The following is a 56,845-nucleotide window of genomic DNA, read 5'->3' as shown; positions in this document are numbered from 1 at the left end:
CGCAGTCGGTGTGCGATAGAACGTGCCGTTGATTTCGATGCAGCGCAGGGCACTGCTGGCATGGGCCAGTTCTTCGCGCTGCGGCAGGCCGGCTGGATAGAACATGCCGCCGCGCCACTCGGGAAATACCCAGCCTCCGATACCGCAGCGGATCGCGGCCTGCTTCACAGTGGCCATCACTGTCCGTGGTCCGCGCGCCACGGATCGTAGCTGCCGAACCACCACAGGTAACCTTCGGGGTCGGCACAGGCGTAGCCGCGGCCACCATAGTCCTGGTCGGCAATGTCGATGACGATGCGTGCGCCGGCGGCCTTGGCCCGTGCGTAATGCGCGTCCACGTCGGTCACGATCACGCAGGCGCTCTGGGTCTGGCGGCCGCCGACCTCATCAGGCATCACCGCCAGCTTGGACCATTCGCCACTGCTGCTGCTCGAACCGAGCATGATCATGCCCTGGCCGAATGTCAGCTGTGCATGGAACACGGTATCGCCGTCTGCATACACCGCCTGCACGTGGAAACCGAAGGCGTGTTGCAGCCAGGCGATGGCAGCCTGCGCGTCACGGTAGCGCAGGCACGGAATGATGGTGGAGCCGTTGCTCGGTTGGCCGTTCCCGCCCATGACACCCCTCCTATGGCACAGGGCAGGGTGCGCCGCAGACCGTTACCATCCCGCGAAACCCCGGTGACGGCCTGCACATGGCCGCCACCCCTGTTCGGAGATCGTGCTGGATGAAACCCTGGATCGGAGGAGCCGTGCTGCTGGCATGCACGACCATGGCGAGCGCTGCCACACCGGCGCAGCTGCAGGAGCTGGATGCAACCGTCGAGCGCGTGCGCGCGCAGTTCGACGTGCCCGGCATTGCCGTGGCCGTGGTCAAGGACGGGCAGGTGGTGCTGGAACGCGGCTGGGGCGTGCGCGAGCAGGGCAAACCGGAGCCGGTGCAGGCCGATACGCTGTTCGCCATCGCTTCCAACACCAAGGCGTTCACCGCCACCTCGCTGAACCTGCTGGCCGAAGACGGCAAGCTGAAGATGGACGACAAGGTGATCGACCACCTGCCGTCGTTCCGCATGTCCGACCCGTTCGTGACCGGGCAGATGACGATCCGCGACCTGCTGTCGCATCGCAGCGGCCTGAGCCTGGGTGCCGGTGACCTGCTGTTCTGGCCGACCACCTCCTACAGCAATGCCGAAGTGGTGGAACGGCTGGGCAAGGTGCCGCTCAAGGGCGGATTCCGCGAGAGCTACGCCTACGACAACATCCTGTACGCGGTCGCCCAGCAGGTGATCGAACATGTTTCGGGCATGAGCTACCAGCAGTTCCTGCAGACCCGCATCTTCGACAAGGTGGGCATGGCCGGCACGCGCTACAACGCCGATCACCTGAAGCCGGGCGACAAGGCGGCTGTCGGCCACGCCAAGTACGATTTCAAGGACCTGCGCACCGTCGCACCGCTGACCTGGTCGAACAATGCCGGCGCTGGTGGCATCTATTCCAGCGCACATGACATGGCGCGCTGGATGCAGGTGCAGCTGGCTGAGGGCAAGCTGGCCGATGGCACCGCGCTGTTCACCGACAAGAGCCAGCAGCAGATGTGGCGGATGATCACGCCGCAGTCGATCCCGGCGCCGAGCGTACCGGAGCTGGCACCGGCGCGGGCCAACTTTGCCGGCTATGGCGAGGGCTGGAGCCTGAGCGACTACCGCGGGCAGAAGCTGGTCTGGCACACCGGTGGCTGGCCGGGCATGGTCTCGCGGCTGACCCTTGTGCCGGGCGAGAAGCTGGGCGTGGTGGTGCTGACCAACCAGGAAGTGGGCGCGGCGTTCAACGCGATTACCCTGAGCGTGCTTGACGCTTACCTGGGCGGTGAGAAGCACGATTGGGTGGACGCCTATGCCAAGGCCGTGGCCAAGGGCCAGGACAAGGCCGACGAGGCCTGGGCCAAACACCAGAGCGCGCGCGACAAGGGCAGCAGGCCGTCGCTGGCGCTGGCTGGCTACACCGGTACCTTCGGCGACCGCTGGTACGGCGACATGCAGGTCAGTGCCGAGGGCAAGGGCCTGCGCCTGCGCTTCATGAAGACCGCGCAGCTGAGCGGTCGCCTGGAGCACTGGCAGCACGACACCTTCATCGTGCGCTGGGACGACCGTTCGCTCAACGCCGACGCGTTCGTCAACTTCAGCTTGGACCCGGATGGCAAGGTGCGCGAGGTGCGCATGCAGCCGATTTCCGATCTGACCGATTTCAGCTTCGACTTCCAGGACCTGTTGTTCACCCCGGTGGCCCGGTAGATGCCAACCTTGGTTGGCCTACGGTAAGGCGCACACCAAGGTGGGCGCCTACCGGGGGAAGCAGGCGATCATCGGCTGGCGTACACATCCGGCGTGGGATACTTCGCCGCTTGCAAGAGGCGAGGGAGTGCAATGTTCCGTTGGTTTGAATCCCTGATTCCGGTGTTTCCGCCTGTCGACGGGCGCATGCCACCGCGCACGGTGGTGCGCTTCTACCTGCACTACCTGCGCCCGGTGTGGCCGGTGCTGCTGGCCACCCTCATCGCCGGCCTGCTGCTGGCGCTGGTGGAAGTGGCGATGTTCGATTACCTGGGCCGCATCGTCGACATGGTCGCCGAAAAACCCGGTGCCGATTTCTTCAAGCGCCACGCCAATGAACTGGGCTGGATGCTGTTCATCACGGTCATCGCGCGGCCGATCCTGGTCGGCCTTCACAACCTGCTGGTCAACCAGGCCATCGTGCCGGGCCTGAGCAACCGCTCGCGCTGGCTGATGCACAACTACGTGGTGCGGCAGAGCCTGAACTTCTTCCAGAACGACTTCGCCGGCAGCGTCGCCAACCGGGTGATGCAGACCGGCACCTCGCTGCGTGAATCCGCTGTGCAGATGGTCGATTCGCTGTGGTACATCGTGGTCTATACCGGCACTGCGCTGTACCTGTTCGCACAGGCCGACTGGCGCCTGATGGTGCCGTTGATCCTGTGGCTGCTGACCTATGCGGTGATTCTGATGTACTTCGTGCCACGTGCGAAGGAACGTGCCTGGATCGCCTCTGAAGCACGTTCCAAGGCGATGGGCCGCATCGTCGATGGCTACACCAACATCCCCACGCTGAAGCTGTTCGCCCATGGCGGACGCGAGCAGGCCTATGTGGCCGAGTCGATCCAGGAACTGGCGGTCAAGCACCGCGCGCAGACCCGGGTGACCACCGGCATGGACCTGGCCATCGCCATCGTCAACGGGTTCCTGATCGCCGGTACCTGCGGCCTGGCGCTGTGGCTGTGGAATGGCGGCCACATCACCGTTGGCGCGATCACGCTGGCGACCGGCCTGGTGATCCGCATCCACAACATGTCCGGTTGGATCATGTGGACCATCAACGGCATCTTCGAGGACATCGGCACGGTGCAGGATGGCATCACCACCATCGCTCAGCCGCTGACCGTGCAGGATCGCGAGGATGCGGTGCCGTTGCAGGTAACCCGTGGTGGCGTGCACTTCCAGGACATCCACTTCCACTACGGCAAGACCGGGGGCGTCATCGCCGGCCTGGACCTGGTGGTGAAACCGGGCGAGAAGATCGGCCTGGTCGGACCTTCCGGCGCAGGCAAGTCGACCCTGGTCAACGTGCTGTTGCGCCTGTACGACCTGGAGAGCGGTCGCATCCTGATCGACGGCCAGGACATCGCCCATGTCACCCAGGAAAGCCTGCGCCAGCAGATCGGCGTGGTCACCCAGGATACTTCGCTGCTGCATCGCTCGATCCGCGACAACCTGCTGTATGGCCGCCCGGATGCGACCGATGAGCAGTTGCGTGCCGCCGTCGCCAAGGCACGCGCGGCGGCCTTCATCGATACGCTGGTGGACGGGCAGGGCCGTCGTGGTTACGACGCACATGTCGGCGAGCGCGGCGTGAAGCTGTCCGGTGGCCAGCGCCAACGCATTGCCATTGCCCGCGTGCTGCTGAAGGACGCACCGATCCTGGTGCTGGACGAAGCGACCTCAGCGCTGGACTCGGAAGTGGAAGCGGCGATCCAGGACAGCCTGGACCAGTTGATGGGCAACAAGACGGTGATCGCGATCGCGCACCGGCTGTCGACCATCGCACGCATGGACCGGCTGGTGGTGATGGACCAGGGCCGCATCGTCGAGACCGGCACCCATGCCGAGCTGATTGCGGCCGGTGGCCTGTACGCGCGCTTGTGGGCGCGGCAGACCGGTGGTTTTGTGGCTGCCGATCAGTAGATCCACGCTACGCGTGGATGCATCCCTTGGGGTCGGATCCCTTTCCGCAGGAAAGGGCTCTGGCCCCAGCGTGTTTCCGGAGACCTGCATGATCCACCCGCTACGCCCTTTGCTGCTCGCGTTTGCCCTGGTCAGCTCAGCTGCGGCCGCCGCGCCAGCCCCCGTGCGCGGCGGCACGCTCGAACAGGTCGTCCTGCTCAGCCGCCACAACCTGCGCGCGCCGCTGGTGTCCTCGGGCACGCTGGCCGAGGCCACGCCGCATGCGTGGGCAACATGGGACGTTGCAGCCGGCGAGCTGACCACCAAGGGCGGCGTGCTGGAGGTCTACATGGGCCGTTACCTGGGCCAGTGGCTGCGGCAGGCGCACGTGCTGCCCGCCGCAGGCTGCCCGCAAGCCGGCGATTTCCATGCGCTGGCCAACAGCCTGCAGCGTACCCAGGCCACGGCGCAGTTCTTCATCGCCGGCGCATTCCCCGGCTGCCACGTGACGGTCGAACAACGCATGCCGCTGGGCACGATGGATCCGTTGTTCGATCCGGTGATTCATCGCGATGATGCAGGTTTCCAGCGCCGCGCGCTGCGTGCCATGCAGAAGGCCGAAGCGCAGGCCCATCTCGCGCCGGATCTGCAGGTGGTGGACAACGTGGTCGAGCACGCGGCATCGCCGGCCTGTGCGGGGCGCAGGCCGTGCACGCTGCGCGCGGGTGACAGCACGTTCCGCGCGGCGGTGGGCAAGGAGCCTGGCGTCACCGGCTCGCTGGCACTAGCCAACGGCATGGTCGATGCGCTGCTGATGGAGGATTACCAGAACGTTACGGGCTCTGCGGCCGGTTGGGGCAGGCTGCGCGACGATGCGCAGTGGCAGGCGCTGGCGCGGGTGCGCAATGGCTACCAGGAGATCCTGTTCGGCACACCGGAGGTGGCGCGCGATGTGGCCGCGCTGCTGCTGGCGCACATCGGTGTCCTGTTTGCCGATCCACAGGCGCCGAAAGTCAGTCTGATGGTGGGCCACGATTCCAACATCGGCGCCGTGCTGGCTGCATTGGGTACCGCGGATTACACGCTGCCGGGCCAGCTTGAGAAGACGCCGATCGGCGGTCTGCTGCAGTTCGAGCGCTGGCGCGTGCACAGCGGCGAAGCGCGCTACCGGCTGGTGTATGTCTATCCCACCCGCGCGCAGCTGCGTGATGCGTTGCCGTTGAACGATGTACAGCCACCCGGTCGGGTGGAGCTCGCCCTTCCCGGGTGTGGGCAGAACGGATGCAGTGACGTGCAGTTCGAGCGCCTGCTGTATCGCGCGTTGAATTGAATGCCATCCACGCATGGCGTGGATCTACTGGCAGACGGGTAGTAGAGCCACGCCATGCGTGGATGGGCCCACAGACGGGTAGTAGATCCACGCCATGCGTGGATGGGCCCATCCGGGGGCGCCGAACAAAAAAAACGGCCCAGGTTTCCCCGGGCCGTTCCGTTTCACTTCACACCGGCGCGATCACTCGATCGGCTGGTCCAGCATCAGCTGGCGCGCGAAACGCACCGGTGGTGCGCCGTAGGACAGCATCTGGTCGTGGTACGCCTTCAGATTGAACTTGTCGCCCAGCTTGTCCTGCATCGCCTTGCGGGTGTCGAAGTGTTCCTGCGCACCGACGAAGTAGGTCGGCAGCTGCGCCGAGGTCAACTGCGCACGCACCCACTTGCCCGAGGCTTCGCTTTCCTGCTGGAACGCATCGTGGGTCATCAGGTGCATCGCTTTTTCGCGATCCCAGTTGTCCACGTGCACGCCCTGGTCGAGGATCGCGTTGGAGATCGTGCGCAGGTAGAACTTCAGCTGCACCAGGTGGAACAGCGGGTCGTTGTTGAGGTAACCCTGCTCCTGCATCATGCGCTCGGTGTAGACCGCCCAGCCTTCGGCGAACAGGCCAGAACGCAGCACCGCACGCAGGGTGGAGGGGAACTTGCCCGAGTGCCAGCCTTCCAGATAATGCCCCGGGGTGCCTTCGTGGATGCTCAGCAGGTGGATCATGCGCGAGTTGTACTCACGCAGGAACGAGTCGACCTGCTTGTCGTTCCAGTCGTCCGGAATCGGCGAGACGGCGTAGAAGGTCTTCAGGTTCTTGTCCAGCGGGCCCGGCGAATCGCAGTAGGCCACGGCCACGCCGCGCTGGAATTCCGGCATCAGGATGATATCCACCGGCGCGTCGGGCAGGGTCATCAGGTCGTGCTCGCGCACAAACGCAGTGGACTGGTCCAGCGCGGCCTTGGCATCGTCAACCACCTTGTCGCGCGCCGGCTTGTCGGCGTAGGCCAGTTCCAGCGCCGCCTCGATGGCCTTCTGCTGCTGTTCGTCGGTCGGCTGCGCCGGCATCTCCGGCGCGCCCGGCTTGTCCTTCAGAACGGTCTGCGCGATGCCGTACATGTCTTCGCGCACGCGCTTGAGTTCGGCGCGCGCACGCTCACCGATCTCCTGGCGCGACAGCGAGGAACTCAGTGCGAACTTCAGCTTCTGGTCGTACTTTTCCGCACCGATGCGGAAGTCGCCCTTGGCATTCGGCACCAGGGTCTTGTCCAGCCAGGTCTGCTGCTCGTCCACGGCCTTCTTCAGGCCAGCGATGGCGGCCTGCAGGCGCTGCTGGTCGGCCTGCGGCAGTTCACCGATATGCGGGGCGATGAAGGTATCGACGATGCTGAGGATGCCCTTGTTCTGCTTGGCCACCGTCTCTGCATGGATCTTCGGCACGCGGGCCGGGTCCAGGTTCTCGCGGGCCTGGGCGAAGATCGCCGGCAGCTTTTCCATGCGCGCGGTGGCCGACTTCAGACGCTCGGGCAGCGGCGCGAACTCGCGCGCCATCAGGCCGTAGATCGCGCTGCCGGCAATGCCGTTGTACAGCTGCGGGTCCCACTTGCCGGACTGCATCACCTCGGCATTCCAGATTTCCGACTGCAGCTGGTTGCGCAGGATCGCGGCATCCACCTGGTTCTCGCGGCCAAGTTTGGCCACGTCGATCTTGTCCAGCTCGCCCAGCAGCGCCTTGTAGGCAGCCAGGGTCTTCTGCTGGCCGGCCGCGCTCAGGTCGTCGATCTCGCTGTCGTAGCGGTGGTCACCGATCTGGGTGGCGCTGACCGGCGACAGCTGCATCCAGGTATCCAGGGCGCGCTTGGACAGATCGGCGAAGGCGGCATCGACCGCCGCGTCACCGGCCTGCTGGCTGGTGGCCGGGGTGGAAGCGTTGGTCGGGGCGTCGGCCGGCTGGCAACCGGCCAGAGCGGCGACCAGGGCGAGGGCAAGAAGATGCGGGCGCATCGGCGTTCCTGTACAGGGTCAAACCCCGAGCATAGGGCCCCGGGGCTGCTTTGTCCCCGTGCCATAGGATTACCATGGGCGCAGACAAGGACCCTCCAGCGGAGCGCAGGACATGGAATACCAGGGAAGCTGCCATTGCGGCAGGATCGCATTCACCGTACAGGCCGAGGCGCCGATCAGCGACGTCATCGACTGCAACTGCTCGATGTGCCGCCGCCGCGGCAGCCTGCTGTGGTTCGCCCCGCGCGAGGCGTTCCAGCTGGCCACCGATCCGGCGGACGTGGCGACCTATCACTTCAACAAGGCCCATATCGATCATCACCATTGCCGTGAGTGCGGCGTCGCGCCGTACAGCGAAGCGGTGGACCCGCGCACCGGCACGCCGATGGTGGCGGTGAACGTGCGCTGCGTACCGCAGGTGGATCTGGGCACGCTGGCGGTGATGTCCTACGACGGAGCGGCACTGTGAGGCCGGTGCGCGCGTGGACGCGCGTGGTGGCGATGCCGGTACTGCTGGTGGCGCTGGCAGCCTGTGCCAAACACGGCGATGTGGCGGCCGATGCAGGCGCCACTGCCGCCGAAGCAGCCGTTGCTTCACCGGAAGGCGCATTCCTCGCCTACGAACACGACGTGCAGATTCAGCTGGAAGCGGCGCAGATCGCACCCCGCATCCAGCAGGTGGCACAGGCCTGCCAGAGCGCGAAGTTCGGTGACTGCGCGGTGCTGCAGGTCGACCAGCGCAGTGGCGAGCAGCCCAGCGGCGAGGTCAAGGTGCGGATTGCACCGAAGGGCACCGAGCCGTTGATCGCGTTGGCCGGTGAGGGCGGCAAGCTGCAGTCGCGCAACACGCGTGCCGAGGACCTCGCGCAGGCCGTGGCCGACACCGCGCTGACCAAGGCGCGGCTGGAGAAGGAACACGCGCGGCTGTTGTCCTACCAGGACCGCAAGGACCTGAAGATCGAAGATCTGATGACGATCACCACGCGTCTGTCGGAGATCGAGGCCGGTGTCGAGCAGGCCAACAAGGATGCCGCGCAGCAGCGCCGACGCATCGATACCCAGCTGGTGACGATCCATTTCGACACCACCTCGGGCCAGCGCAGCCGCAGCGAGATCGGCGAGGCGCTGAGCGAGTCGGGCAGCATCCTCAGCACCAGCGTGGCGTTCCTGATCCGCGCTGTTGCCGCGCTGCTGCCGGTGGCGGTGCTGGCCTTGATAGCAGCTTGGGGTGTGCGGGCCTGGTGGCGTCGCCGCCGTCGCAAGCTACCGCCCAACCTCTGAGGTGAAGGCTGATGCCGGTAGTCTGCCGGCATCAGCCCTCGTCGGTCTCGTACTCGACGAACACATCCAGTTCCAGCGCCAGCTCCTGCACCGCATCACGCACCTTCTGCGCGGTGCTTTCATTGCCGACTTCCACTTCCAGTTCGTGTGTGCCCGGGCCGATGTCATCGGACAGCCCGGCCGAGCTCGAATCGTCGTCGTCCATGTGCGGCATCAGGTCGTCGGTTTCCTCGACATGTTCAATGCCGTCCAGGCCGAGCAGCAGGTCGCTGATGGCGCGGGCGTCGTCTTCGGTTCCGGTGATGCGCAGTCGCAGCATGGCCATGGCATAAGCACTGTTGTGGGGTCATCTGCAGCCTAGCCAGTGCCAGGCAAAGAACGGGTGAGGGCGCTGTCAGCCACGCGTGGCTGGGCGCCCCAGCAGGCTGTCAGGCAGTGCCGGAATGGGCGTGCGTTCGTCCTGCGCCTGTTCCAGCAACCAGTCGATGAACAGGCGTGCAGCCGGACTCGGTGGTTGCCCTTCGGCATGCACGACGTAATACGCATAGCGCGCCTTCAATGCCGGGCCAGGCAGGCGCAGCAGCTCATAGCGCTGCAGGTAGGGCTGGGCGACGTGCGTGCGGGCCAGCACCGCGCCCATACCGTATACCGCCGCGCGCATCGCATCGGTACTGTCGGCAAAAGTGTGCATCGGCGGTAGCGGGGAGGGCGGGCGTACGCCTGCATGGCGGAACCAGTCGCGCCAGCCCTGCGGTGACAGGTCGCTGAGCAATGGCAGATCGGCGATGCGTGCCGGGTCCCGCAGCGTCTCGACCCCGGCCAACGCAGGTGAGGCGACCGGGAACAGGTTGTCGTCCATCAGATGCTGTGCGTGCAGGCCGGGCCATTGGCCAAGGCCATAACGGATGCCCACTTCCGGGCCGTTGTCGTCGTAGCGATCCAGGCCGCTGCCGGTGTGCAGCTCGATGCGGATGTGCGGATAGCACTGGGTGAAGCGCGGCAGCCTTGGCAGCAGCCAGCAGTACGAGAGCGAGCGCAGTGTGGTGATCCGCAGCGGCACGCTGTCGGCATCCGGTTGCAGGTGATGGGCGACCGCAGCCACATCGGCGAAGGCCGCACTGGCGGCGTCGGCCAGCTGCCGTCCTTCGGCGGTGAGGCGTACGCCGCGGGCGTGGCGCAGGAACAGGCGGGTCTCCAGCACCTCCTCCAGACGGCGCACATGGTGGCTGACCGCGCTGGCGGTCAGGTGTAGCTCCTGCGCGGCCTGGGCGAAGTTCTGGTGGCGTGCGGCCACCGCGAACACGGCCAGCGCGGGGAGCAGGGAAGGGCGTAGCTGCATGTCGAGCCTCAAACCATATTTGTGGCTGGCAGCGATACTACGCGCTTGTGCGGTGGGCGTCTGCGCCTGATCCTGTGTGCCTTGGCGAGGAAAAGACGATGGACGGAGGCAGGGCATGAATGCGGTCCCACAGGTGGCTGAGCGCGACTGGCGCACACCGCTGGAATTGACCCTGCTGGGCGCCATCTGGGGTTGCTCGTTCCTGTTCATGCGGGTGGCAGTGCCGTCGTTCGGCCCGTTCGCGCTGGTCGAGGTGCGGCTGGTGCTGGGGGCGCTGGTGCTGCTGCCGTTCCTGTGGCGCGCACGAGCGCAGTTCCCACCGCGGCGCTGGTTGTGGCTGGCACCGATCGGCCTGGTCAACTCGGCGCTGCCGTTCGTGCTGTTCGCCTATGCGGCCGAGCGCGCACCCGCCGCCATCGGCGCGATCTGCAACGCCATGACAGTCCTGTTCGCCGCGTTGATCGCGTTCCTGTTCTTCGGCGAGAAGATCGGCATGCGCCGCGCGGGCGCGTTGCTGGTCGGTTTTGCAGGCGTGGTGGTGCTGGCCACGGCCAAGATCTCGGGCCTGAGCATTGGCACAGCGGTGTTGGCCGGCGCGGCCGCTTCGTTGTTGTACGGTCTGGGCGTGAACCTGGTGAAGCGGCACATGACCGGCCTGCCCTCGGCCGCTGCGGCGGCCGCCACGCTGTCGTGCGCCTCATTGTGGTTGTTGCCGATGGCGCTCACGCATCTGCCGCAGGGCCCGATCCCGGGCAAGGCATGGGGCGCAGCGATCGCGTTGGGCGTGGTCTGCACCGGTTTTGCCTTCCTGATGTTCTATCGCCTGATCGGCCGCATCGGCCCGTCGCGTGCATCGACGGTGACCTATCTGGTGCCATTGTTCGGTGCAGCGTTTGCGTGGTTGTTCCTGGGTGAAGCGGTGACCGTGCAGATGTTGATTGCCGGTGGCCTGATACTCGGCAGTGTGGCCGTCAGCCAGAAGGGCTGAGGGAGAGTTCAGCCGGGCATGGCCCGGCTTTACAGTAGATCCACGCCATGCGTGGATGCTTTCCGCTTCGCATTGCCAACCCGTCGCTGCGCTCGCCGGGCATGGGCCGGCGCTACCGCACCGGCACCGGAATATTGCAAAGATCGATATGCCCCGCCGGACGCTTGTAGAAATCATCCACGCGATTGCGGCGTGCCTCCACTGTATCGGCGAAGGTCTTCGAGTCGGTACGCAGCACCTGGATGGGCGTGCGCTCGGCCACCGGCACATCGCTGGCACGGCGGATCGATACGATCGGCGTGCGCAGCTTTGGGTCGGCGTAGAAGCCCATCGGTGCCGGTCCGCGCGGCGTTGCGCTGAGCAGTTCCATGCCCTTCAGCACGCGACCAACCAAAGTGATGTTGCGGTCCAGCTGACGCGGTGACTGGCCGGTCACCACGTACAGTTCGGCACCAATGCTGCTGTCTTCCTCGTTGCTGCGGCCCGCGCCCAGCATGCCGTAGCAGTGTGCCAGCCAGGCCTTGCCGGCCTGCGGGTCCTGGCCGACCGGGAAGCCGTCGACGAAGCCGGTCTGCGCGGCCCAGCCATCGCGGTCCGGCAGCACGCTCACCTTCAGGCCGGCGCTGGCGCGTTCGAATTCGGCCGGCAATTTGCGCGCGGCGCTGCCGAACGGCTTGGCCTTGGCTGCGTCATCGGCGTCGGCGTCGCCGAACTGCACCACGAAGTTGTCCTGCGAACGGTAGATGCTGGTGCCGTCCCAGAAGTGCTCGTGGGCGAAGGTCAGGATGTTGGCGACATGGCGCGGGGCGAACTGCGGCGCCAGCTCGATGATGACCCGACCGGCCGGCAGGTCCATGTACAGCAGGTTCGCCGGCTCCGGGGTGCGCCAGTCGCTGGCGGCCGAGGCGTCCAGGATCTGCTGCGGGCTGCGGTAAGGCGTGGCCGCGCTGGCCATGGCGGGCAGCAGGTAGGCGAGGGCGAGGGCGGTCAGGGCAAGGCGACGACGGTGCGGCATGGGAACCCCGGAACATGAACGAGGCTTCGATTCTGCGCGAGAGTACGCGCCTGCGCCACGGTGGCGTGCTGGCCCTGTCCATGCAGGTGCGGCACGATGGTCATTGTCCTTAATGGAAGCAGATGATGGTGATACCGCATCCGGAAGCGCCCGAAGCCGCGCTGCGCGCGATGATCGACCAGATCCTGAAGGGGTTCGTCGATGAGGGTGTGGATCGTCTCCATTGGTTGCAGACGCTGTCGCCACGCGGGTTGTTCGATCTTGATGAGCGTCGACGCAGCTGGTGGGCCCACAACGACGATGGCCTGCTCGCCTGCCTGAAGGCCTGCGCAGCGGCGCCGGTTGATGTGCAGACGGCGGCCCTGTTCCTTGCAGGCTCGGACGGTAATGGTCACACGCGCGAGGCCGCGTTGCAGAAGATGCGCTCGGTGCCCAGCCATCTGACGTTGTCCTGTGCCTTGCTCCGCTGCAATGATTGGGTGGCCGAAGTGCGCGCGGTGGCGAGGGATGTCGTGATGTCCCTGCTCGAGCAGTGCGCGGTGCACCACGTGCTGAAGGCTTGGCCGATCGCCGTCCGCTTGCGCGATGCACAGCGCGTGCAACGGGAATGGCTCGACGGCGGCCTGTTCGCCTGGCTGTCGTCGCCAGCCGCTCACCCCGTTCTTGAAGGGCTGCTGGGCCACCCCGAGGCAAGAACCCGGCTTGTGGCCTTCACCGTCGCCCTGCAGATCCATCCAGACGCGGAGGAACTGCGCTCGCTCGCGCTGCTGGACAACAGCCCGCAAGTCTCGCACCTGGCACTTACACATCTTTTGGCAAACGGAGCGCCTGGGGAGATCGAAGAGAAATGTGTCGTGGCGTTGGCTGCGCCCTCCAGCGGGGTGCGTGCCGCAGCATTGCGGGCACTGGTCGAACGTAACGTGCCGGGTCTCGATGCACACATCGAAGCTGCCGCATTTGACCGTTCGCGCAGCGTGCGCAGATTGGCGGCGTGGCTGCTTCAGCAGCGCGATGCTCCGCCCGCGATCACGTTGTGGCGCGATGAACTTCAGCAGCGCACCCGCGGGCGCTGGCGCGAGGCATTGGAAGCGTTGGGCGACCACGCCGAAGCTGCAGATGCGAACGCGCTGCGCGCGTTGTTGCCCCAGGTCTCGGCGCGCCATCGACGCAGCTGCCTGCGCGGTTGGCTGAGGGCTGGGGACGGCGCCAGTCTGGATTGGTTGCGTGCCGCACTGGAAGAGCCTGGGCGGACCGTGAACGAGCTGCTGGCCCGTGCGACGCCCCTGTGGGCCGGCGAACTGGATCCGGTCCGGCTGGTGGCGTTCTGCCACGATGGTCCTTCGCACGTGGCACAGGTCGGCCTGCTGAGCCAGTTGCGCAGACTGCCCCTTTGGCAGCACCTCGATCTGCTGCTGGACACGGTGCCGCAGCGCGCCGAGGAGCAAGCTTGGCACCTGCGACTGGTGGAGAACTGGCTTGGGGCGAGCCAGCATTACTCGCCACTGGGGGCTTCCCGCCGACAGGCACTGATCAGCCGGCTTGAGCAGGGCGGTCACGCCTTGTCGGAATCAGTCGCCGCGCAGGTGCTGGCGTCGGTACGTCGGGCCTGAATCATGCACGCTGCTGCTTGACGAAGGCCTCTTGGAACTCAGTCAGGCCAGGGGAACTGCCGGACCGCTGGTCATCCGACCGACGCCAACCGGCAGAGTGACTAACGACACATTCGCTATACCGAACTTCGCACTACTGTTGACTTCAACGTAGTGGAGGGCCGGTCATGTCCGAGGACGATGTCCACCTGAAGAAGTTCCAGAAGGAGCTCAGCGCCGGAACGGTGTCGCTGGCCCTGCTGGCGGTGCTGGCCCGGGCCGGGGAGCCGCTGTACGGCTACCTCATTGCCAAGGAACTGGAGCGGGTCGGCGAGGGCGTGCTGAGCGGCAAGCAGAGCGCGCTGTACCCGGTGCTGCGCAACCTGGAGGGCGCTGGCCTGCTGGAAAGCCATGTGGAGCCGTCCAGCAGCGGGCCGCCGCGGCGCTACTACCGCATCAACGAACGTGGCCGCGACGTGCTGGCGCAGTGGCGCCAGGCCTGGCAGGCCACCCGAGATTCCGTCGATTCCGTGTTGGAGGGGGTACCGCAATGAACGACCCGAGCCTGGCAGGCCGAGCCCTGCCCACGACCATCCCGCAGTACCTGGCGCAGCTGCGCGCGGCATTGGAAGGCGCCGACCCGGCGATGGTGCAGGACGCCCTGTACGACGCCGAGGAATACCTGCGCTCGGAACTGGCGGCGCAGCCCGGCCGCAGCGAGGCCGAGGTGATTGCGGACGTTGCCGGCAGCTATGGCGCGCCGGACGAAGTGGCGGAGATCTACCGCGAGACCGAAGTGACGGTGAACCGCGCGCTGCGTACGCCGCGTGCGGATACCGCGCCGGTGCTGCGTGCGGCGGCGGAAGCCAGTGGCGTCGAGCCGGCCGCACCGCTGCCGGCGCCGGTGCAGCGTTCGCTGCTGGCGCGCTTCTTTGGCGTGGTGACGGATCCGCATACCTACGGCGCGCTGTTCTACATGCTGCTGTCGCTGGCCACCGGCATCTTCTTTTTCACCTGGGTGGTCACCGGCCTGTCATTGTCGCTGGGCCTGCTGATCCTGATCATCGGCATTCCGCTGACCGTGCTGTTCTTCGGCTCGGTGCGCGGGTTGGCGCTGCTGGAAGGGCGATTGGTGGAAGCGCTGCTGGGCGAACGCATGCCGCGCCGTCCGCGTTATACCGACCGCAGCCGCACGTGGCTGCAGCGCATCGGCGACATGTTCACCGATGGCCGTACCTGGCTGACGCTGCTGTACTTCGTGCTGATGCTGCCGCTGGGCGTGGTCTACTTCACCATCGCGGTGACGTTGCTGTCGCTGTCGCTGGGTTTGATCTGGGCGCCGGTCGCGGCCATCTTCAGTGGCGACATCCCCGGCGTGTACATCAACGACGTGAATGTACTGCCGATGGCGGCCTCGCCGCTGGTGGCGATCGTGGTTGCTGCGGCGGGTGCGCTGCTGCTGCTGCTGACGATGCATCTGGCACGCGGCATCGGCAAGCTGCATGGGCTGATCGCCAAGAACCTGCTGGTGCGGTTGTAAGCGGGAATCCACGCTTCGGCAGGTGCCAACCTTGGTTGGCATGTTCCATCAGCGTCGGGACGTTTAGCGGGCTTCGCTCTGGTAGGTGCCAACCTTGGTTGGCACACTCCATCAGCGTCGGGACGTTTAACGGACTTCGCTCTGGTAGGTGCCAACCTTGGTTGGCACGATGTCGCCGGCATCGGGATTCACGGCAGAGCGCCAACCAAGGTTGGCATCTACCAGGGCGTACCGACCAAGGTCGGTACCCACCACGGGCGAGTTACCCCGCCTTTCGCCGCAGCGGGGTGACGTTGCTCTTCTTCTTCGCGGCCTTGGCCGCAGGCGCTTCGGCATGTGCGGCGAAGAAGTCGCGTACCTTCGGGTAGACCACTTCGCGCCAGCGACGGCCGCTGAAGATGCCGTAGTGGCCGGCGCCTTCGACGATGAAATGCTCGCGGCGGTCAGCAGCAATGCCGGTGCACAGCGACTGCGCCGCTTCTGTCTGGCCGAGACCGGCAATATCGTCCAGCTCGCCTTCGATGCTCAGCAGCGCGGTATCGCGGATCGCCGACGGATCAACCTTCTCGCCGTTGACCACCCACTCGCCACGCGGCAGCAGGAAGTCCTGGAACACCACGGAAATGGTATCCAGGTAGTACTTGGCCGGCATGTCCAGCACGGCGTTGTACTCGTCATAGAAATTGCGATGCGCGTCGGCGTCTTCCAGGTCGCCCTTGACCAGATCGGTATAGAAATCCCAGTGCGAACTGAAGTGGCGGCTGGGGTTCATCGACAGGAAACCTGCATGTTGCAGGAAGCCCGGGTACACGCGACGGCCGGCACCGGGGTAGCTGGCCGGCACGGTGTGGATGACGTTGTTCTCGAACCACGACAGCGGGTTCTGCGTGGCCAGGTTGTTGACGGCAGTCGGGCTGCAGCGCGCATCGATCGGGCCGCCCATCATCACCAGCGTGCGCGGGGTCGGTTCACCACGGCTGGCCATCAGCGAAACCGCAGCCAGCACCGGTACGGTCGGCTGGCACACGCTCACCACGTGCAGGCGCTCGACGCCGAGGTGGCGGATGAACTCCTGGATGTAGGCGATGTAGTCGTCGAGGCCGAACTCGCCTTCGCTGGCCGGCACCATGCGCGCATCGACCCAGTCGGTGACATACACGCGGTGGTCGCGCAGCAGGGTGCGCACGGTATCGCGCAGCAGCGTGGCATGGTGACCCGACAGCGGCGCCACCACCAGCACGAATGGCTGGTTGAGCATGGTGTGCAGCTGGTCGGCTTCATTGCTGTGGCGCTTGAAGCGCAGCAGCTTGCAGAACGGCTTGCTCACTTCCTCGTGCACGACGATCGGCACGCGCTCGCCCTCGACCTCGATTTCGTTGATGCCCCACTCGGGCTTCTCGTAATCCTTGCCGATGCGATGGAAAAGCTCATTGACCGCCGCCAGGCGATCAGCACCGGGCATCTGCGACCACCAGTGACCCTGGTTGGCGAAGAATTTGGCGTTGGCCTGGGCCTGGTGCACCCAGGGGGCGAGCAGGTTGCGGGTCAGTTCGTGCAGTTGATAGAGCATGACGACCGAATATGTATGGTCATATGTTGCCGCGCAGCATATCCCATCCGGGTGTCCCGCAGGTTAAGTTGACTGAAAATAGTGAATCCGGATTCACATCCGTTCCAGCGCGGCCGCATCGCCTGCCAGGGCGGGGCCGAGCCAGCAGTGCGACCCAACCGGCTGCAGGCCGTGCTGGGCCAGCGTGCGGCCGTACCAGCGCGCCGGGCGGGCCTGGAAGCCGTCGTGGTCGCCCTCGAACGCATCTTCGGCGGCGAAGGTTTCCAGGAAGGCCACGCCGCCGGTCAGCTCGCCGACGCCGGCCAGGCCAGCGCGCAGTTCGCGATTGGGCACGTAGTGCATCACGTCAGAGCAGACCAGCAGGTCGACCGGGGCACAGGGCCGCAGCCAGGCGAAATCGCCGAAGCTGGCCAGGTGCAGGTTGCGGGTCCGGCCATAGCGGCGCACAGCGTACTCGCTGCTGTCGAAACCGAGGTATTCGACCTTCGGACGCAACTTCAGCAGCGGCGCGCGCCAGGCGCCTTCGCCACAGCCGATGTCCAGCACGCTGCGGATCGGCCGCTCCAGGTAGTACTCGGCGCTGGCCACGGCCAAGGCGACCTTGCGCGCCAGGCGGGCGCTGCCGCCGATGTCGGCACGGCGATACCAGCGTTGGAAGTAGGCGGCGTCGTAGGTCTTGTCCATGGGGCAGGGCACGGTGATGAAAGCGGAGCGTAATAGTAGAGCCACGCCATGCGTGGCTGCGATGGTGCGGTGGGCAGCCATCCATGGGATGGCTCTACTGTGCTGCGGCGATTGGACGCGGCAGCCACCCATGGGGTGGCTCTACTGCGACAATAGGCCCCCATCCCCGCCAGCCGCCGGAGCGAGCGCATGCAGAGCTACTACTGGGTCAAGACCTTCCACATCGTGTTCGTGGTGGCGTGGATGGCCACGGTGTTCTACCTGCCGCGCATCCTGGTGAACCTGGCCGAGACGGCGGGGCAGACGGCCGTGACCGAGCGCCTGCAGCTGATGGGCATGCGCCTGTACCGTTTCGGTCACTCGATGTTCGGTCTGGCGTTCCTGCTGGGCCTGGTGCTGTGGCTGGGCTACAAGGTCATCCCCGATTTCCCGACCATGGTCGCGCCCGGTGGCGCCGGCTGGCTGCATGCCAAGCTGGGCCTGGTGGTGCTGCTGCTGGTGTACTTCAGCTGGATCGGGCGGCTGCTGAAGGGCGTGGCCAAGGGCCGGCCGCTGCCGTCGTCGCGCGCGCTGCGCTGGATCAACGAGATCCCGCTGCTGGCCTTCATTCCGATCGTGTGGCTGGTGCTGGCCAAGCCGTTCTGAGGCGGGGTCATCTGCACCCAGTAGATCCACGCCATGCGTGGATGCTGTGCGAGGTACAAACAAGAAGAGCCGGGCATCTGCCCGGTTCTTTCATTTCTGCAACCACCTGCGTGTTGCCGGCCAGCGGCCGGCACTACCGGCTTAGGCCGCTTCGTACGTGCCGTAGCTGCGCAGGCGCTTGTAGCGCTGGTCCAGCAGCTGCTCGGTGGACAGCTTTTCCAGCGCATCCAGCTCGTTCAGCAGCACGGCCTTCAGGCGCTTGGCCATCTGCGTCGGGTTGCGGTGGGCGCCGCCGGTCGGCTCGCGCACGACCTTGTCGACCAGGCCCAGTCCCTTCAGGCGCGGGGCGGTCAGGCCCAGCTGTTCGGCCGCGTCCTTGGCCTTGCCGGCGTCCTTCCACAGGATCGAGGCGCAGCCTTCCGGGGTGATGGTCGAATACACCGCGTATTCCAGCATCACGGTGCGGTCGCCCACGCCGAGTGCCAGCGCGCCGCCGGAGCCGCCTTCGCCAATCACGGTGCAGATGATCGGCACCTTCAGTTCGGCCATCTCGATCAGGTTGCGGGCAATCGCTTCGGACTGGCCACGCGACTCGGCGTCGATGCCCGGCCAAGCGCCTGCGGTATCGATCAGGGTCAGCACCGGCAGGCCGAAGCGCTCGGCCATCTTCATCAGGCGCAGCGCCTTGCGGTAACCCTCCGGCTTGGGCATGCCGAAGTTGCGCTTGATCTTTTCCTTGGTGTCGCGGCCCTTCTGGTGGCCGATCACCATCACCGCACGGCCGTTGATGCGGGCCAGGCCACCCATGATGGCTTTGTCGTCGGCGAAGGCACGGTCGCCGGCCAGCTCCTGGAACTCATCGAACATGACGCGGAGGTAGTCGGCGGTGTACGGGCGCGACGGATGACGTGCAAGCTGCAGTACCTGCCACGAGGTCAGGTTGCGGAAGATCTGCGCGGTGCGCAGGCGCAGCTTGTCCTGCAGCGCGCTCACTTCCGCCTCGACATTGACCGCCGGCCCGGCACTGGCGTTGCGCAGTTCCTGGATCTTGGCTTCCAGGTCGGCGATGGGTTGCTCGAAGTCGAGGTAGTTCGGATTCATCGGAAGCCGTCGTGTAAAGAAGAGGGGAATTCTAGCCGAATGCGTACAAACCACCCGTACGCCTTCGTCTGGAAGGCGACGGTAGCGCAGCCGGGCAGGGGGCGCCAGTCAGCTCAGGGCACCACCAGCGCACTACGGCCCATCAGCTGGCTGCGCTGGGAGACGAAGTCGTTGTAGGCCTCGTTGGCTTCCCGGCCCTGGTTGGCGCCCAAGGTAGCGGTGGCCGAGGTGAAGGCCATCTGTGCGTCGAAGTCCTGCTTGCGCAGGGCCTTCTGTTCATCGGCGGTGGTGGCCTTGAGCCAGCGTGCATAGACCTCGCGCAGGGGCGCCGCGTGGGCCTCGAAGGCGGGGACCAGTGCCGGCAGGCTGGACGGCGCCGGTTCCAGGCTGAACACCGGGGCCACGTAGCCGGCTGGCTGCTCGCGCTTGAATGCACCGGGCTCGCCCATGCCTTCTTCCACGTAGGCGATGAAGTCCGGTGCGGTGAACACCTTCGCCACGATCTGGCCGCCGCTGGAATCAACGTGGGCTACCACCTTTTCCTTCGGGAACGGTTCGCGCACGCCGTAGGTCCAGGCCTTGTCGATGAACAGTTCGTGGCTCTTCTCGAACGGGCCCTGGAGGTCGACGCCGCCCAGCTCGATACCGTTGTTGCCGGTGCCGAAATTCTTCAGCTTGCTCTCGTCGGTGACGTATATCTCGCGGGCGATCACGTACTCGCTCAGGGTCGGGTTGATCAGGCCGCCACGGCCGTCGACATAGACGATGAAGCGCACGTCGCCGAGCTTGTCGGTGTGCAGGCGATGTTCGCCGATGGCCAGTGAGATCGGGCGCGAGCCCTGCGCAGCCACCGGCAGGTCCTGGCCGTCGATGCTCAGCGCCAGCGGCGTGTCGGTCGGGTTGTCGATCTGGAACTCGACCTTCGAGGGCGAGCAGGCGGCCAGGGCCAGTGCGGCAGTGAACGGGAACAGCAGCGTCTTCATCGGCAATCGTCCTTGATACGTGGAACGGGTAAACAGGGGGTTCGGGAAAACCAGGGAGCCAGCCTCAGCTGGCCCACGGCGGGCTGTAGCGCACCTTCAGCGTGCGCACGGCCGGGTCGGCGCGCAGCGCCTCCATCAGCTTGGAATCGACGCGCACCGCGCTCTGGCCGGAGACATCGAGCATGCCGGCGACACCGCCGTCCGGTCCCTTCAGCAGCAGGTCCAGGCGCAGCGGCGTGCGGCCGGGGCGATGGCGGTCGAGCAGGGCATCGATGCGCTCCCAGACCGGGCGCTGCTGGCGCAGGTCCAGGCGCAGCGACAGGCGCGTGGCGTAGTTGGCACAGACTTCGTCGAAGTCCCAGCACTGGCGGATGCGCAGTGCGAAACCGCCATTGAACTCGTCTTCGCGCAGGCCGCCCTTGACCACCAGGATGCGGTCCTTGGTCATCAGGTGGCCGAATTCGGCCATCGCATCGGAGAACGCGCTGCACTCGACGCGACCGCGGCCGTCCTCGAGCTGGATGAAGATCTGGCTTTCACCCTTGCGGCGCACGCCAACCACCTGGCCGGCGAGCACCGTTTGAACTTCCGGGCGCCAGCGCTTCTCGCCGCCGCCACCGCCGCCGCTGTTGGCGCTCCAGATCTTTTCCACCGAACCCAGGTCGGTGCCGACCAGGTCGCGCACGTCGTCGCGCCATGGGTCGAACGGATGGCCGCTGAGGTAGAAGCCCAGCGTGTCGCGCTCGCCGTTCAGACGCTGCAGCAGCGGCCATTCCTCGGTTTCGGGCAGGTCCAGCTGGATGGTCGTCGCGCTCGGGTCAGGGCCGCCGAACAGCGAGTTCTGCCCGGACGCACGCTCGCGCGCCATCTGCTCGGTGGCCTTGATCACCTCCGGCAGCTGCAGCATCAGCGAGGCACGGTTGTGGCCGAGCTCGTCCAATGCGCCGCAGTTGATCATTGCCTCCAGCGTACGGCGGTTGAGCCTGGCCGAACCGATGCGGGTGCAGAAGTCGAGCAGGTCCTTGTATTCGCCGCCCTTCAGGCGTTCGTCCACCACCGCTTCGCAGGCACCCTGGCCGACACCCTTGATCGCGCCGAGACCATACTGGATGGTGTCCGGCGTTGCCGCTTCGAACATGAAGGCGGACTGGTTCACCTTCGGTGGCAGCACGGTCAGGCCGAGGTTGCGCACTTCGTCGAGGAAGCCGACCACCTTGTCGGTGTTGTCCATATCCGAGGACAGCGTGGCCGCCATGAACTCGGCCGGGTAGTGCCGCTTCAACCACGCGGTCTGGTAGCTGACCAGCGCATAGGCGGCGGCGTGCGACTTGTTGAAACCGTAGCCGGCGAACTTCTCCATCAGGTCGAAGATCGCATCGGCCTTGGCTTCGTCCACACCGTCCTTGGCCGCGCCTTCGCGGAAGATCTCGCGGTGCTTGGCCATTTCCGCCGGCACCTTCTTGCCCATCGCGCGGCGCAGCAGATCGGCGCCGCCCAGCGAGTAGCCGCCGACGATCTGCGCCATCTGCATCACCTGCTCCTGGTACACCATGATGCCGTAGGTGTCCTTCAGGATCGCTTCGGTGCGCGGATCGGGATAGATGATTTCTTCCTGGCCGTGCTTACGCGCGTTGAACGAAGGAATCAGGTCCATCGGGCCGGGGCGGTACAGCGACACCAGCGCGATCAGGTCTTCGAAACGGTCGGGGCGCGCGTCCTTCAGCAGGCGGCGCATGCCCGAGGATTCGAACTGGAACACCGCGCCGGTATTGCCGTTGGCGAAGATGTCCTTGTAGGTGGGCGTGTCGTCGAGCGGGATCGCGGCGATGTCCACCGGCGGAATGCCGGCGCGCTCGTGGCGCTTGTTGATCGCCTTCACCGCCCAATCGATGATGGTCAGCGTGCGCAGGCCCAGGAAGTCGAACTTCACCAGGCCCACTTCTTCCACGTCGTTCTTGTCGAACTGCGTGACTGGGTTCTTGCCGAGGCCGTTCTCGTCGTGTTCGGCGTACAGCGGGCAGAACTCGCTCAACGGCTCGGGCCCGATCACCACGCCACCGGCGTGCTTGCCGGCATTGCGGGTCAGGTCTTCCAGCTGCAGCGCCAGGTCGATCAGGTCGCGGACATCGTCCTCGGTCTCGTAGCGCTGGATCAGTTCGGCCGAAGCCATTTCCGAGCTGGGGCCTTCCTTGCCCTTGCCCAGTGCATCCTTCAGGTGGATGCCGAGGATGTTCGGAATCAGCTTGGAAACGCCGTCGACCAGGCCGTACGGGAAACCCAGCACGCGGCCGGAGTCACGCACCACTGCCTTGGCGGCCATGGTGCCGTAGGTGATGATCTGGCTGACGCGCTCGCGCCCGTACTTGCGCGCGACGTAGTCGATCACCTCGTCGCGGCGATCCATGCAGAAGTCGATGTCGAAGTCGGGCATCGACACACGTTCCGGATTCAGGAATCGCTCGAACAGCAGGTTGTACGGCAGCGGGTCCAGATCGGTGATCTTCAGCGCCCACGCCACCAGCGAACCGGCACCCGAACCACGGCCCGGGCCGATCGGAATGCCCTGGTTCTTGCCCCACTGGATGAAGTCGGCCACGATCAGGAAGTAGCCGGGGAAGCCCATCTTGATGATGGTGTCGAGCTCGAACTCCAGGCGTTCGAAGTACTCTTCGCGGGTCTTGCCCGGCGCCAGCGGATTCTTCTCCAGCCGCTCTTCCAGGCCATCGCGCGACATCTTCTGGATCCAGGTGTCCAGGGTCTCGTCGTCCGGCACCGGGTAGTTGGGCAGGAAGTAGGTGCCCAGCCGCATCTCGATGTTGCAGCGCTCGGCCAGGGCCAGCGTGTTGTCGATCGCATCGGGGATGTCGGCGAACAGCGCGCACATCTCCTCGGCCGACTTCAGGTACTGCTGGTCGCTGTACTCGCGCGGGCGCTTGGGGTCATCCAGCACGCGGCCGGTGGAAATGCATACGCGCGCTTCGTGCGCACTGAAATCTGTCGGCGCCAGGAAGCGGACGTCGTTGCTGGCCACGACCGGCAGGCCGCGCTGGCCAGCCGCCATCAGCGCGAACTGGTTGAAGGTTTCTTCGCCCTCGCGGCCGGTGCGGGTCAGTTCCAGGTGCAGGCCGTCGCCGAACACGCGCTGCCAGTCGGCCAGCTGCTGCTCGGCCAGTTCATGCTTGCCATCCAGTGCCAGGCGTCCGGCCAGGCTCTGCCGGCCGGCCAGCGCGAACAGGTTGGCGTTGCCGGCCTTCAGCCAGTCCGGATGTACCGCCACGCCGCCCTCGGGGCGATGCCCTTCCATCCAGGCACGGGTCAGCAGCCGCGACAGGCTCAGGTAGCCCTCGCGGTCGCGGCACAGCAGGGTCATCCGCCACGGGTCCTGGCCTTCCTCGGCGATCAGCACGTCGGCGCCGGCAATCGGCTTGATGCCCACGCCTTCGGCAGCCTTGTAGAACTTGACCAGGGCGAACAGGTTGTTGAGATCGGTCACCGCCAGCGCGGGCAGGCCGAGCTCGACCGAGCGCGACAGCAGGTTGGCCTGCTTGGCCTTCTTCGGGTCGGCCTGATCCGGCTTGGCCGGCACACGGATGGTGGAGTCCGCCAGCGAGAACTCGGTGTGGACGTGGAGATGTACGAAGCGGGAGTTGGACATGCCGGACCAGGTTGGAGCGCGCGGGCCCCGGGTGCTGACGGGGGGATCGTCGCCGGGGTCGGGAAGCGCTGGAGTGCCCGGTCAGGGTAGCGAGGGCAGGGGGTGGCGACAAGGCTTGACGGTGCGTCGATTGCGCGAATGCCGCCGGGCATGGCCTGGCGCTACCGGGTGCGTTCACATTGCCCTGTGTGCGGATATCGGCGGAGGCGTTCAGATTGTCGTGGTAGCGCCGGGCCGTGCCCGGCGGCCGTTGTTCAGGCGATGGCTGCGATCGCGGGGGCTGGCGCTGTTTCCAGGCAGTCGCGCACCGGGGCGAAGCTGCGGCGATGTTCGTCGCAGGGGCCATGCTCGCGCAGCGCGGCCAGATGGGCCGGGGTGCCGTAGCCCTTGTGCTGCTCGAACCCGTACTGCGGATGACGTGCGTGCAGCGCCTGCATGTAGCGGTCGCGGCTGACCTTGGCCAGGATCGAGGCCGCCATGATCGCGCGGTCGATGCCATCGCCACCGATCAGCGCCTGCGCCGGCAGTACCAGGCCCTTCGGCACCACGTTGCCATCAATGCGCGCGAAGCCCGCGACATGGGCCACGGCCGCGACCACATCGCGCATGCCCTGCAGAGTGGCCTGGTAGATGTTCAGGCGGTCGATGGTGTCCACGTCCACCAGCGTCACGTGCCAGGCCAGGGCCCGTTCGATGATGCGGTCGTGCAGCTGCTCGCGGCGTGCAGCAGTGAGCTGCTTGGAATCGTCCAGGCCATTGATGCGCGGCCGGGATGGATCGAACACCACGGCGGCCACCGCCACCGGCCCGGCCAGCGGACCCCGGCCGGCTTCGTCGACGCCGGCGACCAGGCGCTCCGGCTCGATCACCGCGCCGCCTTCGAACAGGGCCAGACTCGCTGCCGCGGCGTGGCGGCGGCTCATGCCGGGTCCTGGTCGCGCATCAGCAGTTCGCCGACGGCGTCGGCGGCCCGTGCCGAGGCATTGCGGCGCAGGCGCTCATGCAGGCGGGCGTACGTGCCCTGCAGATCGGTTATCCGCTGCGGATGGTCGAACCACTGCTGGACGGCCGCGGCCAGCTTGTCCGGCGTACAGTCGTGCTGCATCAGCTCCGGGGCCAGGTCCTGGCCAGCCAGGATGTTGGGCAGGGCGAAACGGTCGACCTTGATCAGGCCCAATGCCTTGACCAGCCGGTAAGTCAGCTCGTTGACGCGGTAGCCGACCACCATCGGCCGCTTCACCAGCATGGCCTCCAGGGTCGCGGTGCCGGACGCCAGCACCACCACGTCGGCGGCGATCATCGCGTTGCGGGCCTGGCCGTCCAGCACATGTGAGTACGCCACCGGCAGCGCCGAGCGCGACAGCTGCTCTTCGATCAGGCGCTTGCATGCCGCATTGGCCGCGGGCACCACCACGTGCAGGCCGGGGATGCGTTCGGAGACCTGCCAGGCGGCTTCGAAGAACGGTTCACCCAAGCGCGAGATCTCGCCCAGGCGGCTGCCCGGCAACACCGCAAGCACCTTGGCCGAGGTCGGCAGGCCGAGCGCGGCGCGGGCTTCCTCGCGGTTGCCCTGCAGCGGGATGTCGTCGGCCATCGGGTGGCCGACGAAGCGCGCATCAATGCCATGCTTGGCATAGATCGGCGGTTCCATCGGGAACAGGCACAGCACCAGGTCGGCACTGCTGCCGATCTTCTCGGCGCGTTTCTCACGCCAGGCCCAGACCGAGGGGCTGACGTAGTGCACGGTGCGTACGCCACGCCGTTTCAGCCAGCGCTCGATGCCCAGGTTGAAGTCGGGCGCATCGATGCCGATGAACACATCCGGCTGCCATTCCAACGCGCGCTGGCGGAACGCCGAGCGCAGCTTCAGCAGGCGCGGCAGGTGGCGCAGTACTTCGGTCAGGCCCATCACCGCCAGCTCGCTGGCATCGTGCCAGGTCTGGCAGCCGGCGCTGCGCATGGCATCGCCGCCGATGCCGGCGAACTCGGCATTCGGGAAGCGTGCCTTCAGTTCACGTACCAGGCCTGCACCGAGCAGGTCGCCGGAGGCTTCACCGGCAACCAGTGCGATCCGCAGTGGGCGCTCGCTGAGCACCCGCTGTGCAGGGACGCTGCCGGCCATCGAGGCCAGCGGAATCACGGCGGCGCCGGCCGGCGCCTGGCCGGTCGTGCTGCTCATCGCAGCAACGGCCTCTCGGCATGCTCGATGAAATCCAGCATGGCCTTCACGTCGTCGCTGCTGCGCGCCTGTTCGGTCAGCTGCACCTTGGCTTCGGCCAGCGGCAGGCCCGCCACGTACAGCGTGCGGTAGGCACGCTTGATGGCGGAAATGCGATCGGCATCGAAGCCGCGGCGCTTCAGGCCTTCGCTGTTGATGCCGCGCGGGCGACCCAGCGAATCGGTGCCGACCATGGTGAACGGCGGAACGTCGCCATTGGTCAGCGCGCCCATGCCGAGGAAGGCATGCGCGCCGATGCGGCAGAATTGGTGGGCACCGGCGAAGCCGCTGATGATCACGTAATCGCCCACGGTCACGTGGCCGGCCAGGGTGGTGTTGTTGGAGAACACGCAGAAGTTGCCGACATGGCAGTCGTGCGCGACATGCGTGTAGGCCAGCATCCAGTTGTCGTTGCCGACGGTGGTAACGCCACCGCCACCGCCAGTGCCGCGGTTCACGGTAACGAACTCACGGAACACGTTGCGGTCGCCGATCACCAGTTCGGTGCGCTCTCCGGCGTACTTCTTGTCCTGAGGTTCGCCGCCGATCGCGGCGTGGCCGACGAAGCGGTTGTCGCGGCCGATCCGGGTCGGGCCGTGGATGCTGCAATGGGGGCCGACCACCGTGCCGGCGCCGATTTCCACATCGGCACCGATCAGAGTGAACGCGCCCACCTGGACGTCATCGGCCAGGCGCGCGGCCGGATCGATGACGGCGGTCGGGTGGATCCGCGGTGCGTTGTCAGTCATTCCTGCCTCCAGTGGATCAGCCCTTGGCGCCGGCACACATGACTTCGGCCGAGGCAACGACTTCACCGTTGACCTTGGCTTCGCCGTAGTACCAGCCCATGTTGCGGATCAGGCGCTTCATCTGCACATCCAGCATCAGTACATCGCCGGGCACGACCTGCTTGTTGAAGCGGGCGTTTTCCACCTTGACCATGTAGAACAGCTTGGACTGCGAATCGCGGCCGAGCGTGAGCTGGGTCATCACGCCACCGGCCTGCGCCAGCGCTTCGATGATCAGTACGCCGGGCATGATCGGGCGGCCCGGGAAGTGGCCCTGGAAGAAAGGCTCGTTGATGCTCACGTTCTTCTGCGCCAGGATGCGCTTGGCCTCGATGTCGAGCTCAAGCACCCGGTCCACCAGCAGGAACGGGTAACGGTGCGGGAGCAGCTCCTGGATCTCGCAGACGTCGATAGGAAGCTGCAGCGTGTCGTTCATTCTTTCTCCTTGCCAGCAGCCAGGACGCGGCGGGCCAATGCGTCCAGCTGCTTGAAGCGCGCGGCGTTCTTGCGCCACGTGCGGTTGTCGGTCAACGGGGTGCCGGACGAGTACTCGCCCGGCTCATGGATGGAGTTGCGGACCACGGACTTGCCGGTGATCACGACCTTGTCGCAGATCTCAAGATGGCCGACCACGCCGACGTGGCCGCCGAGCAGGCAGTAGCGGCCGATCTTGGCGCTGCCGGCGATGCCGGTGCAGCCGGCGATGGCCGAGTGCGAGCCGATCTGCACGTTGTGCGCGATCTGCACCAGGTTGTCCAGGCGCACGTCCTCGTCCAGCACGGTGTCTTCCAGCGCACCGCGGTCGACGCAGGTGTTGGCGCCGATCTCGCAGTCGTCGCCGATGCGGACGCCGCCGAGCTGCGGCACCTTGATCCACTTGCCGGCGTCCATCGCCAGGCCGAAGCCATCGGCACCGAGTACGGCACCGGGGTGCACGCGCACGCGCTTGCCGAGCTTGACCCGGGTGACCAGGGTGACCCGGGCGATCAGTTCACAGCCGTTGTCCAGGCTGCAGTCTTCGCCGATCACGCTGCCGGTGCCGATGATGCAGTTCTCGCCGACCACGCTGCGCGCGCCGATGGAGACGAACGGGCCGATATGGGCGCTGGCCGCGATCTGGGCGCTGGGATCGATGACGGCGCTGGGGTGGATGCCCGGCGGGCGCGTCGGCGCGATGTCGAACAGCGCGGCGATCTTGGCGAAGGTGGTGTACGGGTCCTTGGCCACGAGTGCGGCGCCGGGGGCGGCTTCGGCGTCGTCGGCACGCAGCACCACCAGCGAGGCGTGGCTGTCGGCCAGCTGGGCGCGGTAGCGCGGGTTGGCGAGGAAGGTCAGCTGGCCAGGGCCGGCATGGGCGAGGGTGGCCACGCCATGGATGGCGGTGGCGGGGTCGCCATGGACCTGCAGGCCGAACTGCTCGGCGAGTTGCTGGGCGGTGTAGGTGGGAGTATTCACGGCGGGAGTTTAACGTGTGGCGCCATTGCGGTCATGCGGGGTCAAAAGCGGCGCCTGCCTGATGTCCCGGGGTGATGGCGCAGGGGGCTGCCCAGGACACGCCGTAAACCCATCCCTGGGGGCTCGATGGCGCCATCCATGGCGCCAACGGTCCTGGTCAGCCCCCTGCGCCATCACCAGATGATTTCACGCGAGCGCGGGAAGTAACGGCGGCGGCGAGCAAGTAAAACGAAAACGCCGGGCAATGCCCGGCGCTTCGTGCCCCGTCTGGTGGAGAGCCCCCCTTTGTTAAGGGGGGCGCGCGAGTGGCGCGGGGGATAGGTGAAATGCGGGGGCAGTTCTGGCGAACCGCCCCGCGGTTCGTCAGAACTGCCCGCCGAAGGTGAATTGCAGACGCTCGACCTTGTCGCCGTCTTCCTTCTTGAGCGGGAAGGCATAACTGATCGAGATCGGACCGACCGGGGCGCGCCAGAGCAGGGCCACACCGGTGGACACGCGCAGTTCGTTGGCCTTGAAGTTGTCCACGCCGGTGTAGACATTGCCGAAATCGACGAAGGCCGACACGCGCGCCGACGGGCTGTCGAACAGACGCGGGAAGTAGGCTTCAACCGAACCGACGGTCTTCAGCGAACCGCCCAGCGGCTGGCCTTCCGGGTAGCCACGGGTCACTTCGCGCGGACCGAGGGTGTTGTCCTCGAAGCCGCGCACCGAGTTGGTGCCGCCGGCGTAGAAGTTCTCGTAGAACGGCAGGCCCTTGGCGGTGACCGAGCGCAGGTTGCCGTTCTCGTCCGGCACCATCGCGGTCTTGTCACTGCCGTAGCTGTCGCCGTAACCGACTTCCGCGCGGGTGTTGATCACCAACGAGGGCATGATCGGCCAGTACTTGCTGATCTGATAGTTCAGCTTGTAGTACTCGATCGTCGAGCCCGGCAGCGTGGTTTCCAGGCCAACGCGCTGATAGGTGCCACGGGTCGGCATGAAGTAGTCGTTGCGCGAATCGCGCGCCCAGCCCAGCTCCGTGCGCCAGGCATGGAAGGTCTTGCTGCCCAGTACGTTGATGTAGTCGATGATCGACTGCGGGGTGGAGCCCTGGTAGGTGGTGATCTGGTTGCTGTCGATGCCGAACATCAGCGAGACGGTGTCGGTCTCGGTGATCGGCACGCCGAACACCACCTGCGCCGAACCGTTGGTGCTGTTGTACTGCGCGGTGTTGAAGTCGGAGTAGTCCAGCTCGCGCCAGGACAGGTTGTAGCCCAGCGACACGCCGTCATCGGTGAAGTACGGGTTGGTGTAGCTGAAGCCGTAACGCTGCAGGTAGCTGCTGCGCGAGGCTTCGACCGACACGCGGTTGCCGCCGCCGAGGAAGTTGTTCTGCGACAGCTGCACCGACGTGGTCATGCCGTAGGACTGCGAATAACCCAGGCCGAACACGAAGCTGCCCGAGGTGGTTTCCTTGACGTTGTAGACGACGTCGACCTGATCGTTGCTGCCGCTCACGGCCGGGGTTTCCACGTCCACCGACTCGAAGTAGCCCAGGCGCTGCAGGCGGATCTTGGAACGGTCGATCGCGGCCTGCGAGTACCAGCTGTTCTCGAACTGGCGCATTTCGCGACGCATCACTTCGTCGGACGTGCGGGTATTGCCGCGGAACAGGATGCGACGCACCGACACACGCGGGCCCGGAACGACCTGCATGTTGATCGCCACCGTCTGGTCGGGGCGGTTGGTGGTCGGAATCGGATTCACCTTGGCGAACGCGTAGCCGATGTTCGACAGCGAATTGGTGATGGTGTCCGAACTGAATTCCAGCAGCGCACGCGAGAACGTGTCACCGGACTTCTGGATCACCATGCGCTCGACATCCTCCTGCGGGAGGATGGTGTCGCCACTGACCTTGATCTCGGAGATCTTGTACTGCGCACCCTCGGTCACGCCGGCGGTGAGGAACATGTCGCGCTTGTCGGGGCTGATCGACACCTGGGTCGAGTCGATGCTGAAATCGACGTAGCCACGGTCCAGGTACCAGGAATTGAGCTTTTCCAGGTCGCCGGACAGCTTTTCCTTGGAGTACTGGTCGTCACGGCGGTACCACGACGCCCAGTTGTGCTCCTTGGACTCCCAGGTCTCCAGGATGTCCTTGCCCTCGAACTTCTCGGTGCCGACCAGGTTGACGTGACGGATCTTGGCCGCCTTGCCTTCCTTGATGGCGATCGCGATGTCCACGCGGTTGCGGTCCAGCGGGCTCACCGTCGGGGTGATCTCGACGGTGTATTTGCCGCGGTCGTTGTACTGGCGGCGCAGTTCCTGGGTCACGCGGTCCAGGCTCAGGCGGTCGAAGGTGCCGCCCTCGGTCAGGCCGATGTCGGACAGGCCCTTCAGCAGCTGCTCGGACTTGATGTCCTTGTTGCCGGTGACGGTCAGCTTGTTGATCGCCGGGCGTTCCTTGACGGTCACCACCAGGATGCTGCCCTGGCGATCCAGCTGAACGTCTTCGAAGAAGCCGGTCTTGTACAGGGCGCGGATGGTTTCGCCGACCTTGTTGTCGGTGACCGTCTCGCCACGTTCCACCGGCAGGTAGGTGAACACCGTGCCCGAGCTGATGCGCTGCAGGCCATCGACGCGGATGTCGCTGACAGTGAAGGGCTCGGCTGCCTGGGCCAGGGCGGGAGCGCCGGTGACGGCGGCGAGGGCGAGGGCCAGCAGGCGGCGATTGGGGAGTCGCGTCATGTCACGTCCGGTAGGAAGGTCGATTTCATTAGTACGGGATGCCGACGCTGTAGACGGCAAAAACGTGGAAAAGTTCATCGCGGGACCAGGCCGAGGATGTCGTTGTAGAACGCCAACCCCATCAGCCCGGCCAGCAACGCCAAGCCGATGTACTGGCCGGCGGCGATGGCACGCTCGCTCAGCGGGCTGCCCTTGACCAACTCGATAAGGTAATACAGCAGGTGGCCGCCGTCCAAGATCGGGATCGGCAGCAGGTTGATGATGCACAGGCTGAGCGACAGCAGGGCAAGGAACTGCAGGAACCAGTCGAGGCCGCGTTTGGCCGAGACATTGGCCACGCGGGCGATGGTGACCGGCCCGGAAACGTTCTGCAGCGAGGCTTTGCCGGTGACGATGCGGCCCATCATGCCCAGCGAATCGGCCGCCAGGCGGCCGGTTTCACGCACTGCAACGGTGACCGAGTCCAACGGGCCGTAGCGCAGCAGGGTGTCGTACGGCGGGCTGAACTTGGTCGGAAACTGAACGCCGATCTGCCAGGCGGGGTCGCCCTTGGCGTCCTGGCCCTTGCGCGGCGTGACTTCCAGCGCCAGGCGCTCGCCGCCACGCAGGACCTCGATCATGCCCGGGCCACCCGCACGCCCCAGCGCCTGGATCTCACCGATCACCTGGTCGGCGCCGTCGATGCGCTGGCCATCGATGGCCACGATCAGGTCGCCCGGCTGCAGTTGCCCGCTGACGACCGAATCCGGGGTCAGCGACTCGACCAGGGCCGGCTGCAGCCACGACTGCCAGTACAGGCCCGCCAGGATCGGCACCCGCCGTTCATCGAAACCGGCGGGCAGCTGCGATAGCGGGAGGGTGCGCACGCGCACCTGGTCGGCCGGGTCCAGCACTTCCAGCTTCACGTCACGGCGGTCCATCGCAGCGGCGGTCAGCGCCATGCTGGCCTCGCCCAGGGTGACCACCTGACGGTCGTCCACGCGCAGCACGCGGTCACCGCTGCCGAGCCCGGCAGTGGCGGCGATGCCGCTGACGCGGCCGATGGTCGGCGAATAGTCCTGCTTGCCGATCACGAACATCGCCCACAGCAGCAGGATGCACAGCAGCAGGTTGGCGATCGGTCCGGCGGCGACAATGGCGATGCGCTGCCAGACCGTCTTGTGGTTGAAGGCCTGGCCGCGTTCGTGCGGATGGACCTCGACCTCGCGTTCGTCGAGGAACTTCACGTAGCCACCCAGGGGGATGGCGGCAATGGCGAACTCGGTACCGTGCTTGTCGCGGCGCGACCACAGCGGGCGGCCGAAGCCGACCGAGAAGCGCAGCACCTTGACTCCGCACAGGCGGCCGATCCAGTAATGCCCGAATTCGTGGAAGGTGACCAGCAGCCCAAGGCTGACAATCATCCACCAGACCGATCCGATGAAATCAGTCATGCAGGCTCACATTGGCGGGCAGGGGCGGCGTCGTCATGCTGGGCGAGGCGTTCGTTCAGGCGGCGGCGATGGTGTTCAGGGTGAGCTGGCGTGCCCGCTGGTCGGCGGACAACAGAACCTCAAGTGTATCGGCTGCGTGGGTCGGCAGTGTTGAAAGCGCGTTAGCAACGAGTTCCGGAATGGTCAGGAAACCGATCCGGCCCTGAAGAAACGCTGAAACCGCCTCTTCATTGGCGGCGTTCAGCACGGCCGGGGCGGTGCCGCCGGCCTGCATGGCCTGCCAGGCCAGCGCCAGGCACGGGAACGCCTCGGTATCGGGGGCCTCGAAATCGAGCCGGCCCTGCGCCAGCAGATCCAGCCCGGCCACGCCCGACTCGATGCGCTGCGGCCAGCCGAGGCCGACAGCCAGCGTGGTGCGCATGTCCGGCAGGCCCATCTGGGCCAGGGTCGAACCGTCAACGAACTCGACCAGCGAATGGACCAGGCTCTGCGGGTGCACCAGCACTTCAATGCGTTCGCCGGGGACGCCGAACAGGTGGTGGGCCTCGATTACCTCCAGGCCTTTGTTCATCAACGTCGCCGAATCAACCGAGATTTTCGGGCCCATCGACCACTTCGGATGGGCCACGGCCTGCGCCGGGGTGACCGCGGCAAGGTCGGTGCGGCTGCGGCCGCGGAACGGACCACCGGACGCGGTAAGCAGGATTCGACGCACACCTGCGCCATCGACACTGGCGTCGCGCGAACGCAGGCACTGGAAGATCGCGCTGTGCTCGCTGTCGATCGGGATGATCTCAGCGCCTGCCTGCTGGGCGGTGCGGGTCAGCAGCTCGCCGGCCAACACCAGGGATTCCTTGTTGGCCAGCAGGATGCGCTTGCCGGCGGCAGCGGCGGCAAGGGTCGAGGACAGTCCGGCCGCACCGACAATCGCCGCCACCACGGTGTCGCATGCGTCACTGGCAGCCAGCTGGTCCAGCGCGGCATGCCCGGCGTGGGCTTCGGTGGGCAGGCCGGCGTCGCGCAGGCCATCACGCAGCTCGGCGAACAGCGATTCGTCGGCGATCACCGCATGCGCCGGGCGGTGCTGACGGCACAGCGCCAGCAGCGCCTGCACCTGGCGGCCGGCGGCGAGCACGGTGGCCTGGTAACGCTGCGGGTGGCGGGCGATCACGTCGAGCGTGGAGGCACCGATCGAACCGGTGGCGCCGAACACGGCGACCCGGCGCAGGTCTGCGACAGCATTCATGGTCAGAACCCGAAGATTTCCTTGCCCAGCGCGAACACCGGCACGGCGGCAAGAACACCGTCGACACGGTCGAGCACGCCGCCATGGCCCGGAATCAGGTGGCCCGAGTCCTTGGCACCGGCATGGCGCTTGATCAGGCTCTCGAACAGATCGCCCAGCACCGAGGCAAACACCGCCACCACCGAGGTGATCAGCAGGCCCGGCAGGTGCGCGGCGTCAATGCCGGCGAGCCAGCCAAGGCCAACGGCCACGGCCACACCGGCCAGCAGGCCACCAAACAGGCCTTCCCAGGTCTTGTTCGGGCTGATGCGCGGGGCCAGCTTGTGCTTGCCGAAGTGACGACCCGCGAAATAGGCCCCTGAATCGGCGGCCCAGACCAGCGCCAGCGCGGCCAGCAGCCACAGGTGGCCCTGCTTGCCGGGCGGATCACCGCCGGCGTGGATCAGTACCAGCGCGGCCCAGGCCGGCACGATGGCCAGGGTGCCGGCCAGCATCTTCACAATCCGCGAGGGCGCCGACGGCTGTGCACCGAAGTTGAAGAAGCGCAGCCAGACCAGCGCCGCCAGCCACCAGGCGACACCGGCCAGGGTGGTGATCTGGAACAGCACCAGCGTGCTGCCATCGGCCCAGACCAGCAGCACCATCAGCAGCAGGTTCAGCACCAGCAGCACGGTACGCGCCAGGGTGTCTTCGATCCCGGCCAGCTTCAGCCACTCCCACAGGCCGATCAGCAGCACGGCAGCCGCAGCGGCGGCCAGCCATTGCGTCGGCAGCAGCAGGATCGCGGCAATGGCGACCGGCGCCATGATCAGCGCGGCGAGGACTCGGGTCTTGGTCATGGGCTGGAGGTCTCGGTGGCCAGTGCGGCGATCTGGGCGCTGGTCAGGCCGAAACGACGCTCGCGGCTGCCATAGGCGTCCAGCGCCTGTTGCAGCAGGGCGGCATCGAAGTCCGGCCACAGCGCCTCGGTGAACCACAGCTCGGTGTATGCCAGCTGCCACAGCAGGAAGTTGCTGATGCGGGTGTCGCCACCGGTGCGGATGAACAGGTCCGGCGGCGGCAGGTCGGCCAGGGCAACCTGTCGGCCCAGCAGCGATTCATCGATCTGTTCGGGCAGCAGGCGGCCCGCAGCGACTTCGGCGGCCAGTGCGCGCGCGGCACGCGCGATGTCCTGGCGGCCACCGTAACTGGCGGCAATCGACAGGGTCAGGGCGGCGTTGTCGGCAGTGCGCTGTTCGGCCAGCTGCATGCGGCTGACCAGCCCGGCGCCGAAGCGTTCGCGTTCGCCGATGAAGCGAATGCGTACGCCACGCCGATGCAGCTCATCCACTTCGCGGTCGAGCGCGCCGAGGAACAGCTTCATCAACGCATCGACTTCTTCCTGCGGCCGGCCCCAGTTCTCGCTGGAGAACGCGAACAGGGTCAGCGCGGAAATGCCCAGTTCAAGGCAGCGCTCGATCGTACGGTTGACCGCGCGCGCGCCGGCGCGGTGGCCGATGACGCGCGGACGACGGCGCTGCTGTGCCCAGCGTCCATTGCCATCCATGATGATGGCAATGTGGCGGGGCAGGGCAGCCGGCAACGGAGGCGGGACTGAAGGCATCGACTTCAGACCGACAGCAGTTCTTTTTCCTTGTCGGCGACGACCTTGTCGACGTCCTTGATATTGGCGTCGGTCAGCTTCTGGATGTCGTCTTCGCCGCGCTTCTTCTCGTCTTCGCTGATCGCCTTGTCCTTGTCCAGCTTGGCGATTTCCTTGTTCGCGTCCTGGCGGATGTTGCGGATCGCGATCTTGGCGCCTTCACCTTCCTTCTGCACCTGCTTGGCAAGCTCCTTGCGGCGCTCCTCGGTCGGCGGCGGCATGTTGATGCGGATCGCGGTGCCCAGGGTGTTCGGGGTGAACTCGGCGTTGTAGAGACCCTTCTCGATCTCCTTGATCATGCTCTTGTCGAACGGCGTGACCAGCAGCGAGTGGGCGTCAGCGTTGGAGATCGACGCAACCTGGTTCAGCGGGGTGCTGGCATTGCCGTAGGCATTGACCGTGATGCGGTCCAGCAGGGCCGGCGTGGCGCGCCCGGTGCGGATCGAGGTGAGGGTGTGCTTCAGAGCGTCGATGCTCTTGGCCATGCGCGTCTGCGCGTTGTTCTTGATGTCGTTGAGCATCGCCCGGTCCTAGGTGTAACTGGAATCGGGCGATTATAGGCGAATACGGGACGCTGCCGGGCCTGAATCGGCCCGGAGCTCGCCTGGCGCTCAGGCTCAGGCCGGGTCGCGGCCCTGGACCAGGGTGCCGATGTTCTCGCCGCTGAGGATCTTCAGCAGTTCACCCGGCTGGCCCATGTCGAACACGCGCATCGGCAGGTCGCTGTCGCGGGCCAGTGCGAAGGCGGCGGTATCCATCACTTCCAGGCCGCGGCGGATCACTTCGTCGTAGCTCAGGCTGTCGAAGCGGACCGCGTCGCTGTGCTTGTTCGGGTCCTTGTCGTAGACGCCATCGACCTTGGTTGCCTTCAGCAGCAGGTCGGCGCCGATCTCGATCGCGCGCAGGGCCGCACCCGAATCGGTGGTGAAGAACGGGCTGCCAACGCCGGCGGCGAAGATCACTAGGCGACCCTTTTCAAGGTGGCGGATGGCGCGGCGGCGGATGTAGTCCTCGCACACGTCGTTGATCTTGATCGCGCTCATGACGCGGGCCTTGGCGCCCAGCTTCTCGAGCGCATCCTGCATGGCCAGCGCATTGATGACCGTGGCCAGCATGCCCATCTGGTCGCCGGTGACCCGGTCCATGCCGCCGGCGGCCAGGCCGGCGCCGCGGAAGATGTTGCCGCCGCCGATCACCAGTGCCACTTCGGCGCCGGCCTGCTGGGCTTCGATGACCTCGCGGGCCAGGCGGTTGATGATCTTCGGGTCGATGCCGTAGTCCTCATCTCCCATCAGCGCCTCCCCGGATAGTTTCAGAAGGATGCGGCGATAGGCGAGCTTGGACATAGGGACCTCGGGTGCGTGGAAATCGCGGGCGATTCTACGCGCATGCAGCGTTGCGCCAAAGTGTTTTGTGCACTGCGGCGCAAAATACAGGCGTTCACCCCGGCCGTCCGGGGCGTTCCGTTCAGCCCAGCGCCGCGCCAGCGGTGGCTGAGAGCTCGTCGTGGCCGAGGGCGCCGGGTGAGCGGGCGATCACCCGGTTGCGGCCCAGGTTCTTCGAGCGGTAAAGCACATCGTCGGCTGCGCGCAGCAGATCCTGCACGTCAGCGAAGCGCTCGTACCCCCCCTGGGTGGCTACGCCGGCAGAGAAGGTGACGAACAGCGGCCCGCCCTCGATCTCGGCCATCGGCGTGGCAACGATGTTGGCCAACACCCGGCGGATCACGTCCAGTGCCACCGATTCGCTGGTGTTGGGCAGCAGTGCGACAAACTCCTCACCGCCGAAGCGGGCCACGGTGTCGCTGTTGCGCAGCTGGCCCTGCAGCTTGCCGGCGAAGGCGCGCAGCACTTCGTCGCCGGTCAGGTGTCCGTGTGCGTCGTTGATCTTCTTGAAGTCGTCCAGGTCGATGAAGGCCACCGACAGTGGCCAGCCCTGGCGGCTGGCGCGCAGGAATTCCTGCTCCAGCACCGCTTCCAGCTGGCGGCGGTTGAGCACCCCGGTCAGGGCGTCGCGGTGCGCCTGGTCGGCCAGGCGCTTGGCCCGGGCCTCGAATTCGTCGGCGCGGCGGCGCGCCTGGTCGGCATCCTGCAGTTCGCGCAGGTTGCGCAGGGTGGCCAGTTCCTGGGCGTGATCGATCAGTTCGCGCACCCGCAAGGGCGAGTTCAACCCGGCTTCGAACAGGCTGGCGATGTCCGGCAGGGCGGCGCTGATGCGGGCCAGAACCTGGTCGAAGCGGGCGCTGTCCAGCTCCAGGCGGTCGTGTACCTGCTGCAGGGCGCGTTCACGAGCGGCGTCGGCGTCGGTATCCAGCCAGATGTCGGCCACTGCGCCAGACAGCTGCACGCACGCCTGGAACGGCGATTCGGCAGCGCCTTCATCCTCGCTGTGGCTGATGCTCTCCACCAGATAGCGCGGCAGGCCCCACTGTTCGGCCACCCAGGCGCCGACGTCGGCATGGCTGCAGCCCAGTTCGCTGCGCTCGCGCGCCACCAGGTCGGTATTGTCACCGGCCTCGCGCAGCAGCGGCAGATAGCGTTCCGATTCGGCCTGGGCCAGGCACAGCACGCCGAGATCCTGCAGCAGGCCGGCCAGCATCAGTTCCTCCAGCCGGCGCAGACCGCGCGCCTGGCCCAGCTGGCTGGCCGCCAGTGCGCTGAGGATGCTGCGCTTCCAGGCGCGCTGGCGCAGGTCATGATCGGCTCCGGCGCCGCCGGTCAGGCCCTGGGTGACGGTGAAGCCGAGCGCCAGGCTGATCGTGGCGTTCAGGCCCAGCATGGTCAGCGCCTGGCCGAGGTTCTCGATCCGTCGGCGGCTGGCGTACAGCGGCGAATTGGCGATGCGCAGCATGCGAGCGCTCAGCGCCATGTCGATGGCGATGATGTCGGCGGCGGTGGCGATGTCCGCTTCCGGATCCTGGGCCAGTTCGATGATGCGCAGGGCAATACCGGGCGGCGAAGGCAGGTTGCGGCAGAGCGCCAGGGCAGCTGTCAGCTCGGGAGGCATGTCGGGTCGTTCAATTCCATTAGGACAAGAATACCTAGGATTGCATCACAGTCCGCGACTTTCGTTCCTGCTATGTGACTGTGGATTCCCTGCGCCGAGTATCGGCTTGATTCGCGCGTAACGCAAAGACCCTGGGTGCCGGTGTACGTACCAACAGGGGCTGTGCGCACCAACGGTGCGTACCCACAGGCCCACCGGCATAAAAAAAGAGCCGCGGTTTCCCGCGGCTCCTTCTGGTCGCTTCACAGCCGGGAGGCTGGAATCAGACCTGCATCGCCTTGGCAACTTCAGCGGCGTAGTCTTCCACCACCTTCTCGATGCCTTCGCCGACGACCAGCAGCTTGAAGCCGGCCACGTCGGCGCCAGCGGCCTTGACCACCTGCTCAACCGAGGTGTCGCCCAGCACGTAGGTCTGGCCGTACAGGGTCACGTCGTTGACGATCTTGTTGATCTTGCCGCTGATGATCTTTTCCAGGATGTCAGCCGGCTTGGCCTTGTCCTTTTCGGACATCTTGGCCAGCTCGATTTCCTTTTCCTTCTCGACGAACTCGGTCGGGACGTCCGCAGCCTTGTTGTGCGGCGGCTTCAGGGCAGCCACGTGCATGGCCAGGCCACGGGCCAGCTCGATGTCGCCGCCGACCAGGTCGACCAGCACGCCAACCTTGCCGTTGGTGTGGACGTAGGCGCCGACGGTGTTGTTGCCGTCGATCTTCACCAGGCGACGGATCTGGATGTTCTCACCCAGGGTCTGCACGGCGGTGGCGCGGGCTTCTTCAACGGTGCGGCCATCGTCCAGCTTGGCAGCCTTCACGGCTTCGATGTCGTTGGCGCCGGTTGCCAGGGCAGCAGCGGCAACAGCGTTGACGAAGGACTTGAAGTTGTCGTCGTTGGCGACGAAGTCGGTTTCCGAGTTGACTTCGACCAGCACGGCCTTGCCGCCATCCTGGGCCAGGCCCAGACGGCCTTCGGCGGCCACGCGGTCAGCCTTCTTGTCGGCCTTGGCGGCGCCGGACTTGCGCATGGCTTCAGCAGCGGCGTCGATGTCGCCGTTGGCTTCGGTGAGAGCCTTCTTGCATTCCATCATGCCGGCGCCGGTGCGCTCGCGCAGTTCCTTGACCAGGGAAGCAGTGATTTCCACGGGATTACCTCACGAAAGAAAGGGGTTGGGCCGGCATGGTGGCCGGCCCGTGTGACAGTGTCCTGTCGTCGCGCCATCGGCAGCGGACAGGACAGGTGGGCGCGTGGCGCCCACCGGGGCCTGGATCAGGCCTGGGCTTCGCCCTTGTCGGCAGCAGCCTTCTTGGCCGGAGCGCGGCGGGCCGGCTTGCCTTCTTCGGCAGCAGCGTCGGCGAACTCTTCTTCACGGACGGTGGCAGCGTGCGGAGCAGCAGCCTTGCCTTCCAGCACGGCGTCGGCAGCGGCGCGCGAGTACAGCTGCACGGCACGGATGGCGTCGTCGTTGCCCGGGATGGCGTAGTCAACCAGTTCCGGGTTGTAGTTGGTATCGACCACGGCGATGACCGGAATGCCCAGCTTCTTGGCTTCCTTGATCGCGATGTCTTCGTGGCCGATGTCGATCACGAAGATGGCGTCCGGCAGACGGTTCATGTCCTTGATGCCGCCCAGCGAGGCTTCCAGCTTGTCGCGCTCGCGACGCAGGCCCAGCACTTCGTGCTTGACCAGCTTCTCGAAGGTGCCGTCGGTTTCGCCGGCTTCCAGTTCCTTCAGGCGGGCAACCGACTGCTTGACGGTGCGGAAGTTGGTCAGGGTGCCGCCCAGCCAACGCTGGTTCATGAACGGCATGCCGCAACGCTCGGCTTCTTCCTTGATGGTCTCGCGGGCGCTGCGCTTGGTGCCCAGGAACAGGACGGTGCCACGCTTCTGGGCAACCGACGAGATGAAGTTCATCGCATCGTTGAACAGCGGGACGGTCTTTTCCAGGTTGATGATGTGGATCTTGCCGCGGGCGCCGAAGATGTACGGAGCCATCTTGGGGTTCCAGTAGCGGGTCTGGTGGCCGAAGTGGACGCCGGCTTCCAGCATCTGACGCATGGTGACCTGGGGCATTGCAATACTCCTGATAGGGAACCGGCGATTCCGCCCGCGGGATAGGTATGCGGGACGCGTGGAAGCGCGGATGGTTCCGGGGTTGGGCTTCCCTGTTGCCTCCGTGGCCGAACTCCTCGCGGAGCACCCCGGCACGGATGGGGGCAGCAGGTGTGGATTCACCGGTGACGTCCGGTGTGGACGGTGTCCCACGCACAAGGCGGCAGGTCATCCCGGCGATTATAGCCCGCCAGGCATACTGACCGCAATTGCAGGGTCTGGCGCGGCCAGCTCGACCTCGCGCCCGTCCTGCAGCCGCGCCAGGAAACGGCCGCCAGTGTAGCCCTGGGCACGCTGGGGCAGGGACCAGCGACGGGTGTGGCCGGGCAGGACGTAGCCCGCCAGCCCTGGCATCAGGAGGCTGCGGCGACCATCGCCGGTGATGAACGAGAGATCGTGCAGGCGGGCGTGCAAGGCACCCGTGTTGTCCAGTCGCAGCACAGGTTGCGACGTGTCTGGTTCGATGCGGGCATGCAGTCGCGGCTGCGCCACGGGGGCGGCCTGGCCACGGAAAAGCGGCAGCGAGTAGCGGGGCAGGTCCGGTAGACCTGGCGCCAGCACGATCCGGTAGGCCCGCTCGCCAGCACCGGGCGCGGGCTGGCGTGGCAGCAGCCAGATGCGTTGGCGTGTCCCGGGAGCAAGGTCCAACTGCGTGGGGCTGGCCAGGATCTGGTCGCTGGGCCGCAACACCTCTGCATTGGGTTGCTGCTCCCACGCCAGTATGCGCACCTGGCCCTGCCAGCGGCTTGGGCCCGGATTGTGCAGCCACAGTTCGGCATGGCCACCTTCGGCCGGCAGCTGCAACGTGGTCGGCATCAGCTCCAGCGCTGCGGCAGGCAATGCCAGCAGCAGCGCCAGCAGGGGTAGCAACAGGCGCATCAGTAGATGACGGTCACGGTGGGTGTTTCGTCGTCATCGGTTGCAGGCGGCGCGAGCTCGCGGACCTGGGGCGGCAGCTGTGCTGCGTCGCTGCGCTGGTGGGGCACCGCGCAGCCGGTGCTGCCTGTACCGGCGCTACAGGCTTCGACCACGGTAAGGCGGATCTGCAACGTATTGCTGGGCTCGGCCCATGCTGCCGTGCTGGCGAGCGACATCGCTCCGATCAGAAATGCGCGAACCACCGGCCATCCACCGTGCTTTAGGACTCGTTGCGCGGTATCGGCTGGATCCGTTGGAACTGTAGCGTCGAGCTTGCCCGGCGCATGCCGTGCCCGCATCCACGCATGGCGTGGATCTACTGAAACCCTCCCGGGTGGGTGCCGACCGTTGGTCGGCACTGCGTGGATCCGCCGGGAATCAGCCGCGCGTCAGTAGGTGATCGTCACCTGCACCAGGTCGTTGTAGGTGCCGGCTGCCGGCAGGCCGGTGACCGGCGGCACCCGGCCGTAGATGGTCAGCTGCTGCGCGCTGCCACTGCCGGTGCCGCTGGCGGTATCGACGGTCAGCGTATTGCCCCAGCGCTGGCTGCGGCCCGAATCGCGATAGAGCTCATAAGTGAGGTAGTGGGAGCTGCCACCGGGGGTGGTCATGAGCATGCGTCGTGTGCTGGATGCGGCTGGATTGTTCTGGCCATTGTTGAGGCCGACCTGGAAGGCGGTGTTCTTCAGGCAGGTCAGGGTCAGCGTCGCAGTCTGATCGATGTTGCCGGGGATTCCGCCGATGACAGTGCCGAAGTTCATGTTGCTGGTGACGTAGCTGCCGCACTGCGGAAGCACGTTGGCGGTGGCGGTGAAGCTGAAGGCGTTGCTGGCGCTGTTGGTGCCGGTGGCGCCTCCGTTGCAGTTGGCCGGAATGGTGGCGGTGCCAAGCAGTACTTCATTCCAGGCCCAGGTGAGTACCACGCTGGCGCCACTGAACGTGCTGCTGTACGCGCCCGATGCCAGGATCTGGTTGGCTGGAATCTGGGCGAACAGCTGGGTGCTCTGCGCGCCGCTGCCGCCGGTGAGCAGAGGCACGTTGTAGGACATGGTGAGTTCCTGCGCAGGTGGTGCGCCGCGCGGGACCAGGCCGGTGACCTGGCCGTAGCTGGCGTTGTTGTAGAGCTGGAAATTCATGGTGTCGCTGGTGCTGGTGGCCATTGTCCGCCAGCTGGAACTGCTGCCGCCCCCGCTGCCGGCGCCGATGCCCACGCAGACCCGCACGCCGGTGGTGGCCAGCAGGCTCAGCGCGGCAGTGGTGCAGGTGACGGCGATGTTCAGCGTGGCGGAGGTCGGGCCCGGAGCACTGCTGTTGATGTTGCCGAACGGCAGGGTCGGGTTGGCCACTGCCGTACAGGTCGCGACGGCGTGGGCCGGCGCCGTTGCAAGCAGCCCTGTCATCAAAAGCAGGCCGAGCAGCAGCACCCTCATGGCGCTACCTCCGGAATGCACTGCAGCGGTGCTGGGTGCGGTCTGGCGCCGGAGGCCACCGCTTTGGGCAGGTCCGGTACCTTCACCCGGCACTGGCCGCGGCTGGTGGTGATGTACAGCACGCTGCCGGCAGGCACATCCTCCAGATACAGCAGGCCGTCGTAGCCCACCGTGGCTTGACGTCCATCGGGCAGCTGCACCTCACTGCCCACTTCCAAGGGCTGTCCGTCCATGCTCTGAAGCGTCAGGCTCAGCGAGGGCCGCGAGCGCAACTGGAATGTCACGTGGGTGCCGGCGCGCTGGCGCGGTGTCACCCAGTCCTCGATGCGGTCGGCACGCATGTCCTCGGGCAGGTCCAGGGTATCGATCGAGACCCGGTTGCGCTGCCAGGACAGCAACGGGCTGATCAGCAGCAGGCCACGATCATCGGTGACGCCGATCAATCGGTTTTCCAGCCGCACCGGCACTCCGCCGACACCATTGGTGCTGATCACGGCGAACGCGTCGGAGACCTCGCGGGCAGCGAAGGCATGCCCGCCCATCCACACCAGGCTGCCGCTGGCGCTGGCATAGGCGTAGTTCAGCCCGCCCTGGCGCGAGGCACCGAACGAATAGCGGCCGACATCGTTGAGCAGACCGACTTCGGCCAGGCCGCCATTGCCGTCATCGCCGTGGCGCACCTGGGCGCGCCAGCCGATGCCGCCGGCACTGCCATCGCCGGGCACCGGCTGGGTGACGTCGGCCACCCAGCTCTGGCTGTCGCCGTTGCGCTGGCTGGACAGGCTGGCCTGGCGGTTGTTGCCCAGGCTGGCGGTCAGTGACAGATAGATGCTGCGGTCGTCGCTGTTGTCCAGGTTCTGGTTCACCGACAGGTAGGCCGACCAGCGCGCGCTCCAGCTGCGCGACCAGAACAGGCTGGCATAGCGGTTGTCCTCGCCATCGGGATAGCGCAGGCGCAGGTAGCTGGCGCTGAGCGTGCCCAGCCGCAGCAGGTCCAGGCCGACCGTGGCCTGTTCGCTGATGCTCGGCGGCAGGTTGCCCTGCAGGGCGCCGAGGTCGCGGTAGTCGCCATGGCTGCGCACGCTGCGCAGGTTGACGTTGAAACGGCGGTTGTTCCAGCTGTAGCCCAGCGCCCATTGGCCGCCCTGCAAGCCCTGGTAGTTGCTGTGTGCATAGGCGGCATTGAACACACCGGCACCGCTCAACAGCCACCAGCCGCCGATGCCTGCCTGGGCCAGGCCGCCGCCGCCTTCGGCATGGGCTTCGCCGGTGAAGGTGTCGCTGACGCCGCCACGCCAGCTGGCGCTGGCCACGGTACGGTCGTCGTAGCCAAAGGAGCGTTGACCGAAATCCTCGCGCAGGTGGCCAACACCGACCGACCAGTCCGACAGCCCCTTGGCCAGCAGCTGCTGGGTGCCGTAGAAGCTGAAGTCCAGCGTCTGCATGCGGCCGAACGCATCGGTGACCACCACCTGTGCGCTGCCGGTGCCGCTGATGCCGGGCTGCGCGGCCAGCTGGAACGGCCCGACCGGCACCTGGCCGCTGTACTGGCGCAGGCCATCGACATACAGCTCGACCGTGGACGGCACCACGGCCTGGCCAAGGAAGCTGGGCGTGGGGGTCAGCACGCGATACGGCTGCAGGCCGTAGTTGCGGCCGATCTGCAGGCCGCCCAGGCGTACAGGCCGGGTCCAGTCGACGAACCCACTGTAGAAATCGCCAACCTCCAGGGTCGTCGCACTGTCGGGGAAATCCAGGCGCCAGCGGGTGTCCAGGCGCACGCTCTCACCGCGCCACCGGCGGTCACCGGGTTGCTGGTAGCGACGACTGATCGCGGTGTTCTCGAAGGTGCCGTTGCCAATGCCGAACAGGCGCAGCTCCGAGCTCAGGCTGAGATTGCCAAGCGTATCCACGCGGCTGCCATACACGTCGTAGTTGAGCAGCAGGCCGGGGGAGGCACTGCCGGCGGGGGCGCGGGTCTGCGGGCGGCTGAGCACGGTGGTCGGCAGGGTCAACTGGTCCAGCGGCACGTCCAGGGCCAGAGTCTGCATGTGCGCGTCATAGCGGACCACCGCACCGCTGATCTGGTCCAGGTACACCGGCGAATCGCCGCTGGCATTGAAGCCGAGCTGGCGCAGCACCTCGGGGCTGGCCTGCAGGCGGCCGCGGTTCTCGGTGAAGGGCAGCAGGCCGCGTGGGGTGCTGTTGAGCGAAACGTCCAGATACAGTGCCTGGCTGGCGGTCAGCGGCGTCGGTGGTGGCAGGACCGCATCGGCGGACAGCCCGGCCGCGTCGGCGGCCACGCCGGACACATCGGCGGCAGTCGCCGCAGGAGCCAGGGCAGCAGCAAGCAGCGCGCCCACCAACGCCTCAGCGAGCCGGTGGTGGCGACAGCGGCGTCTGTTCCGACTCGCCATTGAGCTTGGCCGTGATCTGGTCGTTGTCGCGGTCGATCGCCGTGCGCTCGATCGGCCAGCGCATCACCTGCCCGGGCAGCACGTACCCCAGCAGGCCGGGATGCACGATGCGCGGGCGTTTGGCGCCGCCCAGCGCGAGGTCGGCGATCTGCGCATAGCCGTTGCCGGAATTGGCCACCTCGACGCCGTTGCGGCCGTCCTCCAGCTGCACCAGGCGGGCCTGCAGCTGCGGCGCCAGGGTGCCGGCCGACGGCTGCACGAACACCGGAATCGAATAGCGCAGCACGAACTGCATGCCGCTGGCACGGGTAGCCAGGTCCGGAACCTCGTCGACGATCAGACGGTAATACTGCTGCGCTGCCGGTGGCTCGCGGGTCGGGCGCATCACCCGCACCAGCTGCTGCTGGCCGGCCGCCAGCTCCTGCATCGGCGGCGTCGCGAGCAGTTCATCGGTGGGCAGCAGCTGCTCGCGGCCGTCCTGCTGCACCCAGCGGAAGACCCGCACCTGCAGCTTTACCGGGGAGGTGCCGCTGTTGGTCAGCCACAGCTCGCCGGCACGCTGGCGCGCTTCCAGCTGCAGGCTGGTGGGGGCGACCTGCAGGCTGGTGCCGCTGGCCGTAGCTGCAGTCATCAGCAGGCAGAGGGCGAACAGCACCACGCCGGTGGCGTGCCACGGGCGGTATCTGGCCATGCAGGCCCTCCCTCAATAGGTGATCGTGGCGGTGACGGTGTCCAGGTAGCTGCCGGCCGCTGCGTTGTTGGTGCTCAGATTCAGGATCTGGCCGTAGACGATGTAAGGAACAGCCAGGCCGGTACCGATGCCGGCCTGGGTATTGGTTCCGGAAGTGGCGCCCCAGACCAGGGTGTGTGCGGCATCCTGGTACAGCTGGTAACCGACGAAATTGTTGGCGGTCACCGCTGCATTGGTGTTCTTCATGCGCCGGGTGGTGACGTCATTGGCGGTACCGGCGTTGGCGCCCGCATTCAGCGAGATCGTGTAGGGGGTGAGTGCCGAGCACTGCGCCGTCACCGTGCCCTGGCCCAGGGTGGGCACGGCGGTGGTCGAAGCGGCGGTGCCGAAATCGACATTGGTCGCCGCCGCTGCCGTGATGGTGCAGGCCTTGGTCACCACCAGGGTGACATTGAACGTGGTGGTGTCGGCGGCGAGGGCCGGCCCGGCCAGCAGGATCCCGGCCAAGGCCCAGGCAAGCGCGGAACGATGCGGGAATCGCATGGACAACCTCCCTGACCCGAAGGTCTGTTGAACAAGGCGAAGGCGGCATGTTCGGCGCCGCTTTGACGATAGTGGCCCCAGCTTAGGTGCCGTAAGTGTCTGTAATCCGTGATAAATAGGGATCCGAAAGGGTGTGGTCGGTCACGCTTTCACTTTCCTTGCCGGAACCGTGCATGGCTCGGATCGCCAGTTGGGTGGCGTTCGTTCAGATTGCGGCCGGATCGGCGATAATGGGTGCCATGAGCGTGAATCTGAAAACCCCGCAGGAAATCGAGATGATGCGTGTCGCCGGCCGACTGGCCAGCGAAGTGCTCGACATCGTCACCCCCCACGTCAAGCCCGGTGTCACCACCGAGGAACTGGACCGCATCTGCCACGACCACATCGTGAACGTGCAGGGCACCATTCCGGCCAACGTCGGCTACCGCGGCTTCCCCAAGACCGTGTGCACCTCGGTCAACAACGTCATCTGCCATGGCATTCCCAGCGAAGGGAAGGTCCTGAAGGACGGCGACATCATCAACATCGACGTCACCGTCATCAAGGATGGCTGGCACGGTGACACCAGCCGCATGTTCTACGTGGGTACGCCCTCGGTCATGGCGCGGCGCCTGGTGGAAGCCACCTACGAAGCCATGTGGCGCGGCATCCGCGCGGTGCGTCCGGGCGCGACCCTGGGCGACATCGGCCATGCCATCCAGAGCTATGCCGAAGGCGAGCGTTTCAGCGTGGTGCGCGAGTACTGCGGCCACGGCATCGGCAAGGTTTACCACGACGAACCGCAGGTGGTGCATTACGGCCGCCCGGGCCAGGGTCTTGTGCTGCAGCCGGGCATGACCTTCACCATCGAGCCGATGATCAACGAGGGCACCCGCTACAACAAGGTGCTGCCGGATGGCTGGACCGTGGTCACCAAGGACCGCAAGCTGTCGGCACAGTGGGAGCACATGATCGCGGTCACCGAGACCGGCGTTGACGTGCTGACCCTGTCGCCGGGCGAGTCGCAGGTCTCCTGAGGATGCTGCCGGCGAGTTCGCTGCTGGACACGCCGGCCGCGTCGCTCAATGACACGGACTGGGCTGCTGCTGCGCGCCAGGCGCTGCAGCAGGCCGATGCGCGCCTGTACCGCCGCTTCGACCAGGGCGACAACATCGAGCGCCTGCTGGCGCTGCGCGCACGCGGCGCCGACCATCTGATCCGCCTTGCCTGGCAGCGATGCCTGCGCACCGACAGCGGCCTGTCGCTGTTCGCGGTGGGCGGCTACGGGCGCGGGGAACTGTTCCCCTGTTCGGACATCGACCTGCTGGTATTCGGTGAGCCGGCGGCGCAGCTGGCCCACGAGTCCGCGCTGGCGCGCCTGTTCGCGCTGTTGTGGGATTGCGGGCTGGCGGTCAGCCATGCTGTGCGCTCGGCCGCGCAGTGCCGTGAAGCCGCCGCCGACCAGACCGTGATGACCGCGCTGATCGAGGCACGCCCGATCCTCGCCGAAGATGCACCCCGTCGCGCGCTGCGCGAGGCCATCGATGATCGCGAACTGTGGCCGGCGCGTACGTTTTTCCTGGCCAAGCTGGAAGAACTGCGCAACCGACACCAGCGTTTTGGCGACACCGCCGACAACCTGGAGCCCGACCTGAAAGATGGTCCCGGTGGTCTGCGCGATCTCAACACGCTGGGCTGGATGGCGCTGCGCGCATTCGGCGTGCGCGACCTGGAGGCGCTGGTCGGGTTGGGTCATCTGGGGGCCGATGAGGCGGCGGCACTGAAGCGCGAGCGCGCAGTGCTGGCGCGTCTACGCTTTGGCCTGCATCTGGTGGCACGACGCCCGGAAGAGCGCCTGCGTTTCGACTACCAGAAGACCCTGGCCGCGCGCCTGGGCTTCGAAGACGACGCCGAGAACCTCGGTGTCGAGAAAATGATGCAGGGCTTCTACCGCGCCGCGCTGGTGGTGCGCCGGATCAGCGATCGCCTGCTGCAGCGCTTCGAGGAACAGTTCGATGGCGAGGCGCAGCCGGAACCACTGACGGTCGGTTTTTCCCTGCGTCGTGGCTATCTGGCCGCCAACGAGGCCGAATGGCCGCGAGGCGACATCGGCCAGGTGTTTGCGCTGTTCGCCGGCTGGGCCAACAACCCGCAGGTGCGTGGCCTGCATTCATTGACCGCACGCGCATTGGCCGAATCGTTGCCGCTGCTGCCGGCCTACGACCAGGCCGATACCGATGCGCGCGAACATTTCCTGGCACTGCTGCGCGGCCAGCGTCCGGTCGACACGCTTTCGCGGATGGCGCGGCTGGGCGTGCTCGGACAGTGGATTCCCGCGTTCGCCCAGGTCAGCGGGCGCATGCAGTTCGACCTGTTCCATGTCTATACCGTCGACCAGCACACGCTGATGGTCCTGCGCAACATCGGCCTGTTCGCCAGCAGTCGTGCCGACGAGCGCTTCTCGATCGCGCACGAGGTGTGGCCGCGCCTGCGCAAACCGGAGCTGCTGTTGCTGGCCGGCCTGTTCCATGACATCGCCAAGGGCCGCGGCGGTGATCACTCGGAACTGGGCGCGGTCGATGCGCGTGCGTTCTGCCAGGCGCACGGACTGAGTGCCTCCGATACCGATCTGGTCGCTTGGCTGGTCGAACAGCACCTGCGCATGTCGATGACCGCGCAGAAGCAGGACATCGCCGACCCGGTGGTGATCCATCGCTTCGCCACGCTGGTCGGCAGCCGCGACCGTCTGGATTACCTGTACCTGCTGACCTGCGCCGACATCGCCGGCACCAGTCCGAAGCTGTGGAACGCCTGGAAGGACCGGTTGCTGGCCGACCTTTACTTCGCAACACGGCGTGCGCTGCGTGAGGGCCTGGAGCATCCGGTGCCGGCCGCCGAGCGCGTGGCCGAGGCGCGTGACAGCGTGCGTGCGCTGGTGCGTGAGCAGGGCTACGACGACGCCACCATCGATCGCCAGTTCGCGGTGATGCCCGACGAAGGCTTCATCCGCCTGCGCCCGGAGCAGCTGGCCTGGCAGGCCGCCGCCCTGGTGCCGGTGAAGCAGGGGCAGACGCTGGTCAAGGTGCGCCGGATCAGCGTCGACGATCCCGCACTGGAAGTGTTCGTGCACTCGCCCGACCGCGACGGCCTGTTCGCAGCGATCGTGATGACCCTGGACCGCAAGGGATACGGCATCCATCGCGCGCGCGTGCTGGATGGTCCGGCCGACACGATTTTCGATAATTTTGAAGTGAGCCCGGCCGATACCTTTGCCGATGGCAGCAGTGCCAATCTGGAGGCTGCCCTGCGTGAAGCGCTCAGCGGCGACCTGACCCGCCTGCGGCCATCACGCCGTGTGGTGCCACGGCAGCTGCGCCACTTCCGCTTCGCGCCGCGCATCGAGTTCCGCGATGAGCCCGGCGCAACCCGCTTTGCACTGGTCGCGCCCGACCGCCCCGGCCTGCTGGCCGATGTGGCGTTCGTGCTGCGCAACCAGGGCCTGCGCGTGCAGGATGCGCGCATTGCCACCTTCGGCGAACGCGCCGAAGATACTTTCGTGATCAGTGACGAACACGACCTCCCCCTGACTGAACCCGCCCGGCAGCAGTTGCATGACGCGATGCTGGCCTGCCTGGACCCTGATCGAAACGCCGGAGACCCCGCCTGATGGCCACCAAGCCTGTTAAGAAGACTGCTGCCACCGCCAAGAGTGCAGCGGCCAAGAAAACTGCCGCCGTGCCGGCCGCGAAGAAGGCTGCCGCGCCGAAGAAAGCCGCAGCGGTGAAGGCCCCGGCAAAGAAGGTGGCGGCACCGAAGAAGGCCCCGGCCAAGAGTGCCGAAGCCACACGCGCTGAAACCATCGCCCGCAAATCGCTGCGCAAGCCGTCGGCACCGGGCGTGGAAGAACTGAAATTCGGCATCGAGAGCGCCTTCGAGCGCCGTGCCATGCTGACCCTGCACGAACTGGAAGGTTCGACCAAGCCGCTGGTCAACCGCGTGATCGACGGCCTGGAAAGTGGCGAGTTCCGCGTCGCCGAGCCGGATGGCCAGGGCGGCTGGAAGGTCAACGAGTGGCTGAAGAAGGCCGTGCTGTTGTATTTCCGCGTCAACGACATGGCCGTGGTCGACGCCCGTCCGGCGCCGTTCTGGGACAAGGTCGAATCGCGCTTCGCCGGCTATGACGAGGCGAAGTTCCGCCGTGGCGGCGTGCGCGTGGTGCCGGGTGCGATTGCCCGCCGCGGCACGTACTTCGGCAAGGACGTGGTGCTGATGCCGAGTTTCACCAACATCGGCGCCTACGTCGGCGAAGGCACCATGGTCGATACCTGGGCCACCGTCGGTTCCTGTGCGCAGATCGGCCAGCACTGCCACCTGTCCGGCGGCGCCGGCATCGGCGGCGTGCTCGAGCCACTTCAGGCCAGCCCGACCATCATCGAGGACCACTGCTTCATCGGTGCGCGTTCGGAAGTGGTCGAGGGCGTGGTGGTCGGCCATCACAGCGTGATCGGCATGGGCGTGTTCCTCAGCCAGAGCACCCGCATCTACAACCGTGCCACCGGCGAGATCAGCTACGGCTACATCCCGCCGTACAGTGTGGTGGTGTCCGGCTCGCTGCCCAGCAAGGATGGTACGCATTCGCTGTACTGTGCGGTGATCGTCAAGCAGGTCGACGCCCGTACCCGCAGCAAGACCAGCCCGAACGATCTGCTGCGCGGCCTGGCCGACTGACGGAGCCGCACCGATGAGCACCACCGTCTACGGTCTGAAGAACTGCGATACCTGCAAGAAGGCGACCAAGTGGCTGGACCGCTTCGGCGTGCCGTACACCTTCGTCGACTATCGCGACAACAAGCCCAGCCCGGAAACGTTGCTGGCGTGGGCGGCTCAGCTGGGTGGCCTTGCCGCCATGGTGAACAAGTCCTCCACCACCTGGCGGCAGCTGCCGGACAACCGCAAGGCCGCCGATTCGGAGGCGGAGTGGAAACTGCTGCTGCGCGAGTACCCGCAGCTGATCAAGCGCCCGGTGGTGGCCACCGCCGATGGCACGGTCAGCCAGGGCTTCAGTGACAACGGCTTCAAGGCACGCTTCGGCGTGGGCGGCGCGTGAGCGCCGTCCTCGACCTGGCCTGTGATCTGATTGCACGGCCGTCGGTGACTCCCGACGATGCCGGCTGCCAGCGGCTGATCGGTGAACGTCTGCGGGCGGCTGGTTTCACCTGTGAGCACCTGCGGCTGGGCGAGGTCGACAACCTGTGGGCCACCCACGGCAGCGGCGCGCCGGTGCTTGTCCTGCTGGGCCACACCGACGTGGTGCCACCGGGCCCGCGCGAGGCATGGCAGAGCGATCCGTTCGCGCCGCAGATCCGCGATGGCGTGCTGTACGGCCGTGGTACGGCGGACATGAAGGGCAGCGTGGCCGCGTTCGTGATCGCTGCCGAACAGTTCGTTGCCGCGCATCCGCAGCACGCCGGCACGCTGGCGGTGCTGTTGACCAGTGACGAAGAGGGCGATGCCATTGACGGCGTGCGCCATGTCGCGCGGCTGTTCGCCGAGCGCGGCCAGCGCATTGACTGGTGCATCACCGGTGAGCCGTCGTCCACCGCCACGCTCGGTGACCTGCTGCGCGTGGGACGGCGTGGCAGCCTGTCGGCCAAGCTGCGCGTGCAGGGCGTGCAGGGGCATGTGGCGTACCCGGAGAAAGCGCGTAACCCGATCCATCTGGCTGCGCCGCTGCTGGCCGAACTGAGTGCGCGGCGTTGGGACGAGGGCTACGAGAGCTTCCCCTCGACCAGCCTGCAGATCTCCAACATCCACGCCGGTACCGGTGCCAACAACGTGATTCCCGGCGAGCTGGGGGTGGATTTCAACATCCGCTACAACCCGCACTGGGATGCACCGAAGCTGGAAGCGGAGATCACCGCACTGCTGGACCGGCATGGCCTGCAATACACGCTGAAGTGGCATCGCAGCGGCGAGCCGTTCTACACCCCGGAAGGCACGCTGCGCGCCACCGCGCGTGCGGTGCTGGCCGAGCACATCGGTGGTGCCCCTGAGGAAAGCACCGGCGGCGGCACCTCCGATGCCCGCTTCATCGCGCCGCTGGGCGCGCAGTGCATTGAAGTGGGGCCGGTCAACGCCAGCATCCACCAGGTGGACGAGAACGTGCGCGTTGACGATCTGGAAGCACTGCCCGGGCTGTACCAGCGGCTGGTGGAACGGCTGCTGGTGTGAACCTGCGAAGGTGGGTGCCGACCGTTGGTCGGCACGCCTCCCGGCGGCACCGCTTTCCTGTAGAGCCGAGCCATGCTCGGCTGCTTCTGCAGGGAATGCCCAGCCGAGCATGGCTCGGCTCTACTCAGAAAAAATGAAGAATGGCGGCTCGACCGCTTTCTTCCAGTAACTCGGCGCTGCCATGTAGAAATGCTGCGCCTCGGCCTTCGCAAACCAGCGCGCGGCTGCGTCGGTGTCCTTCTCCACCCCCGGCGCACTGCGGCCCAGCAATAGCCCGGCAAAGTACTGGCCGAACACATTGCCCTTCTCACCGGCGCGCTGGTACAGCTGCAGAGCGCGTGCGGGATCGCGTGGCAGACCAACGCCTTTCTCCAGCAGCGCGCCCAGATCCACCTGCGCTTCGGCATCGCCGCGCTCAGCGCGACGCTGGATCTGGGCAACCAGCGGATGCAGGGTGTCACCCTGTGCGGCCACCGCATCCGGTAGTCGTGACGATGAACTCGGGTAGCGCTCGTAGATCATTCCGCGCAGGTCCCAGCGCAGCGCCTGCTGCGCGTCGCCACGCTGGCGATAGGCCTTGGCGAGCCCGTAGAAGGCATAGGGATTGCCGTGGTTGGCAGCGGCACGAGACCAGCGTTCGCCACGCCGCCAGGACGCGCGCAGCACCGGTGCCGGGTTGATGTGTGGGCTGTCGGCATACCGCAGCGTGCCGGAGATCCAGATCCGGCCCAATGCTTCTTCCGCCTTGGTGTTGTGGAAGGTCCAGGGCGTGACTGCTGCGGCACGCTCGTAGTAGGCGATGGCGCGCGGATCATTGAAGCGCTCGAAGGTTTCCGCGGTATCAAAGGCACCCTCGAAGCTGCCGTCGCTTCCGCGTTGCTCCAGTGACTGCTGCTGGGACTGCGGCAGCGTGGAGGGCGGGGGCAGGGTCTGGCAGGCGGCCAGGCCCAGGCAGAGCAGGGCGGCCAGCGCCCCGGTGCGTCCATTGCAGTGTTGCATTCCCGTTACACCGTCTGGGCGGGCCATTATGCGCTTGGCGAGTGGTTGCCAACGCAACGGTTGCGCCGTGCCAAAAACCCGGGTAGGGTCGATGCCATGTCGATCCGCCTGGCCACCGCCGTCAATAACAACAACCGCAATAATCTGCGCGCGAATAATCGTGCGCGGCCGATGCGGGACTGCGCCCTGGGTAGATAGACAGCAACATACGCCCGGACACCAGAAAACCCGCATCAGCCGATGCGGGTTTTTTTGTGCCCGGGCGCAGTCCCACCCGGGCCTGGTGGCCGGTCGAACACCTTCCCCCGTGAAATCCCCACAACAGGAGTTCTCCCATGTGTTCGATCTTCGGAATCTTCGGCCTGCAGGCCGGTGACGACCTTCCCGCCCTGCGCCGCCATGCACTGGAACTGTCGCAACGCCAGCGTCACCGCGGCCCTGACTGGAGCGGCGTGTACCTCGATGAAGGCGCGTTGCTGGTCCACGAGCGGCTGGCCATTGTCGATCCGGCCGGTGGCTCTCAACCGCTGCTGTCGGCCGATGGCCAGTTGGCGCTGGCGGTCAACGGTGAGATCTACAACCACCAGGCATTGAAGGCGGCGCTGACCACCGTCTACGACTTCCAGACCGGCTCGGACTGCGAGGTGATCAACGCGCTGTACCGCCAGGGCGGTTCGCCGGCGCAGTGGCTGGAACAGCTCAACGGCATCTTCGCTTTCGCGCTGTGGGACCGTGACAGCGGCCGGGTGCTGCTGGCGCGCGACCCGGTTGGCGTGGTGCCGCTGTACTGGGGCCACGATGCACAGGGCCGCCTGCGCGTGGCCTCGGAAATGAAAGCGTTGGTGGATACCTGCGCCGACGTCGGGCAGTTCCCGCCGGGCCACTACTTCGACAGCGCCAGTGGCGAACTGGTGCGCTACTACCAGCAGCCGTGGCGCGACTACGCCGACGTGCAGGGCCGCCAGGCCGATCTGGCCGAACTGCGCCAGGCCTTCGAGCAAGCAGTGGAACGCCAGTTGATGAGCGACGTGCCGTACGGTGTGTTGCTGTCCGGCGGCCTCGATTCGTCGCTGGTGGCCGCAGTGGCCGCACGCTATGCGCGCCGCCGTATCGAGGACGGTGGGCAGACCGAAGCCTGGTGGCCGCGCCTGCACTCGTTCGCGATCGGCTTGAAGGGCTCCCCCGATCTGGCTGCCGCTGCAATCGCTGCCGAAGCGCTGGGCACCGTGCATCACGGCTTCGAGTACACCTTCGAGGAAGGCCTCGATGCGCTGCCGGAAGTGATCCGCCACATCGAAACCTACGATGTCACCACCATCCGTGCCTCCACCCCGATGTTCCTGCTGGCACGGCGGATCAAGGCGATGGGCGTGAAGATGGTGCTGTCCGGCGAAGGCAGTGACGAGATATTCGGCGGCTACCTGTACTTCCACAAGGCACCGGATGCGCGTGAGTTCCACGATGAGCTGGTGCGCAAGCTCGATGCCCTGCACAACTACGACTGCCTGCGCGCCAACAAGTCGATGATGGCCTGGGGCGTGGAGCCGCGCGTGCCGTTCCTGGACCGCGAGTTCCTGGACGTGGCGATGCGCTTCGATGCTGCGCACAAGATGGTTGGCGCCGGTTTCGGCGGCCGTCGCATCGAGAAGGCGGTGTTGCGCGAAGCGTTCGATGGCTACCTGCCCGACAGCATCCTGTGGCGGCAGAAAGAGCAGTTCAGCGATGGCGTCGGCTACGGCTGGATCGACGGTCTGAAGGCGCATGCCGAGGCGCAGGTCAGCGACCGCGTGTTGGCGGCGGCCGACAAGCGCTTCCCGCACAACCCGCCGCAGACCAAGGAGGCGTACTACTACCGCCACCTGTTCGAGCAGTTCTTCCCGAGCCGTGCGGCCGCCGAGACCGTGCCGGGCGGCAAGTCGATTGCCTGTTCGTCGCCGGCGGCCATTGCATGGGATGCCAGCTTCGCTGCGGCTGCAGATCCTTCTGGCCGCGCGATTGCCGGCGTGCATGAGCAGGCGCTGGCGTAGAACAGGGGGTAATGCCGTCCGCTGGCCGGCAGCGGCAGGGGGGCAGATCCCTTTTCCTCTGGAAAGGGGATCTGACCCCGGTCGTCAACGTGCAGGCACCAGCGTCATCGTGTGCTGCGCCTTGCCGGGCAGGAACGGCGTCGGCCGCCCATGCACCCAGTCTTCGTGGCCGGCGCCCCAGTACGGGGAGAGCGGATGGCCGCTCTGGCCGCCGGGCATCTGCACGATGCCGTCGGCCTCGTGACCGGGCGAAACCACCATGCGCTCGGAGGCGCCGAAGTTCGGCGTCTGCACCCGGGGCATGTCACGGTCGCCGGGCAGGGCATCGGCGGGCATGCACAGCCAGCGTTTGGCGATTTCCGGCAACGCCCGGGCGATGGGATGGCAAATGGCAGCGGTGTTGCGCTCGCCCCAGCTGCGCTCGGCCAGCGGCCCCTGCTTGGACAGCTCACTCTCGGTACGGCGTGCAGCGTCGATCAGCAACGCATCCCAGCTGTCAAAGGCCGGTGGCAACAGGTTGGCCGGGCGCTGCTGCAGCATGGGCCAGGCCACGCCCTCCAGTTGTGCCAGGCGCGGATCCAGATAGTCATCGCCCAGCTGCGCGTTGGCCGGGGCCAGCAGCGCATCGGACAGGGTTTCCATCACGTGGGTGCGGAACTCGCGCACCACGCGGTAGCTGACCGAGCTGGTCGAGGCGCGGCCGCCCCATTGGTGGCTTACGGACTTCAACTGCTTCAGTGCAGGATCGTCACTGCGTTCGATGACGTCGTGCAGCAGGGCCCACCAGCGCTGCAGGAACACGGCGCGATCATCGAGCTGGATCGCCAGCAGGTCGTGTTCGTCGAAACGCTCCTGGATCGCCAGCAGGTCGCGGATCTGGCGTGCACGGGCACCGAGGTCGTAACCGCCATTGCCGACACTGGCCAGCGCCTCCCCATCGAGCACGCGACCGTTGGCGGTCCAAAGTCGATGGTTGGGGGGATCGATCAGCGCGGGTGACGCGTCGCTGCGGATCGGCCAGGGTGCGCAGTGCTGGTTGT

General features: G+C 66.5%; 50 protein-coding genes (2 of these 50 running past the window's edge). 16 read left to right on the top strand and 34 right to left on the bottom strand.

The features are described from left to right. Together ABR323_RS07590 and ABR323_RS07585 are read right to left on the bottom strand one after the other, a co-directional pair. On the bottom strand, positions 1–177 hold the 5' end (the start) of the coding sequence (locus ABR323_RS07590) for a DUF72 domain-containing protein (protein ID WP_439448847.1). It extends 696 nt beyond the left edge of the window; the window shows 177 of its 873 coding nt (coding positions 1–177); the start codon lies at positions 175–177; the stop codon falls past the left edge of the window. Further along, positions 177–620 (bottom strand): VOC family protein, encoded by a 444-nt coding sequence (locus tag ABR323_RS07585; protein ID WP_135272846.1) that lies wholly within the window; start codon positions 618–620, stop codon positions 177–179. Before ABR323_RS07585 ends, ABR323_RS07590 begins: the two co-directional genes overlap by 1 nt. Before the next feature lie 110 nt (positions 621–730). Here ABR323_RS07585 and ABR323_RS07580 point away from each other — a divergent pair, with 110 nt between their 5' ends. From ABR323_RS07580 to agp, 3 genes are all read left to right on the top strand, one after another. Then, a complete protein-coding gene (locus ABR323_RS07580; RefSeq protein WP_439448846.1) occupies positions 731–2,293 on the top strand; it encodes a serine hydrolase in 1,563 nt (520 codons plus the stop codon). A gap of 132 nt (positions 2,294–2,425) precedes the next feature. Next, positions 2,426–4,258: a multidrug efflux ABC transporter SmrA gene (smrA, locus tag ABR323_RS07575; RefSeq protein ID WP_439448845.1), complete on the top strand. Its 1,833-nt coding sequence runs from the start codon at positions 2,426–2,428 to the stop codon at positions 4,256–4,258. A gap of 88 nt (positions 4,259–4,346) precedes the next feature. After that, complete coding sequence (gene agp / locus ABR323_RS07570) at positions 4,347–5,567, top strand: bifunctional glucose-1-phosphatase/inositol phosphatase (RefSeq protein ID WP_439448844.1); 1,221 nt, start codon at positions 4,347–4,349, stop codon at positions 5,565–5,567. 183 nt (positions 5,568–5,750) lie between these two features. Here agp and ABR323_RS07565 read toward each other — a convergent pair whose 3' ends face one another. Then, positions 5,751–7,559, bottom strand: a complete 1,809-nt coding sequence (locus tag ABR323_RS07565) for a DUF885 domain-containing protein (protein WP_439448843.1) — start codon at positions 7,557–7,559, stop codon at positions 5,751–5,753. 112 nt (positions 7,560–7,671) lie between these two features. Between ABR323_RS07565 and ABR323_RS07560 the strand changes: the two genes are divergently transcribed. Together ABR323_RS07560 and ABR323_RS07555 are read left to right on the top strand one after the other, a co-directional pair. Next, positions 7,672–8,028, top strand: a complete 357-nt coding sequence (locus tag ABR323_RS07560; RefSeq protein ID WP_439448842.1) for a GFA family protein — start codon at positions 7,672–7,674, stop codon at positions 8,026–8,028. Between the two features lie 32 nt (positions 8,029–8,060). Then, a complete protein-coding gene (locus ABR323_RS07555; RefSeq protein WP_439448918.1) occupies positions 8,061–8,840 on the top strand; it encodes a DUF4349 domain-containing protein in 780 nt (259 codons plus the stop codon). Between the two features lie 31 nt (positions 8,841–8,871). On the opposite strand, the gene ABR323_RS07550 is transcribed toward ABR323_RS07555, so the two are convergent. Next, positions 8,872–9,165 carry a hypothetical protein gene (locus ABR323_RS07550; RefSeq protein WP_012510497.1) on the bottom strand — a complete coding sequence of 98 codons (294 nt, stop codon included), beginning with the start codon at positions 9,163–9,165 and terminating at the stop codon, positions 8,872–8,874. A gap of 69 nt (positions 9,166–9,234) precedes the next feature. Further along, positions 9,235–10,179 (bottom strand): LysR substrate-binding domain-containing protein, encoded by a 945-nt coding sequence (locus tag ABR323_RS07545; RefSeq protein ID WP_135272852.1) that lies wholly within the window; start codon positions 10,177–10,179, stop codon positions 9,235–9,237. Positions 10,180–10,294: 115 nt separating this feature from the next. Here ABR323_RS07545 and ABR323_RS07540 point away from each other — a divergent pair, with 115 nt between their 5' ends. Then, positions 10,295–11,167, top strand: a complete 873-nt coding sequence (locus ABR323_RS07540; RefSeq protein ID WP_439448841.1) for a DMT family transporter — start codon at positions 10,295–10,297, stop codon at positions 11,165–11,167. A 112-nt stretch (positions 11,168–11,279) separates the two neighbouring features. On the opposite strand, the gene ABR323_RS07535 is transcribed toward ABR323_RS07540, so the two are convergent. Then, the gene (locus tag ABR323_RS07535) at positions 11,280–12,182 is read right to left on the bottom strand and encodes a peptidylprolyl isomerase (RefSeq protein WP_439448840.1); all 903 of its coding nucleotides are present in this window, start codon (positions 12,180–12,182) and stop codon (positions 11,280–11,282) included. A 122-nt stretch (positions 12,183–12,304) separates the two neighbouring features. Between ABR323_RS07535 and ABR323_RS07530 the strand changes: the two genes are divergently transcribed. The 3 genes from ABR323_RS07530 to ABR323_RS07520 all read left to right on the top strand — a co-directional run bounded on the left by ABR323_RS07530 (position 12,305) and on the right by ABR323_RS07520 (position 15,311). Then, positions 12,305–13,792, top strand: a complete 1,488-nt coding sequence (locus ABR323_RS07530; RefSeq protein ID WP_439448839.1) for a HEAT repeat domain-containing protein — start codon at positions 12,305–12,307, stop codon at positions 13,790–13,792. 167 nt (positions 13,793–13,959) lie between these two features. Further along, positions 13,960–14,325 carry a PadR family transcriptional regulator gene (locus ABR323_RS07525; RefSeq protein WP_010486360.1) on the top strand — a complete coding sequence of 122 codons (366 nt, stop codon included), beginning with the start codon at positions 13,960–13,962 and terminating at the stop codon, positions 14,323–14,325. Then, a complete protein-coding gene (locus tag ABR323_RS07520) occupies positions 14,322–15,311 on the top strand; it encodes a sensor domain-containing protein (protein WP_439448838.1) in 990 nt (329 codons plus the stop codon). The genes ABR323_RS07525 and ABR323_RS07520 overlap by 4 nt, the downstream gene beginning before the upstream one ends. Before the next feature lie 262 nt (positions 15,312–15,573). On the opposite strand, the gene ABR323_RS07515 is transcribed toward ABR323_RS07520, so the two are convergent. Then, positions 15,574–16,881 (bottom strand): polyhydroxyalkanoate depolymerase, encoded by a 1,308-nt coding sequence (locus ABR323_RS07515; RefSeq protein WP_135272859.1) that lies wholly within the window; start codon positions 16,879–16,881, stop codon positions 15,574–15,576. Positions 16,882–16,974: 93 nt separating this feature from the next. After that, positions 16,975–17,565 carry a class I SAM-dependent DNA methyltransferase gene (locus ABR323_RS07510; RefSeq protein ID WP_439448837.1) on the bottom strand — a complete coding sequence of 197 codons (591 nt, stop codon included), beginning with the start codon at positions 17,563–17,565 and terminating at the stop codon, positions 16,975–16,977. Between the two features lie 189 nt (positions 17,566–17,754). Between ABR323_RS07510 and ABR323_RS07505 the strand changes: the two genes are divergently transcribed. Beyond that, a complete protein-coding gene (locus tag ABR323_RS07505; RefSeq protein ID WP_439448836.1) occupies positions 17,755–18,210 on the top strand; it encodes a CopD family protein in 456 nt (151 codons plus the stop codon). Between the two features lie 141 nt (positions 18,211–18,351). Here the strand turns inward: ABR323_RS07505 and ABR323_RS07500 are convergent, their stop codons facing one another. The 24 genes from ABR323_RS07500 to ABR323_RS07385 form a co-directional block, all read right to left on the bottom strand. Beyond that, the gene (locus ABR323_RS07500) at positions 18,352–19,311 is read right to left on the bottom strand and encodes an acetyl-CoA carboxylase carboxyltransferase subunit alpha (RefSeq protein WP_439448835.1); all 960 of its coding nucleotides are present in this window, start codon (positions 19,309–19,311) and stop codon (positions 18,352–18,354) included. Between the two features lie 113 nt (positions 19,312–19,424). Then, positions 19,425–20,294, bottom strand: a complete 870-nt coding sequence (locus ABR323_RS07495; RefSeq protein WP_439448834.1) for a hypothetical protein — start codon at positions 20,292–20,294, stop codon at positions 19,425–19,427. Positions 20,295–20,358: 64 nt separating this feature from the next. Continuing rightward, complete coding sequence (gene dnaE / locus ABR323_RS07490; RefSeq protein WP_439448833.1) at positions 20,359–23,949, bottom strand: DNA polymerase III subunit alpha; 3,591 nt, start codon at positions 23,947–23,949, stop codon at positions 20,359–20,361. Between the two features lie 254 nt (positions 23,950–24,203). Then, the gene (locus tag ABR323_RS07485; protein ID WP_439448832.1) at positions 24,204–24,872 is read right to left on the bottom strand and encodes a ribonuclease HII; all 669 of its coding nucleotides are present in this window, start codon (positions 24,870–24,872) and stop codon (positions 24,204–24,206) included. Then, complete coding sequence (gene lpxB / locus ABR323_RS07480) at positions 24,869–26,128, bottom strand: lipid-A-disaccharide synthase (protein WP_439448831.1); 1,260 nt, start codon at positions 26,126–26,128, stop codon at positions 24,869–24,871. The genes ABR323_RS07485 and lpxB overlap by 4 nt, the downstream gene beginning before the upstream one ends. Beyond that, positions 26,125–26,916, bottom strand: a complete 792-nt coding sequence (lpxA, locus tag ABR323_RS07475; RefSeq protein WP_439448830.1) for an acyl-ACP--UDP-N-acetylglucosamine O-acyltransferase — start codon at positions 26,914–26,916, stop codon at positions 26,125–26,127. The genes lpxB and lpxA overlap by 4 nt, the downstream gene beginning before the upstream one ends. A 16-nt stretch (positions 26,917–26,932) precedes the next feature. After that, positions 26,933–27,391 (bottom strand): 3-hydroxyacyl-ACP dehydratase FabZ, encoded by a 459-nt coding sequence (fabZ, locus tag ABR323_RS07470; protein WP_135272867.1) that lies wholly within the window; start codon positions 27,389–27,391, stop codon positions 26,933–26,935. Further along, entirely contained in the window at positions 27,388–28,410 is a 1,023-nt protein-coding gene (gene lpxD / locus ABR323_RS07465; RefSeq protein WP_439448829.1) for a UDP-3-O-(3-hydroxymyristoyl)glucosamine N-acyltransferase, read from the bottom strand. Before lpxD ends, fabZ begins: the two co-directional genes overlap by 4 nt. Positions 28,411–28,773: 363 nt before the next feature. Next, complete coding sequence (gene bamA / locus ABR323_RS07460; RefSeq protein ID WP_439448828.1) at positions 28,774–31,137, bottom strand: outer membrane protein assembly factor BamA; 2,364 nt, start codon at positions 31,135–31,137, stop codon at positions 28,774–28,776. 74 nt (positions 31,138–31,211) lie between these two features. Beyond that, complete coding sequence (gene rseP / locus ABR323_RS07455; RefSeq protein WP_135272872.1) at positions 31,212–32,570, bottom strand: RIP metalloprotease RseP; 1,359 nt, start codon at positions 32,568–32,570, stop codon at positions 31,212–31,214. A gap of 55 nt (positions 32,571–32,625) precedes the next feature. Beyond that, positions 32,626–33,816 (bottom strand): 1-deoxy-D-xylulose-5-phosphate reductoisomerase, encoded by a 1,191-nt coding sequence (locus ABR323_RS07450; RefSeq protein ID WP_439448827.1) that lies wholly within the window; start codon positions 33,814–33,816, stop codon positions 32,626–32,628. A gap of 2 nt (positions 33,817–33,818) precedes the next feature. Continuing rightward, a complete protein-coding gene (locus tag ABR323_RS07445) occupies positions 33,819–34,655 on the bottom strand; it encodes a phosphatidate cytidylyltransferase (RefSeq protein WP_439448826.1) in 837 nt (278 codons plus the stop codon). Beyond that, positions 34,652–35,419 (bottom strand): polyprenyl diphosphate synthase, encoded by a 768-nt coding sequence (gene uppS / locus ABR323_RS07440; RefSeq protein ID WP_439448825.1) that lies wholly within the window; start codon positions 35,417–35,419, stop codon positions 34,652–34,654. Before uppS ends, ABR323_RS07445 begins: the two co-directional genes overlap by 4 nt. 5 nt (positions 35,420–35,424) lie before the next feature. Further along, positions 35,425–35,979 (bottom strand): ribosome recycling factor, encoded by a 555-nt coding sequence (gene frr, locus ABR323_RS07435; protein WP_439448824.1) that lies wholly within the window; start codon positions 35,977–35,979, stop codon positions 35,425–35,427. Between the two features lie 96 nt (positions 35,980–36,075). Then, positions 36,076–36,804 carry a UMP kinase gene (gene pyrH / locus ABR323_RS07430; protein WP_010486325.1) on the bottom strand — a complete coding sequence of 243 codons (729 nt, stop codon included), beginning with the start codon at positions 36,802–36,804 and terminating at the stop codon, positions 36,076–36,078. Between the two features lie 121 nt (positions 36,805–36,925). Then, a complete protein-coding gene (locus ABR323_RS07425; protein WP_439448823.1) occupies positions 36,926–38,464 on the bottom strand; it encodes an HDOD domain-containing protein in 1,539 nt (512 codons plus the stop codon). Positions 38,465–38,726: 262 nt separating this feature from the next. Next, positions 38,727–39,602 (bottom strand): translation elongation factor Ts, encoded by an 876-nt coding sequence (tsf, locus tag ABR323_RS07420; protein ID WP_135272877.1) that lies wholly within the window; start codon positions 39,600–39,602, stop codon positions 38,727–38,729. Between the two features lie 125 nt (positions 39,603–39,727). Continuing rightward, the gene (gene rpsB, locus ABR323_RS07415) at positions 39,728–40,531 is read right to left on the bottom strand and encodes a 30S ribosomal protein S2 (RefSeq protein ID WP_439448822.1); all 804 of its coding nucleotides are present in this window, start codon (positions 40,529–40,531) and stop codon (positions 39,728–39,730) included. Between the two features lie 219 nt (positions 40,532–40,750). Continuing rightward, positions 40,751–41,449: a fimbrial biogenesis chaperone gene (locus ABR323_RS07410; protein ID WP_439448821.1), complete on the bottom strand. Its 699-nt coding sequence runs from the start codon at positions 41,447–41,449 to the stop codon at positions 40,751–40,753. After that, a complete protein-coding gene (locus ABR323_RS07405; protein WP_439448820.1) occupies positions 41,449–41,664 on the bottom strand; it encodes a hypothetical protein in 216 nt (71 codons plus the stop codon). The genes ABR323_RS07410 and ABR323_RS07405 overlap by 1 nt, the downstream gene beginning before the upstream one ends. Before the next feature lie 213 nt (positions 41,665–41,877). Further along, entirely contained in the window at positions 41,878–42,918 is a 1,041-nt protein-coding gene (locus ABR323_RS07400) for a Csu type fimbrial protein (RefSeq protein WP_439448819.1), read from the bottom strand. After that, on the bottom strand, positions 42,915–45,281 hold the full coding sequence (locus ABR323_RS07395; protein ID WP_439448818.1) for a fimbria/pilus outer membrane usher protein: 2,367 nt from the start codon (positions 45,279–45,281) through the stop codon (positions 42,915–42,917). The genes ABR323_RS07400 and ABR323_RS07395 overlap by 4 nt, the downstream gene beginning before the upstream one ends. 7 nt (positions 45,282–45,288) lie before the next feature. After that, entirely contained in the window at positions 45,289–46,026 is a 738-nt protein-coding gene (locus ABR323_RS07390) for a fimbrial biogenesis chaperone (RefSeq protein WP_439448817.1), read from the bottom strand. A gap of 12 nt (positions 46,027–46,038) precedes the next feature. After that, on the bottom strand, positions 46,039–46,569 hold the full coding sequence (locus ABR323_RS07385; RefSeq protein ID WP_439448816.1) for a Csu type fimbrial protein: 531 nt from the start codon (positions 46,567–46,569) through the stop codon (positions 46,039–46,041). Positions 46,570–46,742: 173 nt separating this feature from the next. On the opposite strand from ABR323_RS07385, the gene map reads away from it, so the two are divergent. The 5 genes from map to dapE are packed head-to-tail and all read left to right on the top strand — an operon-like array spanning position 46,743 to position 52,779. Continuing rightward, positions 46,743–47,585 carry a type I methionyl aminopeptidase gene (gene map, locus ABR323_RS07380; RefSeq protein WP_439448815.1) on the top strand — a complete coding sequence of 281 codons (843 nt, stop codon included), beginning with the start codon at positions 46,743–46,745 and terminating at the stop codon, positions 47,583–47,585. A gap of 2 nt (positions 47,586–47,587) precedes the next feature. After that, a complete protein-coding gene (locus ABR323_RS07375; RefSeq protein ID WP_439448814.1) occupies positions 47,588–50,215 on the top strand; it encodes a [protein-PII] uridylyltransferase in 2,628 nt (875 codons plus the stop codon). Beyond that, positions 50,215–51,276 carry a 2,3,4,5-tetrahydropyridine-2,6-dicarboxylate N-succinyltransferase gene (gene dapD, locus ABR323_RS07370; protein ID WP_439448813.1) on the top strand — a complete coding sequence of 354 codons (1,062 nt, stop codon included), beginning with the start codon at positions 50,215–50,217 and terminating at the stop codon, positions 51,274–51,276. Before ABR323_RS07375 ends, dapD begins: the two co-directional genes overlap by 1 nt. A 13-nt stretch (positions 51,277–51,289) precedes the next feature. Then, positions 51,290–51,655, top strand: a complete 366-nt coding sequence (locus ABR323_RS07365; RefSeq protein ID WP_439448812.1) for an arsenate reductase — start codon at positions 51,290–51,292, stop codon at positions 51,653–51,655. Next, positions 51,652–52,779, top strand: a complete 1,128-nt coding sequence (gene dapE / locus ABR323_RS07360; RefSeq protein WP_439448811.1) for a succinyl-diaminopimelate desuccinylase — start codon at positions 51,652–51,654, stop codon at positions 52,777–52,779. The genes ABR323_RS07365 and dapE overlap by 4 nt, the downstream gene beginning before the upstream one ends. Before the next feature lie 120 nt (positions 52,780–52,899). Here dapE and ABR323_RS07355 read toward each other — a convergent pair whose 3' ends face one another. Then, the gene (locus ABR323_RS07355) at positions 52,900–53,778 is read right to left on the bottom strand and encodes a tetratricopeptide repeat protein (protein ID WP_439448810.1); all 879 of its coding nucleotides are present in this window, start codon (positions 53,776–53,778) and stop codon (positions 52,900–52,902) included. Positions 53,779–54,113: 335 nt separating this feature from the next. Between ABR323_RS07355 and asnB the strand changes: the two genes are divergently transcribed. Then, positions 54,114–55,805 (top strand): asparagine synthase B, encoded by a 1,692-nt coding sequence (gene asnB / locus ABR323_RS07350; protein WP_439448809.1) that lies wholly within the window; start codon positions 54,114–54,116, stop codon positions 55,803–55,805. A gap of 84 nt (positions 55,806–55,889) precedes the next feature. Here the strand turns inward: asnB and ABR323_RS07345 are convergent, their stop codons facing one another. After that, a protein-coding gene (locus tag ABR323_RS07345) for a penicillin acylase family protein (protein WP_439448808.1) crosses the window boundary here: on the bottom strand, positions 55,890–56,845 show its 3' end. Its footprint extends 1,372 nt past the window's final position; 956 of the gene's 2,328 nt are visible here — the last part of the coding sequence; its start codon lies beyond the right edge, outside the window — the gene reads right to left on this strand; it ends in the stop codon at positions 55,890–55,892.

Origin of the sequence: Stenotrophomonas sp. ATs4 (assembly GCF_051861585.1) — a bacterium.
In the GTDB taxonomy this organism is placed as follows: Bacteria; Pseudomonadota; Gammaproteobacteria; order Xanthomonadales; family Xanthomonadaceae; genus Stenotrophomonas; species Stenotrophomonas maltophilia_AS.
This window is presented reverse-complemented; position numbering and strand designations above follow the sequence as displayed.

Bases quoted from the DNA above. Each gene is read 5' to 3' on its own strand.
- ABR323_RS07410 (WP_439448821.1), bottom strand. From the start codon at position 41,449: ATGCGCCTGTTGCTACCCCTGCTGGCGCTGCTGCTGGCATTGCCTGCC.
- ABR323_RS07365 (WP_439448812.1), top strand. From the start codon at position 51,290: ATGAGCACCACCGTCTACGGTCTGAAGAACTGCGATACCTGCAAGAAG.
- ABR323_RS07450 (WP_439448827.1), bottom strand. From the start codon at position 33,816: ATGAATGCTGTCGCAGACCTGCGCCGGGTCGCCGTGTTCGGCGCCACC.
- ABR323_RS07445 (WP_439448826.1), bottom strand. From the start codon at position 34,655: ATGACCAAGACCCGAGTCCTCGCCGCGCTGATCATGGCGCCGGTCGCC.
- rseP (WP_135272872.1), bottom strand. From the start codon at position 32,570: ATGACTGATTTCATCGGATCGGTCTGGTGGATGATTGTCAGCCTTGGG.
- ABR323_RS07520 (WP_439448838.1), top strand. From the start codon at position 14,322: ATGAACGACCCGAGCCTGGCAGGCCGAGCCCTGCCCACGACCATCCCG.
- ABR323_RS07485 (WP_439448832.1), bottom strand. From the start codon at position 24,872: ATGAGCCGCCGCCACGCCGCGGCAGCGAGTCTGGCCCTGTTCGAAGGC.
- ABR323_RS07500 (WP_439448835.1), bottom strand. From the start codon at position 19,311: ATGAATCCGAACTACCTCGACTTCGAGCAACCCATCGCCGACCTGGAA.
- ABR323_RS07390 (WP_439448817.1), bottom strand. From the start codon at position 46,026: ATGGCCAGATACCGCCCGTGGCACGCCACCGGCGTGGTGCTGTTCGCC.
- map (WP_439448815.1), top strand. From the start codon at position 46,743: ATGGCTCGGATCGCCAGTTGGGTGGCGTTCGTTCAGATTGCGGCCGGA.
- ABR323_RS07375 (WP_439448814.1), top strand. From the start codon at position 47,588: ATGCTGCCGGCGAGTTCGCTGCTGGACACGCCGGCCGCGTCGCTCAAT.
- ABR323_RS07585 (WP_135272846.1), bottom strand. From the start codon at position 620: ATGGGCGGGAACGGCCAACCGAGCAACGGCTCCACCATCATTCCGTGC.
- asnB (WP_439448809.1), top strand. From the start codon at position 54,114: ATGTGTTCGATCTTCGGAATCTTCGGCCTGCAGGCCGGTGACGACCTT.
- ABR323_RS07545 (WP_135272852.1), bottom strand. From the start codon at position 10,179: ATGCAGCTACGCCCTTCCCTGCTCCCCGCGCTGGCCGTGTTCGCGGTG.
- ABR323_RS07560 (WP_439448842.1), top strand. From the start codon at position 7,672: ATGGAATACCAGGGAAGCTGCCATTGCGGCAGGATCGCATTCACCGTA.
- pyrH (WP_010486325.1), bottom strand. From the start codon at position 36,804: ATGTCCAAGCTCGCCTATCGCCGCATCCTTCTGAAACTATCCGGGGAG.
- ABR323_RS07355 (WP_439448810.1), bottom strand. From the start codon at position 53,778: ATGCAACACTGCAATGGACGCACCGGGGCGCTGGCCGCCCTGCTCTGC.
- ABR323_RS07555 (WP_439448918.1), top strand. From the start codon at position 8,061: ATGCCGGTACTGCTGGTGGCGCTGGCAGCCTGTGCCAAACACGGCGAT.
- ABR323_RS07580 (WP_439448846.1), top strand. From the start codon at position 731: ATGAAACCCTGGATCGGAGGAGCCGTGCTGCTGGCATGCACGACCATG.
- ABR323_RS07565 (WP_439448843.1), bottom strand. From the start codon at position 7,559: ATGCGCCCGCATCTTCTTGCCCTCGCCCTGGTCGCCGCTCTGGCCGGT.
- ABR323_RS07540 (WP_439448841.1), top strand. From the start codon at position 10,295: ATGAATGCGGTCCCACAGGTGGCTGAGCGCGACTGGCGCACACCGCTG.
- ABR323_RS07495 (WP_439448834.1), bottom strand. From the start codon at position 20,294: ATGAAGACGCTGCTGTTCCCGTTCACTGCCGCACTGGCCCTGGCCGCC.
- rpsB (WP_439448822.1), bottom strand. From the start codon at position 40,531: ATGCCCCAGGTCACCATGCGTCAGATGCTGGAAGCCGGCGTCCACTTC.
- ABR323_RS07535 (WP_439448840.1), bottom strand. From the start codon at position 12,182: ATGCCGCACCGTCGTCGCCTTGCCCTGACCGCCCTCGCCCTCGCCTAC.
- ABR323_RS07505 (WP_439448836.1), top strand. From the start codon at position 17,755: ATGCAGAGCTACTACTGGGTCAAGACCTTCCACATCGTGTTCGTGGTG.
- dnaE (WP_439448833.1), bottom strand. From the start codon at position 23,949: ATGTCCAACTCCCGCTTCGTACATCTCCACGTCCACACCGAGTTCTCG.
- ABR323_RS07550 (WP_012510497.1), bottom strand. From the start codon at position 9,165: ATGGCCATGCTGCGACTGCGCATCACCGGAACCGAAGACGACGCCCGC.
- bamA (WP_439448828.1), bottom strand. From the start codon at position 31,137: ATGACGCGACTCCCCAATCGCCGCCTGCTGGCCCTCGCCCTCGCCGCC.
- ABR323_RS07510 (WP_439448837.1), bottom strand. From the start codon at position 17,565: ATGGACAAGACCTACGACGCCGCCTACTTCCAACGCTGGTATCGCCGT.
- dapD (WP_439448813.1), top strand. From the start codon at position 50,215: ATGGCCACCAAGCCTGTTAAGAAGACTGCTGCCACCGCCAAGAGTGCA.
- ABR323_RS07405 (WP_439448820.1), bottom strand. From the start codon at position 41,664: ATGTCGCTCGCCAGCACGGCAGCATGGGCCGAGCCCAGCAATACGTTG.
- uppS (WP_439448825.1), bottom strand. From the start codon at position 35,419: ATGCCTTCAGTCCCGCCTCCGTTGCCGGCTGCCCTGCCCCGCCACATT.
- frr (WP_439448824.1), bottom strand. From the start codon at position 35,979: ATGCTCAACGACATCAAGAACAACGCGCAGACGCGCATGGCCAAGAGC.
- lpxB (WP_439448831.1), bottom strand. From the start codon at position 26,128: ATGAGCAGCACGACCGGCCAGGCGCCGGCCGGCGCCGCCGTGATTCCG.
- ABR323_RS07400 (WP_439448819.1), bottom strand. From the start codon at position 42,918: ATGAGGGTGCTGCTGCTCGGCCTGCTTTTGATGACAGGGCTGCTTGCA.
- ABR323_RS07530 (WP_439448839.1), top strand. From the start codon at position 12,305: ATGATGGTGATACCGCATCCGGAAGCGCCCGAAGCCGCGCTGCGCGCG.
- fabZ (WP_135272867.1), bottom strand. From the start codon at position 27,391: ATGAACGACACGCTGCAGCTTCCTATCGACGTCTGCGAGATCCAGGAG.
- ABR323_RS07525 (WP_010486360.1), top strand. From the start codon at position 13,960: ATGTCCGAGGACGATGTCCACCTGAAGAAGTTCCAGAAGGAGCTCAGC.
- lpxA (WP_439448830.1), bottom strand. From the start codon at position 26,916: ATGACTGACAACGCACCGCGGATCCACCCGACCGCCGTCATCGATCCG.
- ABR323_RS07385 (WP_439448816.1), bottom strand. From the start codon at position 46,569: ATGCGATTCCCGCATCGTTCCGCGCTTGCCTGGGCCTTGGCCGGGATC.
- ABR323_RS07515 (WP_135272859.1), bottom strand. From the start codon at position 16,881: ATGCTCTATCAACTGCACGAACTGACCCGCAACCTGCTCGCCCCCTGG.
- smrA (WP_439448845.1), top strand. From the start codon at position 2,426: ATGTTCCGTTGGTTTGAATCCCTGATTCCGGTGTTTCCGCCTGTCGAC.
- ABR323_RS07425 (WP_439448823.1), bottom strand. From the start codon at position 38,464: ATGCCTCCCGAGCTGACAGCTGCCCTGGCGCTCTGCCGCAACCTGCCT.
- agp (WP_439448844.1), top strand. From the start codon at position 4,347: ATGATCCACCCGCTACGCCCTTTGCTGCTCGCGTTTGCCCTGGTCAGC.